Consider the following 45,394-nt stretch of genomic DNA (forward strand, 5'->3'; position numbering starts at 1 on the left):
CCGATTTCCTCATTTTGCTGAATATGTTGCGTGATTTTTTAAAAATGGCAGAACAAGTATCGTAAATTTGCGGAAAAATATCCCGGCAAATGGCAGGCTGTTCGGTCGCGCCGAAAAAAAGGAAAGAAGACGTTCCGGAAATTATATTTATCATTTTTATGTGGTACGGTTGGCGCTAAGGTACGCGCAGAGATCAAAATGTATCTGTAGCGGTCCTCCAATGGAGAAAAAACATGCCCACCAACAAGATATTGGTCGTTGAAGACAACGCCATTGCGCAACTAGACATCAAACTGGCCCTGGAGCGGGCCGGATACGGCGTGATAGGCATGACCGGCAGCGGCGAGGAGGCGCTCGTCCTGGCCGACAGGCTGGCCCCGGACATCGTGCTCATGGACATTCAGCTCGAAGGGGAGATGGACGGACTCGAGGCCGCGGGCGAGCTGCGCAACCGGTTCGACATTCCCGTCATATATCTGACTGCGGTGGTGGACGAGGAGACCCTGCACTGGGCCAAGGTGACCGGTCCCTTCGGGTATCTGGTCAAGCCCGTCGACCACCTCGAACTGCGCTCGGCCATTGAGGTGGGGCTGTACAAGCATCAGATGGAGCGCGAGCTGCGCAAGGCCAAGCTGGCCGCCGAGGCCGCCAGCCGGGCCAAGGCCTCGTTCCTGGCCACGGTCAGTCACGAGCTGCGCACTCCCATGACCGGCGTGCTCGGCATGACCGAGCTGCTGTTCATGTCCGACCTGGGAGAGCCGTACCGCGAGAGCGTCCGGTTGATCAAGGAATCCTCCATGTCGCTGCTGTCGGTGCTCAACCAGATCATCGACTACTCCAAGCTCGAGACCAGCTCCCTGACCGCACGGGTGATGGACTTCCGCCTAGAGGACATGATCACCGGCATCCTCTCGCAGCACCGGCGTCCGGCCGCGGCCAAGGGCGTGAGCCTGGAGTATTCCATCGACCCGAAAATACCCGACTGGGTCCGGGGGGACCCGGCCAAGCTGCGCCAGGTGATCGGCAACCTCATCAGCAACGGCGTCAAGTTCACCCCGTCGGGCCTGGTCATGGTGGACGTCTCCCTGGCCGGGGCGGGCGACTGCGCCATGAAGGGCGAAAACGGGCTGGCCGTGCAGGTCCTTGTTCGGGACAGCGGAGTGGGCATTCCCCGCGAAAAGCTGGCCCAAATATTCGAGAGTTTCCGGCAGGGCGAGGACCACCTCTACCACACCTCGGGCGGCCTCGGCCTGGGCCTGGCCATCGCCGGCAGGCTGGTGGAGTTCCTGGGCGGCTGCCTGCGCTGTTCGAGCGAAGAGGGCAGGGGCAGCGTCTTTTCCGTCTCCGTGCCGTTGGAGTACAGCCCCTACGAGGCGTCGTCCCCGTCCGCCTCGGTCCTCGGGGAAGGGTCGCCCCTCAAGGGCGTCCGGGTCCTGGTGGCCGAGGACGACCTGGTCAACCAGCGCTATCTCGTCCGCCTGCTCGAAAAGATGGGGTGCGCGGTCACCCTGGCCGAAACCGGCACCCAAGCCGTGGCCGCGCTGAAGGAAAATCCCTTCGATCTCGTGCTCATGGATGTGGAGATGCCGGAGATGGACGGCATCGAGGCCACCCGATGCATCCGCGACCCCGCAACCGGCTGCCTGGACCCGGCCGTGCCCATCGTGGCCCTGACCGCGCGGGCCATGTGGGGCGACGAGCAGCGCTGCATCCACGCGGGAATGGACGACTACGTTTCCAAGCCGGTTGACGTTGACACCGTCGCCGCAATCATACAATCAACCCTGAAGAAGGAATAACTCCAGCCCTGCTGTTCCCTTCCACGGAGCTTGAACGAGTATGAGCGATTTCAACGGACCGACGCCCCTCAACGGCGGCGGCATCTACAAGGTGTTTCTGATCCTCCTCCTGCTGTTTTCCCTGTACCTGGGATTCTCGCTGGTCGAGCCCTTCATGCACACCCTGATCTTCTCCACCGTGCTGGCGGTCTTGTTCACCCCGGTCTTCAACTGGGCCCTGAAGCTGTGCAAGGGACGGCGCACCTGGGCCTCGGCCATGACCGTGGGGATCATCGTCTTCGCCCTGGTCCTGCCCCTGGCCTTCCTGTTCATGGCCCTGATCAGCCAGGGCGTGGAGTCCCTGGTCTCCCTGAACGCCTGGATCGCCCAGGGGACCTACAAGTCCTTCCTCAGCCTGGAGGCGCTGGACAAGTACACGGCCATGATCCACGAACAGCTGCCGTTCCTGCGCATCGACGAGGTCCAGGTCCAGGCGGGCGTGCTCCAATATTCCAGGGAGTTCGCCCAGAACATGCTGTCCTTCGGCACCTCCCTGGCAAGGGACGGGGCCAAGCTGGTCATGCACTTCCTGCTCATGGTCTTCGTCCTCTTCTACTTCATGCGCGACGGCACCAAGATGGTCGCCTACATCAAACGGCTTTCACCGCTTCGCCCCAAGCAGGAGGACTACATCATCGACAGCCTGAAGCGGGTCGCCAGGGGCGTGCTCATGGGCTGCCTGCTGGTGGCCGTGCTCCAGGGCTTCGCTGGCGGCGTCGGGCTGGCCGTGGCCGGCATCCCCGCCTTCTTCTGGGGCGGCATGATGGCCCTGTCCTCGCTCATTCCCGTGCTCGGCACCGGCCTGGTCTGGGTGCCCGCCGTGGTCTACCTGTTCCTGTCCGGACAGTGGAAGATGGCCATCTTCCTGGCCCTGTGGTGCGGCATCTTCGTGGTCGGCATCGACACCATTCTGCGGCCCATCTTCATGCGCGAGGCTTCGCGCGTTTCCACCTTCTACATCTTCATCGCCATCCTCGGCGGCATCTATTCCTTCGGCATGCTGGGCATCTTTTACGGCCCGCTGATCCTGAGTTTCGTCATGGTCATGCTGCAGATCTATCTTGAGGAATACGCCGACGACCTGGCCGACGACGAAGAGGCGGTTCAATGACTTTAAGGAATTCCCTGTTCGGCTCCATCATCCTGTTTCTCCTTCTCGCAGCCGGTTGCGCCCCCAAGGCCCCCGCGCCGACCCCGGGGCCCACGCCCCCGCCGGCGCCCCCCGCCCCTATGGTCCCGACCTACGCGCCCGTGGGGGAGAAAACGGCCGAAGAGTTGGCCCGGTCCCTTTCCCTCAAGCCCCAGAACCTGTGCTCCTGGCAGGACCTGCGCCCCGGCATCGAGGCCAGCCTGAACTACATCCGGACCCGGCCGCAGGACGCGGTCTGCGTGAACCGGCCCGGCCTGCGCCTGACCTGGGGGCAGTTGAAGGATTCCGTGGCCGAACTCGCCTCCACCCTTGCTCTGCTGGACCACGACCCGTCCCTGCTGGCCCAGCGGTTCACCTGGCTCAAGCTTGAGCCGGGGACCCTGCTGACCGGTTACTACGAGCCGTGGCTCAAGGCCTCCCTCACCCCGGACGCGACCTTCAAGTACCCGCTCTACGGCGTGCCCGGCGACCTCAAGGTCATGGACCTGGGCGACTTCCATCCGCGCTGGGCAGGTCAGAAGCTCATATACCGCGTGGAAGAGGGCAAGGCGGAGCCGTATTTCGACCGCGCGGCCATCGATGGGCTGGGGGCCCTGGAAGGGGCGGGCGACGAGATCGCCTGGGCCGCCGACCCGGTGGACGTCTTCTTTCTCCAGGTCCAGGGCTCGGGCCGTCTGGACCTGCCCGACGGCAGCTTCAAGCACATCCTCTACGGCGGCAAGAACGGCCGCCAGTACGTATCCATCGGCAAGGTGCTCATCGACGAGGGATATATACCCAAGGAAGAGATGAGCATGCAGCGCATCCGGCAGTTCCTGAATGCGCATCCGGGCGTGGCCGAGGACATCCTCTTCCGCAATCCGAGCTACGTCTTCTTCCGGCTGGCGGACGAGGGGCCCTTCGGCTCGATCAATTCCATCCTGACCCCGCGCGTCAGCGTGGCCGTGGACCGGTCCATGATCCCGCTGGGCAGCGTGGTGGCCCTCAAGACCGCGCTCATGGACTACGACACCGGCAAGGCCGACCCGTTCTTCTCCCTGGTTCTGGCCCAGGACACGGGCGGGGCCATCCAGGGCACGCGCATGGACCTGTTCTGCGGCGCGGGCGAGGAGGCCGAGACCCTGGCCGGGCATCTGCAGGAGGGGGCCGAGGTCTACATGCTCCTGAGCAAGCGGGTCCTCGGGGCCCGGTCGAACACCCCCCAATAGGCCTTTTCACCGAGATCCGGCAGCCAAGGAGGCGGCAAATGCAGTATGTGGCGTTTTTCGAGCAGGAGAAGCACGGCCTGTCCGTGACCTTTCCGGATTTCCCGGAATGCACCAGCTTTGGCGAGGACCTGGACGAGGCCGTGGACAACGCCCACGAAGCCCTGACCATGTACCTGGAGGACCGCATTCAGAGCGGCGAACTCCTCCCTGAGCCCTCGAAGAAGAAGGTTTTGCTCGCCCAACCCGAAAACGAGGGGAAGAAAGCGATCAATATCTCCGTTCAAGGGGATGGAAGCGACTTCGAGGAGTTCGAAATGGTCATGCATGTTCATCTTCTGGCCAGAATCGAGAAGTATTGCCGCCAGTATGGGGTTTCCCCGGCCGATTTTCTGGCAGCCGCGTCACGATTGGCGATCAAAACCGATATTTTCGCTGCCTGACATCCCTGATTCCACCATTTCGTAGCCTTATTTTAACCAAAGTTCCAAGATGGTGAGAATTTAATTCTCCTGTCATTCTTGGGGGCTAGGGGGTCTCTTGTCGTCCCTTATCCTGGTGATTTACAAATTTGACAAAAGTTATTAATATGTTACAGTTGCACGTTCCCCCGTTTTGATTTAGGTTTTCCTTCCGGGATTTGTATAGACTCCTTATGCAATGCAACGGTGAACAGCTCCTTGGAAGTTGCATTATTGTGAAACGCCTGAGCCGAAGAGCCTGCCGCGATCGTTTTGCCGGTCGCATCGCAGGCTTTTTTGCCCCTGCCGGATGCGCTCCCTCGCTGCTGAGATTTTTTGGAATCATTGGATTTTTTGTCCGGTGTCTGCATGCGTGCCGTCGTTTGTTCGCGGCGGGGCGATGGACTTTTAACTGCGGAGTGAATCGAGACCATGTGCCGTTTGTTTGCGCTTACAAGCCGTGACCCGGTGTCACCCATGCGCGCCATCGATGCCCTCAACGTCATGAAGGAAGGGCACGACGGCTCCGGCGTGGGACTGTTCCTAAGCGGTCTGGGAGGACCGTGGGAGGAACTCAAGGAATATCCCATACTGTCCGGCATCTTCACCGATGCGGGGCTGGCACGGATGTCCGAATACATGACGAAGAACGGATTCCAGTCCAAGTATTCGGCGACGTTCAAGCCGGACGTCGAGCCTCCGGTCGGGACGCCCAAGCGGGGTACCTACGCCTCCATCGCCTTCCGGATTCCCGACGAGTGGAAGGGCATGACCCGGGAGCAGACGGACCGCAATCTGGTCCAGATGCGTCTGGACCTCCGGGCCATGGGCGAGGTCGATGGCGACATCATGGTCTTCTCGTTCTGGCCCGACACCATCATGATAAAGGAAGTGGGCGACCCCATGGCCATCGCCGAGTACCTCAAGCTCGACCGCGAGGAACTCTACGCCCGCCACATTCTGGCCCAGGGCAGGCAGAACACCAACTACGCCATCAACCTGTACGCCTGCCATCCGTTCTTCATCGAGGGCATCTCGACCATGACCAACGGCGAGAACACCGCCTTCGTGCCCATCCGCGAATACCTTATGTCGCGCGGAGTCACCGGCTACCAGGGCTACCAGTCCGATTCCGAGGTGTTTACGCACATCGCCCATTACACCACCAAGCGGCTGGGCCTGGACATCAGCTCTTACAAGCACATCATCACGCCCATGAACGACGACGAGATGCGCGACCACCCGGACCGGGAATTCCTGTCCGACCTCAAGCGCGCCTGCCGCAAGCTGATCATCGACGGCCCCAACTGCGTCATCGGCTGTTTGCCCGACGGCTCCATGTTCATGGCCCAGGACCGCAAGAAGTTCCGTCCCGGCGTGGTCGGCGGCAATCCCGAGCTCGGCATCTACGGATTCTCCTCCGAGATTTGCGGGCTCAACGCCGCCATCCCCGAACGTGACCGGACCAAGGATTTTCAACCCATGCATCTCGACACGGCGATCGTCGGACCCGATTGCCGGGAGGTTCTCCAATGCTCGCAGAAAGACCCATTACGCCAGCAACTTTAAGCCGCAAGGACCTGCCCTGGCAGATCAAGTGGGACATCAACACCTGCACCAAGTGCGGCCGGTGTACCTCCGTCTGTCCGGTCAACGCCATTGAACTGGGCGTGTTCCGCAAGCGGGACGTCAAGCCGCCCATGGGGCTGTCGGCCAAGCCGACTACGGAATTCTCCACCTTCTACGGCATTCGCCAGCGGACCGACCCGGCCTACGCCTGCATCGGCTGCGCCATGTGCAACATGGTCTGCCCGAACAACGCCATCGAGCCGAACCGCCAGTACGACTCCACCACGCTCCAGTTCCAGAACAACCGGGGCGGCCAGCCCAGGACGCGCGGCGGCCGCAGGAACAATTCCGAGTCCCTGCTGGACCAGATCAAGTTCATCCGCATCTCCATGCTCACCGACCCGGCGCTCGACGCGGGCCGCCACGAGTTCGACGTGCGCACGCTGCTCGGCCGGGTGCTCTCGCCCGAGGCCGAGATCAAGTGTTTCCATGAGAACGGCTGGAAGCCGCCGGTCCGGGAGATCTATCCCCTGGTCATCGGCGGCATGTCCTTCGGCGCGCTCTCCCCGAACATGTGGGAAGGGTTGCAGATGGGCGTGGCCTACCTGAACGAGGAAATGAACATGCCGGTGCGCATCTGCACGGGCGAGGGCGGCTGTCCGCCGCGCCTGCTGCGCTCCCGCTTCCTCAAGTACGTCATCCTGCAGATCGCCTCGGGCTACTTCGGCTGGGACGAGATCATCCACGCCATCCCGGATATGAAGGAAGACCCTTGCGCCATCGAGATCAAGTACGGCCAGGGCGCCAAGCCCGGCGACGGCGGCCTGCTCATGTGGTACAAGGTCAACAAGCTCATCGCGGCCATTCGCGGCGTGCCGGCCGGCGTCTCCCTGCCCAGCCCCCCGACCCATCAGACCAAGTACTCCATCGAGGAGGCCGTGGCCAAGATGATCCAGTCCATGTCCATGGCCTGGGGCTTCCGCGTGCCGGTCTACCCGAAGATCTCGGCGTCCTCCACCTCGCTTGCCGTGCTCAACAACCTGGTCCGCAACCCCTATGCGGCGGGCCTGGCCATCGACGGCGAGGACGGCGGCACGGGCGCGGCCTACAACGTGTCCATGAACCACATGGGCCATCCCATCGCCTCCAACCTGCGCGACTGCTACAAGGCGCTGTGCGTGGCCGGGGCCCAGAACGAGATCCCGCTCATCGCGGGCGGCGGCATCGGCAAGCACGGCAATCTGGCCGCCAACGCCGCGGCCCTGATCATGCTCGGGGCCTCCATGGTCCAGATCGGCAAGTACGTCATGCAGGCCGGCGCGGGCTGCCTCGGCTCCGAAAAGGACCGCTGCAACGTCTGCAACATCGGCGTCTGCCCCAAGGGCATCACCTCCCAGGACCCGAGAGTCTACCGCCGTCTCGACCCCGAAAAGGTCGCCGAACGGGTGGTCGACTTCTACCTGAGCTTCGACACGGAACTGCGCAAGGTCATCGCACCGCTCGGCCGATCCACATCCCTGCCCATCGGCATGTCCGACGCGCTCGGCATCTCGGACAAGGACGCGGCGGATCGCCTGGACATCAAGTACGTCATCTAATCGAAGCTTCAGGACATATCGGAGTACACAATGGCAAAGAAAATACAGCGCATAGACGGACACGAGAACGGTGTCCGCGTTGAATCCCGCATCCTGGAGGAACGCATCCAGGCTGCGGTCCGGCAGGGCGCGCGCCGATTGGAGATCGACGCCTGGGGCCAGCACGGCATCGGCGGCAGGCTCTGGATATCCAAGGAAGAGCCCATTTCCGTGACCATCACCGGCTCTCCCGGCCAGCGCATCGGTTCCAAGGGCTTTCCGGGCACGACCATCCAGGTCATGGGCGCGGCCTCGGACGACGTGGCCTGGCTCAACGCGGGCGCGGAGGTCATCGTCAACGGCAACGCCTCCAACGGCGCGTGCAACGCCATGGCCCAGGGCAAGGTCTTCATCGCGGGCAACATCGGCTCGCGCGGCATGACCATGACCAAGACCAACCCCCGCTTCGATCCGCCCGAGCTGTGGGTCCTGGGCTCGGTGGGCGACTATTTCGCCGAGTTCATGGCCGGCGGCACCGCCGTGGTCTGCGGCCACGAGGCCCAGAATCCCGGGAACGTGCTCGGCTACCGCCCCTGCGTGGGTATGGTCGGCGGGCGCATCTTCGTGCGCGGCCCCATCGACGGCTTCTCCCAGGCCGACGCGCTCATGGAGCCCATCGACGACGAGACCTGGGCCTGGCTGACCAATAATATCGAAGAGTTCCTCCAGAAAATCAAACGGTCCCGCCTGCTCAAGCGGCTGACCCGTCGCGAAGAGTGGCAGCTCATCCGGGCCAAGACCCCCTTCGAGAAGAAGGGCAAGGTCCGCCGCGCCATGCACGACTTCCGCGTCGGTACCTGGGATGCGGAGCTCGGCAAGGGCGGCATCATCGGCGACCTGACCAACCTGGACCGTTCGCCCATCCCGCTCGTGGTGCACGGCGACCTGCGCCGCAAGGTGCCCGTGTGGGAAAACCGCAAGTACATGGCCCCGTGCCAGGCCAGCTGTCCCACGGGCATGCCCGTGCAGAAGCGCTGGCAGCTCGTCCGCGACGGGCTGGTGGACGAGGCCGTGGACCTGGCCCTGGCCTACACGCCGTTCCCGGCCACGGTCTGCGGCTACCTCTGCCCGAACCTGTGCATGCAGGGCTGTACCCGCTCCACCCAGCAGAACATGGCCGCCGTGGACATCACCAAGCTCGGCAGGGAAGGGCACAAGTCCAAGGTCCCCGACCTGCCGCCCCTGTCCGGCAAGCGCGTGGCCGTCATCGGCGGCGGCCCGGCCGGCATCTCCGTGGCCTGGCAGATCCGCATGAAGGGCCACGAAGCCGTGGTCTTCGACATGGCCAAGACCCTGGGCGGCAAGATCGCCTCGGCCATCCCCTACAGCCGCGTGCCCAAGGAGATCGTCGAGAAGGAAGTCGAACGCGCCGCCAAGGTTATTCCCCACGTCCACCTGCAACAGCAGCTCAAGACCAAGGAATTCGAGGAACTCAAGCAGGAATACGACTTCGTCATCCTGGCCATCGGCGCCCAGAAGCCGCGCATCATCCCGGTGCCCGGCCATGAGCGCATCTACCCGGCCCTGACCTTCCTCAAGGACGCCAAGGCCGGAACCGCCAAGATCGGCAAGAAGCTGGTCATCATCGGCGCGGGCAACGTGGGCTGCGACGTGGCCACCATGGCCGCCTCCGTGGGTGCCGAGGACATCACCCTCATCGACATCCAGGAACCCGCCTCCTTCGGCAAGGAACGCAAGGAGGCCGAGGCCGTGGGCGCGCGCTTCAAGTGGCCCTGCTTCACCAAGGAGATCACCGACAAGGGCGTGCTGCTGCAATCCGGCGAACTGCTCGAGGCGGACACGGTCATCATGTCCATCGGCGACCAGCCGGACGTGGACTTCCTGCCCGACAATATCGCCTTGGACCGCGGCCACGTGGTCGTCAACGACGACTACCAGACCACGGACTCCCGCGTCTTCGCCATCGGCGACGCCGTCCGTCCGGGCCTGCTGACCCACGCCATCGGCCACGGCCGACGCGCCGCCGAGGTCATCGACGACATCTTCAACAACCGTCGTCCGCAAAGCGATACCCGCGACATGATCGACTACACGCGCATGACGCTCGAGTACTTCGACCCGCGCGTCATCGAGTTCAGCGACGCCAACCAGTGCGGCGCGGAATGCTCCAGCTGCGGCTCCTGCCGCGACTGCTACATCTGCGACACCCTCTGCCCGCAGAACGCCATCAAGCGCAACGAGCTGCCCGACGGCGGCTTCGAACGCGTGGTCGACCCGGACAAGTGCATCGCCTGCGGCTTCTGCGCCGACGCCTGCCCCTGCGGCATCTGGGACATGAAAAACCCGGCCCCCATGGAATAGGGCGCACCTGACACTAATAAAAAAGGGGCGACGGTCACGACCGTCGCCCCTTTTTTGTTCGCCTCCGGGCCTCCAGCCGTTGGGGGAGTCTTCGAGCCTTACGGATGAGGACAGCAGCGATCGGCCGGGGGAAGGAGAAGGAAAACCCTTTGAGAAGGGATTCCCCTTCCCCCGGACCCCCATCCCCGTCCTTTCCTAAACTTTTTCTATCCGCTTCGCGGGATGGGACCACATAAAAAAGCCTCCGACTCAACACTGAGTCGAAGGCCCTGCCTTACTCTTTGGAGCGATTCGGGTGCGCCAGCACCCGACAGCGGCTCTTTCCCCCGCTATCGGAAGCCGTTTAAGGATACTTCCCCATATTTCTTTGTTGTTTGAATCCGTGTTGGGTGAGGGCGTCGTAGGATGTCTGGTCCTTTTTCATCTGGTCTATGATCTTGCGGGCCTTGACCTTCACGGTGCTCTTGTAATTGTAGCAGTCGCCGGGCTGGAGTTTTTCCAGGGTGTCGTTCAGCTTGTAGGCGGCCTTGGTGGAGATTTCGCCGTGGATGAGTTCGTGTTTTTCGAGCTGGCGGTAAAACGTCCGCCACCATTTGCGGGTCTCGAAGTCCACGCTGTGCTTGAGCTTGGGGTAGAGGTAGGTCAGGCGGAGATAGATGACCACGTCCACGACCCGGCAGGTGTCGCCCCGCTGCTCGATTTTGTAGGTGGTCCGGATGTCCGTGCGGGTGTTGGCCTGGTATGTCCTGTCCCCTTCGTTCAGCGGTGAATTGCGCTTGAGGCTCGCGACGATGGCGGCCGGTTTGGTCCCGTCCACCATGTAGTATTCGGTGGACACGGAGCGCACCACGTCGGCCATGGCCGGGGCTGCCACGAGGAGCAGGGCGAAGGCCAGTGCGGCCGAAAGGAATCGCCGGAGGCGGTGGGGGTGAACTTGCTGCATGCAGGGATAATAAACATTCCTGTTTGCCACGGCAAGGACGGTCGGGGAAAAGGGCTGACAGTGAGCCGGGAAAGGCGCTGGGCGTTCAGAGAAAAGTCCGCCGCCTTGGGAAAGGGTCCTCGCGCGGCAAGCGAGAACCCTTTCCCCGCAGCCGGGGGGGGATGGAGGAGACCCCCTAGCTGCTCTGCGGACAGTAGCGATTCCAACCCATGAGGCTGGCCGCTCCGGCTATGGTCGTGCCATAGAAGAGCACGGGTTTGCCGGTGAGAAAGAGATCGATGGACGAGTTGGCCAGGGTGGTGCCGGTGACGAGCAGCAGGTCGGCCCAGTCGATGGCGTCGGCCGTGGCCTCGCCGCCCTCGACGAGCACGCCTCGCTTGGTCCGGCCTATGTTGTCCGGGTCCAGGTCCACCAGGCGGACGTCGGTTTCCGCGCTCACGGCCTGGGCCAGGGCGGGCTGGAAGCCGATGATGGTCACCCGGCCCTTGCCGTAATAGTCGTCGATGTAGCGGAACACGCCCTTGGCGCATTCGGCGGGCCCCTGGTCGCGGCAGTGGACCGTGTTGCCGGTCATCCCCAGGGAGCGGCACACGGCGTTCATGGTCGCGACGAACACGGCCCGGTTGTAGTTGCCGTCGCGGGGGAGGGCGGCGATCTGCCGCAGCGTGCCGGAGTAGTTGCCGTAGTGGTCGGTGAAGGCCTGGCCCCGCGCGCCGCGGAAGTCGGCTTCCATGAGTTTTTCCTTTCCCTTCTGGATGGGAAAGTCGTTGCCCTCGGGCGTGCCGATGGCCTCCTTCACGCTCAGGGGCGCGGCGGTCACGGTGATGGTTTCGTCGAGAAGGCCCTCCTTGGTCCAGAGGTCGAGGGCACGGTCGCACACGGTATCGAAAACGGATTTCATTGCGTCTCCTAGACGGCTGACAGTTTCTTCAGTGCGGCGAAGATGATCAGCGAGAACAGGCCGATGACCACCGCCAGGACCATGGCCCGGTCGAATTCGCCGCTGAAGACCGCGTTGTAGATTTCCAGAGACAGGGTGTTGGTCTTGCCGATGATGTTGCCGCCGAGCATGAGCGTCACCCCGACCTCGCCCAGGGAGCGGCCCAGCGCCAGGAACCAGCCTGCGGTCACGTTGCGCCGGATGTTGGGCAGGAGCACCAGCCAGAAGGTCTGCCAGTCGCTCTTTCCCAGGACCTGGGCGATCTCGCCCAGCCGCCGGACGTCGCCCTTGAGCGCCGCCTCCACCGGCTTGACCATGAGCGGCAGCCCGGACACGAAGGAGGCCAGGACCACGCCGGGGAAGTTGAAGACGATGTCCAGGGGCGCAAACCGCCCGAGCCACCCGGTCCTGCCCAGAAGCATGAGCAGGATGAATCCGGTGGCGATGGGCGGAAAGACCAGTGGCAGGGTCACCAGGAAGTCCACGGCCGAGCGCAGCACGCCCTTGCCCGAGGTCAGGTAGTAGGCGATGAGCACGCCGCCGACCAGGTGCAGCACGCCGGAAAAGGCCAGCGCCTTCATGGTGAGCCGGAGAGGGTTGATGGTCTCCGGCTGGGACAGGATGCCGACGAAGTCCATGTGCTAGAGGCCGTTCGCCCTGACGATGGCCTGGGCCTCGTCCGTCTTGACGAAGTCGAGGAACGCCTTCGCCTTGTCCTTGCTCGGGGAAGTTTCGAGTATCGCCGCGATAATGCTTATGGGCGAGTAGTCCTTTTCGTCCAGGACCACGTAGCCGCCCAGCTTGTCCGTGACGTTCAGGGCGTGGGTCAGGTTGATGAAGCCCATGTCCACCTCGTTGGTGGCCAGGTAGGAGAAAACTTGGGGCACGGTGGCCACTTCCACCAGGCGGGTCTTGATGCCCGGCAGCCTGCCGGTCTTGGTCAGGTATTCGCGGGCTGCCTTGCCGTAGATGGCCTTGCTCGTGTCGGGCATGGCGATGCGTCCGGCCTCGGGGTTGTCCAGGTCGGACACCTTGGAGAACTTGGCCCCCTTGGCGAAGGCCAGGACCAGCTTGCCCCGGCCGAGTTCGGTCTTCTCGGTCACGGGCAGGGCCGCGCGCTTGAGCAGGAACTGCTGGTCACCCAGAACGATGTCCACCTTGCCGCTTTCCTTGGCCAGGGTGGTCACGCGGCCCATGTTGCCATAGATGAGGTCCAGGGTATGGCCGGTTTTCTTTTCATAGGCCGAGTTCAGGGCGTTGACCATTTTCTTGTACCCGGCACCGGCTGCCAGGACGACGTTGCCCTCGGCCCAGGCGCTAACCGGAAGGGCGAGGATGAGGCTGAGCATGAGGGTGCAGATTCGCATGAAACGCATGGGGGGCTCCTTGTTTCTCCGTGCCGGGGCGCGGCTGGGTGTACGCTTTTCGAACGGGTTGTGTCCCGTCACATAATCCCCTATGTTCTGTGCTGTTATGTCGCAACCAAGTCACGCGAATGGATAAAAACGTGATAACCCGGCAGGTGGGCCGTTCATGCAAGAGATAAAGCGTTCGGACAAGGTCTGTCCCCGCGATTTTTTCAGCGTCTCGGATCAGGTGAGCTATCTTGAGCCGTCGCAGATGTGCGCGTTCGAAGAGTCCTTCCGCGCGTGGAAGGATTCGGCCAGGCGCATGGACAGCATCCGGGCCCGGACCAGGCTGTGGCTGCTCTTTCTGCTCGTCCGCCATACCGGGGCGCGGCTGGGTGAAATCCTCTCCCTGGACGATACCGAGGCATTCGACGCGAACGGGCCGTTCGTTCGCCTGGGCCGGGAGGACCGACCCCGCGAGGTCCCGCTGCCCGAGGAGTTCTATGCCGAGCTGACCGCCTTCCAGGAGAGCCCCATGGGCTACGGCCTGCGCGGGGAGCTCTTCCGCGTGGACCCCGGCTATTTCCGGCGCATCTGCTACGAGCGCGGCGAGGAGTGCGGCCTGGCCAAGGACCTGGTCTGTCCCAAGTCCCTGCGCAACACCCGGGCCGTGGAGATGCTGAGGAGCGGCGTGCCCATCACCATCGTCAAGGAGGTCCTGGGCCAGTCGTCCCTGGACCTGACCGCCAACTTCCAGCAGTTTTCGCCGGGCGACGTGCAGTCCATCGTGCGCACGGCCCACGAGGCCATGCGCAAGCGCACCTCGGCCCGCAACTCCTTCCTCGGCCACGTCATCCGTGTGGACACGGACCCGGTCATGGCCCAGGTGGTTCTCGAGACCCGCTCGAACATCAAGATCAGTTCGGTCATCACCATGGACTCCCTGCGCAACCTCAAGATCCAGGTCGGCAGCCCGGTGGTGGCCACGGTCAAGGCCCCGCTGGTCAACGTCCTGCGCCGGGTCGAGCACGTCTCCGGCAGCGCCCGCAACCGGCTCGAGGCCGAAATCCTCCGGGTCACCGAAACCCCGGTCCTGGCCGAAGTCCTGGGCCGCCTCCCGGACGGCACCGACGTCTGCGCCCTCATCTCCGCCCAAAGCGCCCAGGACCTGGCCCTCAAACCCGGCGACCCGGTCGAGTTCTGGTTCAAGGCCATGTCCGTGGTGTTGAACACGGTCCAGCTATAGGGAGTTTCCTGACAGGGAAAGCAAAACCGGCTCGCGCCATAAGGCTGCGAGCCGGTTTTTTGGTACCCGGGGCGGGATTTGAACCCGCACGGAGCAAGCTCCAAGGGATTTTAAGTCGCATTCTAACCCTTTTGAATAATAAGTGTTTTAGCGCAATTGCCTGAGTTTGTGTTGTTTCTTATTAGATCAGTGTGTAACCCTTTGTTTGGAGAGAGACTCTGATTGGAACAAAAATGGAACAACAAAAACAGGGGCTATGTCTCTATTAGGTGGCGAAGGATAGGCATAATCTCATCACGAATCTGCATCGCCCTCATAAGCCCGACCGTTTGAAATGGATCGTGCACCACTCCGTTTAGTATCCCTTTGTGACCAGTGGTCAGGTTCAAACTGTTAGTGAGATAGTTTGAATGATCGGGAGCCCATGACTCGCGGTTTTTGGTCATAAAGAGGAGCATCTCATCAAGTTTAGGGACCATTTTTTTCTTAAAATCACTGGATAACGTGGTCCCATTTGCTTCTCGCTCGTCTATCGCAAATTGTTTGAGTTGATCAATTTTTTTGTGTCTAATGAAGTAGTGAACCACGCTTGTTTCAAAGAGTATTCTGATCAACGCCAGACCACTGTATGTACAATCTGAGATGTTTAATGATTTAGCCTCATGAACTAGAGTGCGCTGTTTGTCGGAACAAAGAATTTCATCAACATCCGGTGGAAGTATCTCCCAAAATTGATTTTGGGCGACCCTGGTTGTTGGTGATTTATTTGTTTTTGTCCCTGTATTTTTCTTTTTTCCTTTACTTTTGTTTTTATTATTAACATTTGTTTTATTTTTACTCTTCTCTTCAGTGCTGATTGTAATTGGACTTATAGGAGAGTTTGGGTCTTTTCTTATCTTTTTTACATCGCGAGATATCTTTCTCCATTTACTCGCGAATTCTTGCATTTCTACAAGAGCTTTCTGATATGATTTGTTGTTTAGGTCTACATCGGTTTTTGTCGTAGTCCATGGGAGTTTGGATGCGTCAGGGCACACAAATCGAACGATTCCAACAAAGCCATAAAATTCAGTGTGGAATTTATTATCCCATCCCGTTTTTCTTGTTTGATCAGATAAGACTACGGCTCGGTCGTTGCACAATATTGACCAGCCGTATTCATTGGTTAACCTTTTATTTGTTTCGAGGTTGTAGCCTTCCTCTATGGTGAACCTATGATCTTCATGCTGACCAAATTCAATATGAACAGCTATCCCATCATCCGTTTTGAAGAAGAGATAGTCTCCTTTAAAAAGACCATTCTTTCGAATATGGATAGTGTGACTCTTTACGTGATCATTGTTGAATTTAATTATTAGACCTTTGTCAATAAAGTTACCGTATCTTCTTCCAATCTCTTCAACTAATTTTGTTTGTTCTGAACGGTTGGCGAATTGAAGAGATATGTCTTCAGCTAATTGGCTGACTTCAATAGTTGTACCAATTTTTCCTAGGCTTGAAAAAGAAGCTGCTGGCAGTTTCCACTCATCAGACTTTAAGTAGGCTTCAGTATCAAGTACAAGCTCAGAGCGCTCTTCACCTGTGTCAGTGCTTAACTTTGTGACTTTTCCCAGTTTGAAAAGGGCACGATTCAAGCCAACTCCAAATGTTCCGATGCCTAATTTGTGGGTAGATTGTTTGCCAAATCTAAGAACCATATTTGATAGGTCTTCGCTCTTTATCCCCCCACAATTATCAGAAAGAGCAAAGCGTTCTCCATTTAAGGTCAAATCAATTTGGAAGCCTTCATATGATTCTGGAAGGGTATGATCTGCATTGCTAGCATCTGGAAGTGTATCACCGTCGATGACGTTTGAAGCTTTTTTGAGGAGTGTATTCCTTGCTGCATCAATTGAGTTGTCAATTAAATCGAATAAGCATGCTTCTACTGTAGCGTCTTTGGTGAGTTCTCCGACGATTCGTTTTGTTGGGCTTGTGTCTACCTTGAATTCCTGTCCTTCGCTCTTCATTGGAATGTCTCCTGACGCGGTATGGAATATTTAGTATTTTGAATATGGTAGATTAATATTATTTAAGCGGCAAGTGATTTGAATGTCTTATTCTTTATCGCAGACATTATTCCCAGCGAGACCAAAGGAGAAACACTGTTGCCTATCATTCGAAAGCTGTGCCATTTGGTTCGATGGAAGGTAAACCAATCTGGGAATCCTTGGAGCCGAGCTGCTTCTCGTACCGTGATGACTCGGCCTTCAGCCGGATGAAGGGGGCGGACAGCTTGAAAGGCTCCTCTGTCGGAGCCTGTTCCTGCTCGTAAGGTGGGGCATTGACCATCCCAGGTTAGCCTATATGATTTGCTTATCGAGTCTGCCTGCCCAGGAGGAGTGGCGGCATATCTATTTGCTACTTTTGTAGTATGCCTTGTTGAGTGGGATCCTGAAACGTATCCTGCTTGTTGCATTTCAACCGCTTGCTTCCAGCCTATGCTAGTGGCTGGAGAGGCCCTCATAGCTTTTGCATATTCTGGAAGTTGGTGTCTTTTTGAATCGTAGGGCGCCCATGTAAAGCCTTCGATGCCATTTGATTTGTTTTCTTGAACTGGTGATGGAAGATCTGAAATTGCATCTTTGACAGATGTTAATTTTTGAGGGGTATGTGGGAGTATGGTGTTTTGTGATATCGGATCGGTATACTCTGAAAGATATCCAATAATCACAACTCGTTTTCTGTTTGTTGCCGCGCCGAAATTTAGCGCATTCACAATTGTTGGCTCAAGAACAGTGTATTCCGAGGGAATGACTTCAAGGGCACAGTTCAGTATTTCTCTATATTGTTCATCTAGAAGACCCTGAACGTTTTCCATTACAAATGTTTTAGGCCTGAGAAGGGCTACCTGCTTGGTGAATTGACTTAGAAGAGTGTTTCTTGGATCGCAAATATTTCGTTTCCCCATGCGACTAAAACCTTGGCATGGAGGGCCACCAATAATGCAATCTGGGCGCTGATTCCCAATAAACATACTCCAAGCCGTTGCGTCTAACTCAGCCACGTTACCCTGTACTACTTTTGTTCGTGGGAAGTTGCGCTTATATGCAGATTGAAGAGTTGGGTCGATGTCTATTGCAAAAATAGAGTCCCAACCTGCCATTTCAGCCCCAAGGGAAAAACCTCCACATCCGCTAAAAAGATCTATTAAAATTGGCTTGTTGGCGTCTGGTAACATGTGTCCTCCTTGATGATCTGAGGAGGATCTTGCCAAATTTTATGAAAAATGTCGATCGGAGAATGATGCGATCTTGAATATAGCTTGCTTGCGGCTTGTTTTCAATTTGAGCGTCAACTTCCTCGTTGTGTTCTTGGGAAGGGGCGTATTTTGATCTGACCAAAATATGCGGTTAAAAAAATATTACAGCACACCACTCATTTATTCGAATTTATTGGATATATTTTTTTATAAAATGCTTTTGGTTAGCAAATTTCAAACTATATACAGATATAGTTTGAAGATGTGAAATTTTTTGCGCTTATTGTTGTGCATAATGATGCATTTTTTCAAAATTTAACAGTATAAAATTTGAAAAATATGCCTTTATTAACTTTTTGGACTAATTAGACAAGTGCGAATAACAACGTATAATTTGTCTCAACATATACTCATAAAGACAGGGTCGTTTTATGAAAGTTGAAGATAAACTAATCAACGTTGTTGAGCTTGCTAGAATTCTTAATGTGTCCGTTCATACCATACGGACATATTGTTCGAAGTCTCCACACTTGCTTCCTCCGTCTGTAAAGATAGGTCGCTCTGTTCGTTTTAGGCTTTCTGATGTGAACGGATTCCTGGCCTCTCTTGATGCCGGCCAAATGCCAGTCAGGCGAGGCCCTGGCCGTCCTAGGAAGCGATAGAGATGAATTCTCGTCCTGCTTTTCAATTCTACCCCCGCGATTGGCTAAATGACCTCGATCTGCAGGGCTGCTCTCTTCAAGCTCAGGCCATCATGATAGCGTTCATATGTGTGACTCACGATTCGCCTGAGTATGGCGTTTTGTGGGTGGCAGGAGAAAAACGAGATCCATTTTCTGATCAAAATTTCGCGAAAAAATGTTCTAAAATATTTAGGATTACGCCGAAAAAATTTCAAAAAATACTTCGCGAATTAGTCGATTCAAATGTTTTAAAACAGGATGATGAAGGTTGCATATATTGTGCGAGAATGTTGAGAAATCAGGCTCTTAGTGAGGTGAGGAGTGCCGCTGGGAAGTGTGGTGGCAATCCATATTTGATTAAGCAAAGCACCAAGCAAAATCCACCCCCTTTAACTACAACTACTTTTTCTCCTTCTTCTTCTTCCCTTTCATCCAAAACACCACCCACAACACCTCCCTCTGTGCAAGAACAAGGTGGTTGTGGTCGTGTACTCTCTGCGGATGAAGAAGACTTCATCCGGCTCTATGCCAAGTACAACACCAAAACGAACAAGGCTGGTTTAGTCGAAACGTTAAAAAAGCGAGCCCTGCTGGGAACGCTTGATCTATCGTGTCTGGATGCTCTCCGTTCCAAAGAACGGGAAGATCTCCGCATAGAGCGAGCGAGAGAAGCGTCAATTCAGCGAGTTAAGCAGGCTGAGGCAAACCAAAAGCGAAGAGAAGTAGAGCAACAAGCCGCTGAGGCTGAGCGTCAAAAAGAGGGTCGCCGAGTAGCGGAGAAGTTCCGTGCTCAGCGACTTGCCGCTCTCGCTCAAAATGGTGAGGAGGGACCTGTAACTTCGCTATCATCACCTGTCGGCGATGATGCTCGTACGGTCCCTCCTGCGGAGAGCTGAGATGGCACGACGTGGACCTATTCCAAAGTCTGATTCTGAGCTCAGGAAGCACCAGGTCAACTGTCGATTGACCGACCTTGAGCTTCAAGCTGTTGACGCTCGCCGCGGTGGCCTTTCTCGTGGCGCATGGTTGCGCACGGCCGCTATGCAGCGACCGCCACGAATAATCCCGGAGATCAATCGCGAGGCTTGGTCGCACTTGGCCAAGGTGGCCGGCGGACTGACGTACCTCGTTGAAGTAGCTAAGGCCGGTGGAACGCCGTCAATGGATGGAGGCATGCTTTCTGAATTGCGTCAGGCTGTTTCTGATGTTCGGCGCCAGTTAATCGGGGTGAGCGGCGATGAGAGCTAATGTCGTTCGCGGAGACGGGTTTCGGGGAGCTCTAAATTACGCTCTGGCCTTGCAGAAAAACGCCATGATCGTTGGTGGAAATCTTGAGGGACAGTCTCCAAGAGAGTTGGCCAGCGAGTTTGCTGTCTCTCGTTCCCTGCGGCCTGATTGCGTCAGGCCTGTTTGGCATTGTTCCCTGTCCGCACCAGAAGCAGAGAGGCCTTCACCGGAGCAATGGGGGCAAGCTGCAAAGCTACTTTTGCACACTGCCGGTTTAAATCCTCAAAAGCATCAATACGTGGTTGTTCGGCATGGTGATGCAGTTCACGACCATGTGCACGTCTATGCTAGCCGAATCGGCCTAGATGGCTCGATATGGCATGGGCAGCATGAAGCCAGTCTTGCTCAGGACGCAACGGACAGAATTGAACGAGAATTAGGCCTTACTATCACTAGGGACCGTCAGAGCTTGCGTTTTCAACCAAAGTCGACAGTGAAGTGCTCAAAACGCGAAACAGAGATGTGGGTACGGAAAGGTGTTGAAGTCCCGCCCAAATATTTCATTGCAGCGAGCCTTGATGGTGCCTTGGAGGCAGGAGCTAAGTCCTGGGATGACCTGGCAGCAGTTTTAGAGCTTGTTGGTATCGACCTGAAGAAGAATAAGCGCGGTGCTGGCTACAGGCTCAACTATGTCGAGCCTGTGACAGGTGAAGAATGCAGCTACAAAGCTTCAGACATCGGCAAATCATATTCATTTAAGCATGTTGCATCGCAGATAGAGGAGAATATGAATGGGGAAAGTCAGAGAGATCCAGGAGAAAGCCAAGGAGAAGACTGGGGGAGATCGTCTCACCGAAATATTACAGAGCCTCGCCAGGACGAATCACCGACTGGGGGAGACTCTGACCATTGTCAGGACTCTTCCAAGTCAGTCACAGTTTCAAGTTCCTCAGCTGAAACAGGCGATCTTGTGCAGCCTAATAACAGGGGTGATCTTGATGATGGGTTCATGGGTTTGGTCCGAATTTCGGAACGATCCGTTGGAGGAAAAAGCCGCCAATTGGGACAAGATTGTCCAAAAATATCAAATAATGACGCCGGATACTCAAGCTTGGGTGCGGCAAAATCTCTTTCAGTAAAGGAGGAAGACATGGATAGAGAAGTTCTGAAAAACAAGGTTCAGGAGTCAATTGATGCAGCCCTGTTAAGACAGGAACGAGTTGAATTGATGGAATTTGCAGCAGCCCTGAAAGAGCAGGGCATAGAAGCTCGGCTTCACTACAATGAAAAGCTTAAAAAAATTATGGGATTCAGGCTTGATTTTGAGGGTGAACACTTCCAGGGGCACGAGGTTGGAATCCCCTGGCAAGAAATCCGTCAAAGGATCATTTTGCCCGAGCCTATGAAGAAGCTGGACAAGCCCACGGTTACAATCTGCGCAGCAGAGCCCGACGAGGAAGAAAACACATCAAGGTGCAGCCGCGAGGAAGCCCTAGAGGCCGCTAAAAAGCGCGTCCCTCATTTCTTTGAAGGCATCCAGATGGCAGAGGAGGAAGACGGTTGGGCTTTGTTCTCTGGTGCACATGGAGAGGTGCTGTTTTATGAACAACCTAATGGAAATACAATATACGTGAATCAAAATACATATGAGGCAGTTGCGGCATCTTTGATTTACGCAAATGAAAGGTGGGGGGACGGAAATATTATCGTGACATCTAAAAACCCCAGGACCATTCAGAAGTTTTTGCAGGCGGCTGATGAATTCGGGATTCACATTGATAATCGAGAAGAGTTGGAGACTATGATGGAGGGAGACATTCAATCCAAGCCCTCTCCGAAGGATGAACCGAGAGTTCCGTTTTCTGCCTACGCAGAAAAACTTGAGAAATTGATAGAATATGAGGGCTATGCATCGTTGGGAGACAATGAAAGAATTAAGGCGGATCTTCACGCAGAGCTGAATAAAATGGCGCAGAGGGGTGTTTTGGTAGCCCCCGAAGACATGAAAAAGCTGGCTGATAAATTGTCCGATCAGATTGGCTATCCCGAGCAAGCTGAACTTGCTGCGGATTATCTCCAGAAAATTGGCCATGAGCTAAATTTTGAAGATCAAAATAATTTTCGTCCTAAGATGGCTTGGTGATGGTCATGCCGTTAGACCAAGAAATTATGGAGTTTACGGTGAAGGCTGATTATCTAGGGCCGTTTTGCTCCCTAAGTGATTTGCATGCACTGCTTGAGGGCGTTTCAGTTGACTCTGGGGTCCGAGAAACGTCTCTATATAATTATCTACGAGGAGTGCATGATGCCCGGTGTTTTTGGGACCAAACATACCGGAATGACTTATAATGTTTGATGTCAGAACTTATTTGAGAAGGCGGGCTCTGCGAAAGCAAGAAGTTGACATTTATGCAGCTGCAAAGGCGTGGAGCTCGCCTCATCCTATCCACATTATTAAGTTCGACAAGCCGTACTTGTGGTACTCAGGGCTTTGCCCTGTATATAGTTCGGATAGACGGAATATTTACGTTAATACTGCTTCATATATTCATCGAAAGGCCACTCGGGAAAAAACTCTCGTTAGATATCCCGGTATGGATGCTGTTTATGAGTTTTCTCAATCATATATTAATTTCTCTCTAAAAAGAGAGAAGTATAGTCAGATTGCTGTGTATAATTATGCACACGAATGCGCACATAAATTTTTATCGATAAAATATGAATATTATAGTGACCATGAAGTGCAATTTGGAATAGTCATGGCTGTTCTTATTATGCGCTTGTGGCTAAGTCCAGAACCAGTATTCACAGTGTATAATTTCCAAGAAGAATTGCAAGCATGTCAAAGCTTTAAAAGGTGTGGAATTAAACCTACTCTCATGGCTTTAAGGCTTCTCGTCCTCGAAGCAGCAAATGAGATAAATTCAAATTATACAAATGTTCTCGAATGCTGCGAGCAGGCAATGCGTTACAGTCGTATTGTCCATTCAGAAAAACTTATCATCAAATGGGCTGGTCACTACAAAAGGCAGAAGCTAAAAAAACGTTTAAAACTGTTGGCTGAGTGTTCCCTGTGTGGTGTGCTGATTTTGTTGTTGTATATGCGTATGTAAGAGCTCTAATGAGAACGCTGTGGCAAGTTTATCTGTGAATGAAAATCGTAAATCGCGCCCGACTGCATCCGACATTCTGACTATGGCCGTCTCCAGCCCTCCTTCGTCGGGGGCGCCGAAAGAGCAATCTTGGGGCTGCCGCCCCCTGGTCCCCCGCTTTACCTGGATCACCCTGCTACTTGTTGGCTTGTTATGAATGTGTGATTGGGGTATCGGTTTATCAATTAATTCGTGGAGGGCTTAAATGGAAAGAATTGGGGAAACGAGATCTCGAATTTATGACTTTTTTCACGGCTCTGATGAATGTCAGGAGTATTTCTCTGATGGTGCTCATTCTGATGAATACGCTAGATATTACACATCAATGTATCTCCTTCAAGATTCGACTGAAGGTTTGCAGGCCCACATGGAAATAGGGTTCAATGAAAACCCTTTGTTGGCTTATATTGAAATGTGGGGAGTCATGCAGGCCATCATAATCCAGCAAGATTCTATCTCAACGCTACATAAAATTATTATTGGTTCAAAGATTGCGCCTGACGGAGACACAAAGTGGCAAGAAATTAGGGCATTAAGAAATCAGTGTGCTGGTCATCCGGGGAATCAGGGCCAGCGTTTCAGGTCTTTTTTCGGTAGAGGCAGTATTGCCTACACCAATTTACAGTATGAACGTAGGGATAGTAATACTTCAGAAATTGAGCACCCAGAAATAAACTACATAGAACTTATTCATGAGTATGCTGAGGAAGCAAATGCATATTTATGTGCCGTCGAGGAAGAAATGCTTAAGCGTTGGCCCAAGCTGGAATAATACGCGTTATTGATTATAATTGATCAAGGAGTCTCCGCTAAACTCTTAACCAAATCAACCGCCCTCAAATGGGTATATCTTGCCAACATTTGTAACGTCTTATGGCCGGTGATCATCTGAATCTGCATGATGTCTAAGTTGGTTTTTTCAAAGAGCCTGGACACCGCTTCGTGTCTGAGATCGTGAAACCGCAAGTCCTTGAGCTTTGCGCCAGCTCGGGCTTTCTTCATAGCCTGAGTGATTTCATCTGGCGCCAATCTGAACACCGATCCTTTTATGTCTCTTGGGAGCTCCTTCAGCACGTTTAACGCGGCCGGAGAGAGGGGCACTGTGCGTGCCGCTCCATTCTTCGTCTTGGGCAGGAATACGGTGCTTTCCTTGAGCTTAACATTTTCCCAGCGAAGGGCGGCTATCTCGCCGCGCCTCATGGCCGTTTCAAGGGCAAACTTGATGACAGGCCCGAAGTCTTCCGGCGCATGCTTGAGAAGCTTCTCTTCTTCTCCGTCCTGGAGCCGACGTTCTCGGCCTCTCGACACTTTGGGCTTCCTGGCCTTCTTGACGGGGTTGTCCAGGTATTCCATGCCCCAGTCTTTGCGGGCTGTCTCAAAGAGGCGAGAGAAGGTAGCCAGGTCGAGTCTGATCGTGTTGCCGGCGACTCCTTCGGCTTCGCGCTCCTTGATAAAGGCTGCAATGTCCATCCCTCGAACTTTGGCCAATGACATTTGGGCGATTTTTCGCTTTTGAAGGAACTTGGCCCGGTTGACCTCGCGCTGATGGTCAGCAAGGGAAGGGGCATATTCCTCGATGTAGCGATCAAGGGCCTCGTGGAGGCTCGTCCGTTCGGCTTCCTTTGTACAGAGGAAAGCTCCCTTGTCCATTTTGCTTTCGACATCACGAGCCCAGGTCTCGGCGTCTTCGCGTTTTTCAAAGGTGGCTGTTTGGAGGGGGTAGCCCTTACGCCTGATCCGGACATTCCACTGTTTGGTGCCGCGTTTGTTTATGCTCGCCATTTTTGATGCTCCTCTGGCTTCTAGTGGAACAAAAATGGAACATTAATTCAAGTGGAACAAAAGAAAAGGAGCTATGTTTACACATAACTCCTTGTAATTACTGGTACCCGGGGCGGGATTTGAACCCGCACGGAGCAAGCTCCAAGGGATTTTAAGTCCCTGGTGTCTACCAATTCCACCACCCGGGCTTGGGGTGTGTCTCAGTATCGTGCAATCCGGCGGGGAGTCAATGGTTTTGGCCGGTTGGCGGTGGAGCGGGTGGTGCAAAAATGCGCTCCGCTTTATTCTTCCGGTGGATTGGGCTATCCTGTCGGGAACCCGCCGGATTTTGGCGGGAGGGATGTCCGGACAAAACGGGCCGGGGCTCCGGCCGCAATTCGAATACAAGGCGGATCAAGGCATTGAACGATAATAAAATGGGTCTTTGGGGAGCCGTCTCCATCGGGGTGGGCGGCATGGTCGGGGGCGGCATCTTCGCCGTGCTGGGGTTGAGCGTGGAGCTGGCCAGGGGCGGCACGCCCGTGGCCTTTGCCGTGGCCGGAGTGGTGGCCCTGATCACGGCCGCGTCCTATGCGCGGCTGTCCGTGCGCTACGCCGGGCCGGGCGGCACCGTGGTCTTCCTGGACCGGGTCTTCGGCAACTCCATGCACGTGGGCGCGCTGAACGTGCTGCTGTGGTTCTCCTACGTGGTCATGCTCGCCCTCTACGCCCACGCCTTCGGCTCCTACGGCGCGGTCTTCTTCCCAAAGGGCGGCGGCTGGCTCGTGCTCCACGGGCTCATCACCGTGGCCATCGTCGTGCCCGCCGTGCTGAACCTGGCCAGCGCCAAGGTGGTGGGCAAGGCCGAGACCTATGTGGTGGTCATCAAGATCACTATCCTGCTGTTTTTCCTGGCCGTGGGCGTCAAGGGCGTGGAGCCCGCGCGGCTGGCCACGGACACCTGGGTGCCCATGCTTCCGCTGGTGGCCGGGGGCATGATCATCTTCGTGGCCTACGAGGGGTTCGAGCTCATCGCCAACACCGGGGCGGACATCCGCAAGCCCGACCGCAACCTGCCGCTGGCCTTCTACATTTCCGTGGGATTCGTGGTCCTGCTCTACGTGGCCATCGCCATCGTGGTGGTGGGCAACCTGTCGCTGGCCAGCATCGTCGACGCCCGCGACTACGCCCTGGCCGAGGCGGCCAAGCCGTTCCTGGGACAGACCGGGTTCACGCTCATCGCCGTGGCCGCGCTGCTGTCCACCTTCTCGGCCATCAACGCCACGCTCTACGGCGCGTCGAGGCTGTGCTACACCATCGCCAAGGAAGGGGAGCTGCCCGTCCAGCTGGAGCGGCAGATGTGGGGCGCGCCCGCCGAAGGGCTGGTGGTCACCACCGTGCTGGCCCTGATCCTGGCCAACGTGGCCGATCTCTCTGCAATCTCCACCCTGGGCAGCGCGGGATTCCTGTCCGTGTTCGCCGTGGTCAACGCGGCCAACTTCCGGGACGAGGAGAGCTGGGGCGCGGGCCGGGCCCTGTCCGCCCTGGGCGTGCTGGCCTGCTCGGCCGCCTTCGTCACCATGGTCTGGCAGAGCGTCGGCGACAATCCGTCCACGGCCTGGGTCCTGGCCGCGCTCTTCGGCGGGGCGGGCGTCCTGGAGGTGGTCTATCGGACCGTGGGCACCAAGGGGCCGCGCAAGCGCCGCCGTCAGGCCAAGGTCACGCGCACGCTCTGAGGTAGTTCCGGTACAGCCTCGGGCTGACCCGCGAATACTGGTCGAAGTCGGAGATCAGTTCCAGGCCGGGGACCATGGCCCGGACCACCGGGATGTTCAGGTCCCGCCGGGTCAGGTCCACGTAGGCGGGGCTGTAGCCGTTGGCCAGAAGCGTTTTTTCCAGCACCATCACGTCGCCCTCGGCGCTGCCCGTGGACAGGTCGGGCAGGTCCTCGAGCCTGCGCACGGGCAACCCTTCAGGGGCCGGGCCGCTCTTTGGGCCGGGGTAGGGGTAGGCTGTCTCGGTCATGGCCGAGACCAGGGCGGAGGGGCCGCTCAGGGAACAGCCGCCGCCCTTGTTCACGTCGCCGTGCCTGCCGAGCACCACGGACTTGTAGCACGGCACGCCCAGCTCGGTGGTCATGTCCATGAACCAGACGTCGATGCCGTCCTCGCGGTATCTTTCGAGCAGCCCGCTTATTTCGGGATCACCGCTCTCCACCCGGAAACATTTGTCCGGGGTGAAAAGCTGCGTCGCGTCCGAGTCCCGCTCGATGACCTCGGTCAGGGCGGCCGCCTTGGCCTCGAACAGGGTGTTGCCCGAGGCCAGGCCGGTGGAGCCCAGCGCGCTGAACAGGGACGGTTCGTCCAGGTTGCAGAACAGGAACACGAACTGGGCCGGGACCAGAATCGGCTCGCCGTCCGGGCCGTGGCCCTCCAGCCAGTGGAGCTTCTGGCCCGCGTAGGGCACCTCCAGGCGGATGTCCGCCGGGTTCAGCGCCGGGGCGTCCAGTTCGCCGTAGGCGGCATGGGGCAGCGGATAGTCGCGGGCGTAGCCGAGCACGCCCTTGGGGCCGAAGCTGGCATAGGAGGAAAATCGTTCGGCCAGCTCCATGGCGTAGGAGGCCTCGGCCCGCTCCATGGTCAGCCCGCGCCCGTAGCAGGTCTGCAATCCCCACAGGGAATTCGACAGGTTGCCGTTGACTGTGCGCGTCTTGACCGACCAGTGCCGCAACCGGGCGCAGGGCGAAAGGGAGGCCTTGTGCTCCATGGGCGGTCCCATGAAGGCGTCGGCCTTGCCCAGGGCGGGCAGGGCGGTCTCGATGGTCTCCTTGAGGGGCCTGCGGGGCAGGGGCGGGGGCAGTTCGCCGTCCAGTCCGGCGCGCACCTCGGCGGCGCTGACCGGCTCGGGCGCGGCCAGCTCCTCGTCGCGGAACAGCGGTTCGGGCGCGTCGGCCGGAGCGGGCAGGGGGGCCATGGTGAAGATGTTCCGGCCGAAGATGCGGGTCCATTCGCGGTGCAGGGGCTGGTCTTCGAGCAGGCTGGAGCGGATGTGGATGGCCGGGGTGTAGCCGAGGAAATCCCTGGGGTCCATGCCGTCGAACAGGGGCAGGAGCCGGTTCAGCCGCTGGTGGCAGATGCACGCCTCGTACATTATCACGGTGCCCACCGGGTCGGACTGGCCCTGGTCGCGCATGGCTTCCGTGATCATCTTCTCCAGCTTGCGCGGGCGAAATTCCTTGAACCCCTGGAGCACGAACTCGTGCATGTGGTCGTCGAAGGGGTGCTCGCGGAGATGGTCCATCATCTCGTTGTGGCTCAGGTTCACGTCCGGCAGGGCGGCGAACATGCCCACCCCGAAATCCGTATCCATCATCTGCAATTTGTAGCGCATTGTCGTCCTTTGGTTTCCCTCTTCAATTCCGCCTTCATTTTCCGCCGATAACCCCGTAAAAGGATGGGGGACCGGGACCCGGCGTTACGCTAGGGCATTCCTCGGCCGAGCACAAGACCCGGACCGGCCGTACCCGTCCGGAGGACGCGTCACATGGAACTACACGGGAAAAAATCGCCTCTGTCCTGGCCGATGATCATCAGGCTCGCGGTGGTCCTCGGGCTGCTCGGCCTGCTCTCCCTCGCCATGGAGCACTGGGGGGAGCGGTACATGTCCCGCGTCACCGACTTCGTGGCCGATCAGGGCAACCTCGCCCCGCTGGTCTTCATCGCGGTCAACGCGCTGATGTCCATGTTCCTGGTGCCCCAGGTGCTCTTCACCGTGGCGGCCGGGGCGCTCTTCGGCTGGAAACTCGGGGCGGCCTACGCCTCGGCGGGCATGACCATCGGGGCGACCATGGCCTTTCTCCTGGCCCGCTACGGCGTGCGCGAGCGGCTGCGCGCCCGGTTCGCCCACCATCCCGTGTACCGGCGCATGGTCTCCCTGAGCCGCGTCCATCCCCTGCACCTCATCTCCCTGAGCCGGATCATTCCGGTCCTGCCGTTTCCGGTGACCAGCTACCTGCTCGGCATCACCGAGGTCCGCTCCCTGCCGTACGCGCTGCTCACCTGGGCGTCCATGCTGCCCGAGACCGTTTTCCTGGCCTCGGGCGGGCATCTGCTCTCCTCGGGCGTGCGCGGCCATGTGCCGGTGGGCGCGGTCATCGCCCTGGCCGTGGCCGGTGTGGCCGTGGCCATCGTGGTCCATCGGATAAGGAAGAGGTTCCTCGAAGGCGAGGACGATGAAGGCGGGGGGCGATAAAAGGAACGGAGAAGGAGAGGGAACGCCGCCTATGGCGTGACCCCGCGCGCCAGGTCCGCCACCAGGGGGAGCAGGGCGCGGCCCATGGCCTCCACCCCGGCCGCGTTGGGGTGGAGCCCGTCCAGCAGGGTCAGGGATGGGTCGCCCTGGTACGGGGCGAGGAGGTCCGGGAACAGGGCCAGGCCGTACCTCCCGGCCAGGTCCGGGAATATCTTTTCGAAACGCGCCCGGTAGGTCCCGTCCGGGTTGAGCCCGGCATTGACGCCCGCCAGCAGGACCGGGATGTCCCGGTCGCGGAAGGCCTCGATCAGGGCGGACAGCCGCGCCGCCACCTCGTCCACCGGGTCGTCCAGGAAGCAGTCGTTGGCCCCGAAGGCCAGGATCACGCGGTCCGGCTTGGCGTCGAGAACCATATCCAGACGTTCCAGCCCGTCCTCGGACGTGTCGCCGGACACCCCGAAGTTGAGGCAGCGCGCGTCGATCTCCCGGTCCAGCAGGCCGCGATCGAGCACGGCGGGCAGGGCCTCGTCCGGAGTGAGGCCGTATCCTTCGGTCAGGCTGTCGCCGAAGCAGGCTATGCGCACCGGGCCGGACATCCCGCTAGCCGTTGATCCAGAGCTTCACCCGGGCGGATTCCTCGGCCCAGTCCTTGCTCAGGCGGAGGTTGAGGAACTGGGTGTAGACCACGTCGAACATCTCCAGACAGCGTTCCAGCAGGAACATCTTTTCCAGGAACTTGGCGTCCGGGTCGTCGCCCTCGTCGTCCTTGGTGCTGATCTTGGGAGTCTTCAGGCCGGACAGGCCGAAGTCCGTGGCGCTGACCGTGACCAGCCATTCGTCCTGGTCCATGGCGAACATCAGCTGGGCCTTGTGGACCTTCTTGCCGGTGCGCAGGCCGGTCTTGGCCTCGGACATTTCGCCTGCCGGGCTGGACACCGAGGCCGTGGCCTTGGTTTCGCCCTCGCCGCCCTGGACGGACAGCTTCTGCTCCATGTGCAGGGTGAAGGTCCGGTTGTCCTCGAGCTTGAAGAGCACGGCGTCCTGGTCGGTCTTGAACCACAGCCAGGTCAGGAAATCCTGGCCGAGCAGGGTGTTTTCGCGTTCTACGAGTGAAAGATCCATGGCGTGCTCCTAGACGAAGATGGTCGGGTCGAGGTTTTCCAGCCTGGGCGTGGCATCTTCGCCGAGGATGTCCATGGCCATGAAGAACGGGGTCAGCGGCTCCAGGTGGAGGTCGAAGGTCAAGGTGAAGTGATCTTCGAACAGTGCGCGGACCTTGGCGTTGGTGGTATCCAGGTAAATCCGGTTGGCCGAGGCGTTCCAGATCACGTCGAAGACCGCCGGGATGGGCAGGGTACGGGCGCGCAGCCGGAGGGTGACCTGCTCCTTGATCTCGCGCTTGCGGTCGCGGGACACGAAATTCTTGCCCTGCTCCTTGTTGTGCTCGAGTTCCTTGTTGGTCGCGATGGTGTTGTGCTTCTTGAGCACGGAGGGCGGGATACGCCGGGTGTCCAGGCGCAGGGAGAAGGCGAAGTAGTCGGCCTTTTCCGGCGGGGACACGACCCAGTTCATGTCCAGCATGTCGTCGATGTTGGTCCAGCCGAAAGAGCGCTCGTCGGCCGTGCCGTCGATGTCGACCATGCAGAATTGCTTCAGTTTTTCAGGCACCTGTTGAAGCAGTTCCGTGGGGACCTCTTCGATGATGCGGTATCGTGTCAGCCCGAGGCTGGCGGAGAGTAAGCTCAATTCGAGTCTCCTTGGATGTTCGTGTTCCGGGACCCAATGAGGTAAAACCTCTTGGCCTCCGTGTAAAGCGGATTTACCGGCCGAACCTGGGCTCTCCGGTACGGCACGCCCTTGTTCTCAAGCAGTTTCGCGGCTATGCTCCGATAAAAAAACAGGAGATATCCATGTCCAGCAACGCCTTGTCGGAATTGATAACCTATCTGGAACACATAAGCGCCGACGTGAAGCGCATCGAGGCCGAAGGGGAGATCGCCCTGGCCGAAGGGGGGCAGAAGGCCTTCCAGGCCTGCCTGGAGAAAAAGGCCAAGCTTCTGGCCGGGCTGGCCGAGAACGCTTGGGTCATTGTGGAACGGCTGCCTGAAGATGCGGCGGACGGCGTGGCCGGGCGGCTGGAGCAGTTTTCCATGAGCGCGAGCACGGCCCTGCGCCTGGGCTCGGTCTTTTTCATGACCGCGCTGCTCTATCCCGAGGACCACAAGCCGGGCGATCCCAACGACCTGGACGCATATATAGAGGAATTGCGTAAACGGGACGGAAATTAGGGCTGGGGTTTTCCCTTCCTGGAGGCGTTCCTGCGGGCGGCCAGCTGCTTTTCGCCCTCCAGGACGATGCGGCTGATCGCGTCTTCCTGCTTGCGGTCCAGCTCCGTGAAGGCGCAGCCGACCACGCCCTGCTCGTGGCGCATGACCTTGCACGGCACGCCCTCGATCTCTCGCCCGCCGTTGATGAGCAGGTCCATCCTGATCTTCACGCCGCACTTGAGCCGGGGCTTCAGGAAGCGGAAGCCCAGGCCCGAGGCGCTGATGTCGCTCACCGGGAAGGTCTTGCCCAGCCGGGGGATGAACACGGCCAGTCCGTCCACGGTGACCCGAAACGCCTTGCGTTTGGTGATCCGTCCGTCCTTGATGGTGATGCTGAAGCCGAGCGACCCCTCGTCCACGGGAGCGGCGTGGAATCCCTTGTCCCGGTCCTGCGAGCCGGACGGCTTCGCGGCCGGGGCGGGGTCCTTTCCGGGCCGGGCGGCCGTTGCGGGCGCCTTGCCCACGGCGGGGGAGCCGTCCTTGCCGGACCTGGAGAAGATCTTGCCGAGAGAGTCCAGAATGCCCATTGCTTGCCGTGTGTTGAAGGGTTTGCCGCGCTTGAGGGCAATACTAGGGCAAAGCCGGGCCCGTGACAAGAGAGGCGGGCGGTCCGCCGCAGGGGAATATTCCGGCAAAGGCCGGTCCCGGCAGGCCGCCCGGACCCCTTGGAGGAATCGGGCAAATGGCGAAATGGGGTTGACAACAAGCCGGTTTGAGGGGCAATAAGATACATCTTTTCAAGCTAAAAAAGGGTGATCGAGGAGGAATAACATGATTGGCGAACTGCTTCACGGTATGGCTCAGAGCTCGGGCCCCGGCTTTGTCGGCGTGTCCCTGATTTTCATCTACCTGGCCTGGATTCTCACCATCGGTATCATCCGCGTGCGCGAGGCCATGCACAGCGACCATCACTAGAGCATAAAACGCGGTCCCAAGACTGCGTTTTTCTTCTTTATGGCGAAGCCGCTTCCCGATGTCGGGGGAAGCGGCTTCGTTGTTTCTCGGGTCTGCGAACGCCGGACTAGAAGATGCCGGGTTCCTCCTTGGCCACCTCCAGGAGGTATTGGCCGTAGTCGTTGTTGCTCATCTCCGCAGCCAGGAACATGAGCTGGTCGCGGCCGATGAACCTCCTGCGGTAGGCGATCTCCTCGGGACTGGAAATGACGTATCCCTGCCGGGCCTGGACCGCACGCACGAAACCGGCCGCCCCGTGCAGGGACTCGTGGGTGCCCATGTCGAGCCAGGCGTACCCCCGGCCCAGGGTCTGGACCTCCAGGTCGCCGCGCTCGAGGTAGAGCTTGTTGATGTCCGTGATCTCGAGCTCGCCGCGCGCCGACGGCTTGAGGGACTTGGCCATGTCGATGACGTCGTTGTCGTAGAAGTACAGGCCGGTGACCGCGTACTTGGACTTGGGTTTGGCCGGTTTCTCCTCGATGGACAGCGCCTTGAAATTCCGGTCGAACTCCACCACACCGTAGCGTTCCGGGTCCTTGACGAGATAGGCGAAGACCATGCCGCCCTTTTCCAGGCGGCCCGCCGACTGCAGGATGGAGCCCAGGCCGTGGCCGTGGAAAATGTTGTCCCCGAGCACCAGGCAGACGTTGTCGTTGCCAATGAAGTCCTCGCCGATGATGAAGGCCTGGGCCAGTCCCTCGGGCCGGGGCTGTTCCCGGTAGGTCAGCCTCAGGCCGAGCTGGGAGCCGTCGCCGAGCAACTTTCTGAAGTTCGGCAGGTCGTGCGGGGTGGAGATGATCAGGATGTCCCGGATGTCCGCCAGCATCAATGTGGACAGCGGGTAGTAGATCATCGGCTTGTCGTAGACGGGCAGCAGTTGCTTGCTGACCACCCTGGTCAGGGGATGGAGCCGGGTGCCGGAACCTCCCGCGAGGATGACGCCTTTCATGTATGCCTCTGAGTGCTTTGATTTACTTCGATTTCAAGTTAGGATACACCCCAACTTCATGGACATTGCCTTACTATAGGGCCGGGATAAAAGCAAAAGCAACCGGTCCGGGCGGGTCCTTACCAAAGGTGTGACCAATGAACCCCTATTTTCAATATTCCGGCGGCATGATCCCCGCGCTGCTCCTGCTGGTGGCGCTCTTCTTCCTGTTCATATTCCTGCCGGTGTCCCTGGTGGCCGACGCCTTCTCCAAGCTGGGGCTGACCCCGGCCCAGGGCGTGCTCATGCTCATCGCCATCCTGCTCGGCCGGATGATCAACATTCCGGTGCACACCAGCGAGCGCCTGGTGGTGGTCACCAGGCCCCGGACCGTGAGCTTCGGCATGGACGAGGGCGGCCGCCCGGTGCGCATTGAGGAGGAGGCCGAGAGCGAGCTCAAGAAGCAGGTCTTCGCCATCAACGTGGGCGGCTTCCTCATGCCCCTGCTCCTGAGCATCACCTTCGTCCTCCGCCAGCACATGGTCTTTCAGACGGGCGGGGTCTACCCCTGGATCGGTTTCGTCATGATCATGGTCGCGGGCGGGTGCTACGCCATGTCCAAGCCCGACCCGTTCACCGGCATGCGCATCCCGCTGGTCCTGCCCGCCGTGATCACCTTCCTGTGCGTCTTTTTCTTCGTGCCCCAGGAGTTTCGCCCCGTGGCCGCCTACGTGGCCGGGACCATGGGGGCCGTGCTCGGCGGCAACATCATCCCGCTCCTGGTGCCGCGCTTCCGCAACCGGGTGGGCACGCAGATGGTCTCCATCGGCGGCCCCGGCACCTTCGGCGGCGTGTTCGTGGCGGGCATCCTGTCGGTCTTGCTGGCCTGATAACCAAGGGAGGAACCATGTCCTGCAAAAGCCTGCGTCTCAGCCTGGCGGCCCCGGTGAAGAAGGGCGGCCTCACGTATCTCTGCTCCGGCGGCGACCTGCCCCCGGCGACCGCGACCATGGACACGGTCCGGCCCGGCCTGCGCGCGGGCGACCGGCTGGCCGGGGAGGGCGGCGCATTCCTGGTCCGCTCGGCGGCCTGGCTGCCCGAGGGGACGTCCGCCTCGTCGCGCCCTCTGTACCTGCTCGAAGCCCTGGGTGACATGACCCCCGGCGACGCGCCCTTCGAGGTCGTGCGCACCGGCTACGCCCTGGCCTGGATCACCCTGAGCGACAAGGGGGCGCGGGGCGAGCGCGTGGACGAGTCCGGCCCGCTGGTGGGCAAGCTGGTGGGCGAGGCCCTCGAACTCAACTACGTGCAGGGGTTCGTCATTCCGGACGAGACCGGCCAGCTCAAGGGGCTTCTTGCCGATCTGGCCCTGAACCAGGGGTTCGATCTCATCCTGACCACGGGCGGCACGGGCGTGGCCCCCAGGGACGTCTCCCCGGAAGCGACCCTGGCCGTCATCGAGAAACGGCTGCCCGGCTACGAGCGGGCCATGACCGCGGCCAGCCTGGCCAAGACCCCGCACGGGGCCATCTCGCGGGCCGTGGCCGGGACGCTGGGCAATGCGCTCATCGTCAACATGCCCGGCAGCCCCAAGGCCGTGGCCGAGTGTCTGGAGCCGCTGCTGCCGACCTTTCGGCACACCCTGGAGAAGCTTCAGGGCGATCCGTCGGACTGCGCCGCTTTGCGTGACGGTTGACGTTTTGTCTTGCGACCTCTAGGAAAAGTCGTTAAATAGTTGGATTGATGATTGTTGATAGTTCAACTTAACGTGAAATTTCAGGCAGGAATCCCAATATGAACCGCAAACGGTTTTTGTTTCTGGCATTGATCCTCTCGGCACTTCTGACGTCGGCCGGAGTCGCTTTCGCACAGGATGCCGACCCGGCCATGGACAAGGGTGCGACCGAGGAGGATATCTCCGGCCCGTTCGATCTGGAGCGGTGCGTGCAGCGGGCTCTCGAGTACAACCCGAACATGCAGGCCATCCGTGCGCAGCTGCGTGGCGCCCAGCACGGCCAGCGGTCCGCGCTCGGCAAGTTCGGGCCGACCCTGAGCGGTACCTACGGATACACCCATTACAATCGTGATTACCAATACAGCGGTAAGGAAAGCGACTGGGTCGCCTCCCTGAACCTGACCCAGCCGATCTTCCAGGGCTTCAACCTCCTGGCCAACTGGCAGAAGGCCAAGCTGAACCGGGAATCCACCGAGGCCTCGCTGACCAACGTGGAACTGACCCTGATCGAGTCCGTCCAGTCCAACTTTCTCTCCCTGCTCAAGGCGCGCATGGACGTGAAGAGCGCCGAGGACTCCGTGGCCCGCCTGGAATCCCAGCTCAAGGTGACCAGCGCCTTCTACGAAGTCGGCCTGCGGCCCAAGGCCGAGGTCCTGGACGCCGAGGTTGATCTGGCCACGTCCAAGCAGGAGCTTCTCAAGGCGCGCAACAACGTCTCCACCCAGGAGGCCCAGCTCAACACCCTGTTGAACATCCCCCTGGAAGCCCCGATCAAGTACGTGGGCGAACTGAAATATATCCCTTTCGGCCTGACCCTGAAGGACTGCCTGACCCGGGCCTACGACCATAGGCCCGACCTGATCATCGGCATGAAGAGCGTGGAGATGGCCCAGAAGGACGTGACCATGGCCGAGAGCAGCTTCTATCCCTCGGTCAACGGCCATTGGGACTACGTCACCCGTGGTGACGACGCCGCGGTCAACGGCAGCGGCTATACGTCCGAGCGCTCCGGCGAATACTGGACCGCCGGCGTGGACGCCTCCATGGACATCTTCCAGTGGGGCTCCGACTACTACGAATCCAAGCAGTACGCAGAGACCGTCAAGCAGATGGAAGCCGACCTGGAGAACACCCGGCTCAACGCGGGCTTCGAGGTCAAGAGCTCCATCCTGAACCTGCAGGAAGCGGCCGACCGCATCACCGTGGCCCAGAAGTCCGTGGTCGCGGCCGAAGAGGCCTACCGCATGGCCGTGGCCCGCTACCAGGCCCAGGTGGGCACCAACACCGACGTGCTCAACGCCCAGGAGCGGCTGAGCATGGCCGAGGCCCAGCTGTCGCAGGCTCTGGCCGACTACGGAACCGCCGTGTCCAAGCTCTACGTGGCCATGGGCGAGAAGAATCTCGGCCTCAAGGCGGTCAAGTAGCATCGTGTTTTCCGGTCGCAAACGCACCTGGCAAGCCAGGGGAATGGAGTGCGAGCAGTGCGGTCAGGACCTGACCGCCTACCGGGGATGCCGCGAGGTCACGCTGAAGTGTCCATCCTGCGGCAAGGTCTATGATCTCAGGGAGTTCTCATCCAGAATGGACGACGACTTCGAGGAGGAAATGGGTTTTGTCCCCATGGACCGAATTTGACGCAAAGCCCAAAAGGCGCATGAAACGCGCGGCCATCGAAACAACGTTGGCCGCCGTTTTCATTTGTTGTCTGGGCCTGACCGCCCTGGCCGGGGCGCCCGTGTCCGGGAATCTGTGGGACCCGCTGGTGGACCGACTGGCCGCCGACGGCTTCGAGCGGCGCAAGGTCGCCTACCTCTTCTCCAGCCCGGACCTCGAGTTCCAGCCCGAGATCATGGCCCGCAAGATGAACGTCCTGCTCAACACCCGGCTGACCGCCAGGGAGCCGGGGCCGCCGCCCGAGCCGCAGGTCATGGAGCGCTACCTCAACCCGCTGCTCATCGCCGGGGCCTACGCCTTCTACCGAGAGCACAGGGCGGATCTGACCGTGATCCACGAGAAATTCGGCGTGCCGGGCGACGTCCTGACCGCGCTCATGCTCCTGGAATCGCGCCTGGGCATGACCGTGGGCGATTACAACGCCTTCACCATCCTGGCCTCCATGGCCCTGGCCGGGGATTTCGAACTCATCCGCGACCGCATCGAGCGCCGGGACGTTCCCCGCGAGACGCTGGACTGGCTGGTCAGGCGGACCAGGGAGAAGGGCGACTGGGCCTACGACGAGCTCAAGGCGCTCATCCGCTATGCCCGGGCCAACGGACAGGACCCGCTGACCATCCGCAGCTCCGTGTACGGGGCCATCGGCTTGTGTCAGTTCATGCCCACCAGCGCCGAGCACTTCGGCCGCGACGGGTCGGGCGACGGGCGCGTGGACCTCTTCGAGACACGGGACGCCCTGTACTCCATGGCCAACTTCGTGGCCGAGCACGGCTGGAAGGACTCCATGACCGACGAGCAGAAGCTCAAGGTCATCTACCGCTACAACCACTCCGAGAGCTACGCCCTGACCGTACTGGCCGTGGCCGACAGGATCGCCAAGACGAGGGAGCTGTTCGGCGGCTAAAAGGGATCAGTCGCCGTCCACGAGGCTCTGGTAGAGATTCAGGCTCCGCTTGAGGAATTCGTCCAGGGTAAGCTGCGACATGGTCCGCTTCTGGGCGGCCAGCACCTGTTCGCGCAGGGCGGGATCTTCGGCCACCGCGCCGATGGCCTTGGCCAGCCCGTCCACGTCCTCGGGATCGACCAGCACGGCGGGGTCCACCAGGTCGGGCATGACGCCCACGTTGGTGGATACCAGCGGCCGGTCGGCGGCCATGATCTCCAGGGCCGAGCGGGCGATGGCCTCGGACCACAGGGAGGCGACCACGCCGATGTCCAGCGCGCTGACGCAGGCGGCCACGTCGTCGCGCCTGCCGCTGATGCGGGTGATGTCCTCGATCCCGGCGTCCGTGATGTGGGCCTCGATCTGGGAGCTGGTCATGGCCGTGTCGAAGCCGATGAGGAAGAGACGGATGTTGTCCATGCCGCGCTTTTTCAGGGCGGCCACGGCCTCGATGGTCTCCTTGTGCCCCTTGACCCGATCGAAGCGGCCGAGCAGGCCGACTACCAGGTCGTCCGGGCCGAAGCCGAATTCCTCGCGGACCCGTTCGCGCCCGGCCTGGTCGAAGTGGAACTTCGTGGTGTCCACGCCGCCGTGGATGAGCCACAGCCCGTGGCCGGGCGTGCGCATCCTGTGCAGGAAATAGTCGGCCATGCGCCGGTTGGTGACGACCACCGCGTCGGCCACGCCCGCGTGGAGCCAGCGGTTGACCGCGTCCGAGCGCGGCGGGCGCTGGTCGCCCCGGGTGCGCACCAGCCGGTAGTGGAAGCCGAGGAGCTTGAGCAGCCCCCACAGGAAAAAGCCTTCCCCCCGGTGGCAGTTGACGATATCCGGACGATGCGTCCGCAGCAGTTGTATGATATGCCTTGCGGCGGCGGCGAAGCGAACGGGATTGGTGGTGTTCAGGTCCACCGACACGATGTTCAGCCCGGCCTCCCTGGCCACGGCCTCGGCCTGTGTCCCGGCCTGGGTCAGGACCAGGACCTCGTGGCCCGCGTCGGTCAGGAGTTTGCTCAGGGTGATGGCGTACCACGCCGTCGCGTTGAACCAGCGGACATTGATGACTTGAAATATTCTCATAAATTGCGCCTGGGTGGACTGTTGGATACACAACATGACAGTTCGCGACGGCGAAGGCAAGGGCTCACGTACATGAAAAACAGTCTGGTCTCCATCATCCTGCCCACCTACAACCGGGCGGAGTACCTCGGCAGGGCGCTCGAATCCGTCCTGGCCCAGACCTACGGCAACTGGGAGTGCCGGATCATCGACGACGGCTCCACGGACGCCACCGAGGCGGTCCTGGCCCGGTTCGACGACCCGCGCATCCATTGCCGCCGCCAGGAGAACCAGGGCGTGTCCGGGGCGCGCAACACCGGCATCGCCGAGTGCCGGGGCGAGGTCGTGGCCCTGCTCGATTCCGACGACGAGTGGCTGCCCGGCAAGCTCGAGACGCAGCTCGCCTACATGGCCGAGCACGGCTTCGAGATCTGCCAGACCGAGGAGATCTGGTACCGGGGGGGCAAGCGGGTCAACCAGCCCGCTCGGTACGCCAAGCCGGAAGGGTGGTTCTTCGAGGCCGCGCTGGAGATGTGCTTGATCAGCCCGTCGTGCACCATGTTCACCCGCGCGGCCTGGGAGGTCATGGGCCCCTTCGACACGGCCATGCCGTCCTGCGAGGACTACGACATGTGGCTGCGCGCCTGCCTGAACTTTCCGGTGGGGCTGGTCCGCGAAGCCCTGACCCTGAAGCACGGCGGCAGGCCGGACCAGTTGTCCGTGTGCGTGCCGTGCGCCGATCTGCACCGCATCCGCGCCCTGGTAAAAATTCTGCAAAGCCGAAAACTTGACGAAAAGCAGCAGGAACTGGCCCTGGACTCCCTGCGGCGGAAGGTTGAAATTTACATGCAAGGGTGCGAAAAAAGAGGCAAAAAGGATGAGGCGGACCGTGTTTGGAACCTGTTTTGCATGGTCCGCGAAGGGAAAGAAATTCCCCTGAATACGTTGAGTTAGCGCATGCGGGGCGGCGACAGGCCGTGGAGCGTGCTTTTCCCATTGTGAACGACGCCGCAAAGAGGCGTGAGGTGGACCCGTGCCGACCATAGCCAAGCTCCTGGATACCCTTCCCGTCATCAACCAGTCCCGGCTGGTGGCCTCCGGTTTCGGCATCTGGGTGGCCTGGAAGGGCGACCTGCACGGCGCAGTAGCCAACACCCTTCAGGAATACGGCGCTCTGTGCATGGCCAAGGACAGCGACCAGGCCCTGTGGTACAGCAACACCGTGGAGGTTTTCCGGGCCATCGCCCGGCTCCAGGTCTGGGCCAGGGTCAACCCCATGCCGGTGTTCTGCCAGATCATGCCCCTGACCTTCCTGGTGGGCTACGATCTCGAATACTCCGCGTCCCTGTCCGTGGAGCTGGACCGCCAGAGCGTGACCCCGTCCGGGGATTTCGAGGTGGTCGTTCACCCCAAGCTCAAGGAGCAGGTGCAGTCCGTGGCCGGGCTGACCACCGAGGCGGCCGGCCGCGTGGAGGGGCTGGCCAACGTGGAGTGGCTGCGTCTGGTCGCCGACCAGGGGCTCGATTACGAGTCCACGCTGCGCTGGTTCTTCCTGCTCAAGCCGCTGGGGCGCATGTCCGACAAGGAGAGCATCCTGGGCTGGCGCGATTTTTCCACCGACGTCATCGAGCTGTTGCAGCGGCTCGGGCTCAAGTACATCTCCGACGTCAGGGAGGGGGCGCTCTTCCTGCCCCTGGACAACTTCCGGCTGCTCAAGAGTTTCACCACCGAGATGATGAACCTCATCCGGCACAACAAGGAGGCCCCGGACAAGAAGTACTGGCCGGTGGTCATGGCCGCCGTGCCCCAGGGGACCCTGCACTTCACTGCGGACCTGCCCCGCAAGGTCGGGCTGGACTGGAACCGGCTCACCCCGGATTATCCCCACGTGCGCTTCATGGACGGATTCCTGCTCTCGCCCTGGTTCCGCATGAACGAGACCCGCTACGGCGCGGGAGCGGTCAACCTGGACTCCTGGTGCACCCTGTCCCTCAAGGACGGCGACGAGGGCGCGGGCTACGGGACCTTGCAGGTGGCTCTGCCCAACGCCCTGGTGGCCTCGGACGGGGACCATGAATGCTTCTACTGCGGGCTCAAGAATCACAAGGCGTCCGAGTGCCCGAGCAAGCGGATCGCCACCCCGCAGCCCCAGGTCTGGCGGCTGCTGGCCAAGGCTGACATCAACGAATTTTCCGACGGCTTCTCGGGCCTCGATAAGGACGTCTCCAAGGACGATTTCGTCGCCTCCATCCTTCGGGTCATGGAGTCGAAGAACGACCTGGAGAGCCTGCTGGCCAGGTCGGTCTTCGAGATCAATTCCCCGGTCCAGCTGCGCACCCTGAAGCTCGTCTGGCGCAGCCGGGGCAAGGAGTGGGAGGACGGCTTCAAGCAGCTCGCTCCCCAGGAGGGCGACTTCATATGGGAGGCCATGGAAAACCTCGAAAAGGGGGACATGGAGGAGGCCGAGAGGCAGCTCAAGGAGGCCCAGGCCAAGTACCCGAGGAGCTACCAGCCCCAGTCCCTGTGGGGCTACTGGTACATGGAGCACGGCGACCTGAACCAGGCCATGTTCCACTGGCAGGAGGCCGAGCGCATGAGCTACACCACCATGCAGCAGGGGTGCATGGCATTCCTGCAGGCGCGGCTCATGGAGGTGGAGGGCAACTACAAGGACGCCATCAACACCTACAAGCGGGTCAATTCCCTGTCGCCCACCTGGTTGCAGCCCGTCTACCGACAGGCGGTCTGCATGGTCAAAATGGGCTTCACCGGCCAGGCCATGGACACCCTGTTCGACCTGGTGGCCCGCGACCCGAACGTCTTCAACCGCATCCTCGTGGACCCGGAGCTCGACCGGGGCAGGGTGCAGCTCTTGAGCGCCATGTGGGAGAAGTGGCACGATGCCGAGACCTCGGTGGAGACCACCCGCAAGCAGGTGGAGGACCTGACCGACGACATTTCCAAGCGGTTCGCCGAGACCCACCCCTATTTCGAGACGGCCAACGAAGAACTGGACCGGCTGCGCAACTTCAGCCGGACCAACAACTACGTGGCCTATCACCAGCTGATCAAGGGCGCGGAAAAGTTCCAGGCCGCGCTCGACGACGAGGTCCGGCGGGAAATCAAGCGGATCAACTCCAACATCGAATACCTTGCCGAACGGGTGCGCGACATCCAGCGCGAGGCCGCCTGGTTCCCGTTCCCCAAGCTGCTCCTGGAGTTCAACCGGGAATTCAACTTCTGCGTGGACAAGATCAACTGGATCCGCACCCAGCGCCTGCACGACGCGGACAACTTCCGCAAGTCGCTGCGTTTCGTGGAGGAGATCGAGGAGCACATCGACAGCCTCCAGGGCCGCCTGGTCACCCTGCGCATCATCCGCGATTCCACCTTGTTCATCCTCATGCTCGGGCGCAACTTCATCTGGCTCGAGCTCCTCGGGCTGGGCTCCCTGCTCGTCGCCGTGCCCGCGCTCATCTATTTCACCCAGGGCATCGAGGGCAACATGATCCTCGACACCATCAAGGACCCGAGCCAGCGTTGGGAAATCTCCAAGGGGCTGATCATCATTCTGAGCATACTGTGCGTGGCCATGGCCGCCATCAAGAGCGCGGTCACCTTCGACAAGCGCAAGCGCGAGCTGTTCACCCAGATCGACGAGGAAAAACGCAAGTCCGCGCCCAAACGGTACTGATCTTCACACGCCGTCCCTTCCCAAGAATCCCGTTCTCGGGTTATGCTCCTGTTTCATGAACCGAACACGAAGGGGAGCCATCATGCATAAATTGGTATTGATCCGACACGGACAGAGCGAGTGGAATCTGGAAAACCGGTTTACCGGCTGGACCGACGTGGACCTGACAAGCCAGGGCGTCAGCGAGGCCGTGGACGGCGCGCGGCTGCTCAGGGAGGGGGGATTCACCTTCGACGTGGTCCACACCTCCGTGCTCAAGCGGGCCATCCGCACCCTGTGGCTGGTCCAGGATGAACTGGACCTCATGTGGCTGCCGGTCTTCAAGACCTGGCGGCTCAACGAGCGCCACTACGGCGCGCTCCAGGGGCTGAACAAGGCCGAGACCGCCAAGAAGTACGGCGACGACCAGGTCTTTGTCTGGCGGCGCAGCTTCGACACCCCGCCGCCCGAGCTTGAGGCGGACGACGAGCGTTTTCCGGGCAACGACCCGCGCTACGCGGACCTCGCGCCCGAAGATCTGCCGCGCTGTGAGAGCCTCAAGATGACCATCGACCGGACCATGCCCTATTGGTTCGACGCCATCGCCCCTCAGGTGCGCGCCGGACGGAAGGTCCTCATCGTAGCCCACGGCAACTCCCTGCGCGGGCTGGTCAAGTTCCTGGACAACATGTCCGACGAAGCCATCACCAAACTGAACATCCCCACGGGCCTGCCCCTGGTCTATGAACTGAACGACGACCTGACCCCCATCCGCCACTACTACCTGGGCGATCAGGAGGCTGCGGCCAAGGCCGCCGAGGCGGTTGCCAACCAGGCCAAGGGGGGGTAAACAACAGCGGTCATGGACCAGACCGGATTCACGCGCAAGCTGCTTCAATGGTACGACGCCGAGCACAGGGACCTGCCCTGGCGGCACGAGCCCAGCCCCTACCGGGTCTGGGTCTCCGAGATCATGGCCCAGCAGACGCAGATGGACCGGGTGGTGGAGTACTACAAGCGCTGGATGGATCGTTTCCCGGACGTCCGCTCCCTGGCCGAGGCCCATGAGGAAGAGGTCCTGAACCTCTGGGAAGGGCTCGGCTACTACACCCGCGCGCGCAACCTGCACCGCGCCGCCGTCCTGATCGAAGAGCATTTCAAGGGCGAGTTTCCCCCCGACTTCGCGGATATTCGCTCCCTGCCCGGCGTGGGCGACTACACGGCCGGGGCCGTGGCCTCCATCGCCTTCGGGCGGAACGAGCCCGCCGTGGACGCCAATGTTCTGCGGGTCTTCGCCCGGCTGCTCGACATGGACCTCCCGGTCCGGGACAGGGCGGGGCGCAACATGGTCGAGGACGCGGTCCGACGGCTCATTCCCGACGACCGGCCCGGCGACTTCAACCAGGCGGTCATGGAGTTCGGCGCCCTGATCTGCCGCAAGAATCCGCGCTGCGAGGCGTGCCCGGTGCGCGAGTTCTGCCGGGCCTGCGAAATGGGCACGGTCCCACTCCGGCCGGTCCTGCCCGCGTCCAAGGAAGTCATCCGCATCGACATGGCCACCGGGTTTCTGGTTCACCAGGGAAGGGTGCTCATCCAGAAGCGCAAGCCCGGCGACGTCTGGCCCGGCCTGTGGGAGTTCCCCGGCGGGTGCATCGAGCCGGGCGAGACCCCGGAACAGGCCCTCCGGCGCGAATACCTGGAAGAGGTGGAACTGGCCGTGGAACCGGTGGAGAAGATCACCGTGGTCCGCTACAGCTACACCCGCTACCGGGTGACCATGGACTGCTTCCTGTGCCGGTACGACGGCGAGCCCGCCGAGCCGATCTTCCACGAGGCGGTCAAGGGCGGTTTCGTGAAGCCCGCCGAACTCTCTGATTACGCCCTGCCTTCAGGCCACCGCAAGCTGGTGGACCGGATGCTCGCCGACATGCGTTTCGCCCACCTGTTCAAATCCTGATCCACAATGAATCCGACATGCTGTGTCCATAGGCACAGCCTTTGCTTCTCTCCTTGCGCACCCCCCTCTCGGGGTCAATGTTTTGACGTTTTCAGCGCAGGAGCAGCATATGTCCATTGGCAAGATCGGCGGTTTCGAGGCCCTGAACCCAACGCAAGGCGCGTCGGTTGCCCGCGATGGCAAGCAACTGGCCAGCCGGACCGCCTTCGACAACCAGATGCGCATGACCCAGGCCCTTTTCGGCGACGGGGCCGACAAGTCCGGCGAAGAGGGCGGCGGGTCCTTCGACGTCTCCATCATCAACGACTCTCAGATGCTCGAGGCGTTGTCCGCCCTTTCTCGCATCATGCGCGACGAGGCCGGGCTCAAGACCTCGTCCGTCCAGCCCTCGGCGCCCGCCCGATCCGCAGCCGACGTCAACGCGCACATCCCGGGCCAGTTGGCCGCTCAATTCGAGTCGGGCGAGGCGGGCACGGCCGCCATCGGCTTCGACCGCGTGGGCGGGACCTCCTACGGCACGTACCAGATCGCCTCCAAGCCCGGCACCATGGACGAGTTCCTGGCCTATCTTGACGAAACCCGGCCCGAATGGGCCGACCGGCTGCGCGACGCAGGCCCTGCCAATACCGGCTCCAAACAGGGCGGCATGCCCTCGGTCTGGCGGGCCATCGCCGCCGAGGACCCGGCCGGGTTCGACCAGGTCCAGCACGATTTCATCTCCCGCCAGACCTATGACCCGGCCCGGAGCATGATCCTCGATCGCACCGGCCTGGACTTCAACAATGCGCCGCCCGCGCTCCAGGAGGTCCTCTGGTCCACCTCGGTCCAGCACGGCCCGACCGGCGCGGCCAATATCTTCAACAAGGTCATCGACCGGTTCCTGCACAAGGGGCAAAACGATGACTTCAACGCCCAACTCATCAAGGGCGTGTACGAATCCCGCAAAAACCAGTTCGGCTCGTCCACCGCCCGCGTCCAGAAAAGCGTGGCCCACCGCATGGACTCCGAAAAACAACTCGCCTTGAACATGCTCCAAAAGATGTCCGTCAACCGCATGGTTTAAGATTGCCTCCGGCGGCCAGGGGGCGCAAGTCCACCTGGACCTATGCCTATGACGACGGCGGACGCCTGACCGAGGCGAAGCTGGACGGGCGGCTGATCTGCCAGTGCTG

At 59.9% G+C, this 45,394-nt stretch carries 42 protein-coding genes and 1 tRNA gene; 27 read left to right on the top strand and 16 right to left on the bottom strand.

Annotated features, from left to right (window positions below):
* Nucleotides 1-233 precede the first annotated feature (233 nt).
* From AB6M95_RS04345 to AB6M95_RS04360, 4 genes are read left to right on the top strand one after another with little or no spacing between them, the layout of a single operon-like run.
* Entirely contained in the window at nucleotides 234-1,799 is a 1,566-nt protein-coding gene (locus AB6M95_RS04345) for a hybrid sensor histidine kinase/response regulator (protein WP_371385511.1), read from the top strand.
* Nucleotides 1,800-1,839: 40 nt separating this feature from the next.
* Nucleotides 1,840-2,949 (top strand): AI-2E family transporter, encoded by a 1,110-nt coding sequence (locus AB6M95_RS04350; protein ID WP_371385512.1) that lies wholly within the window; start codon nucleotides 1,840-1,842, stop codon nucleotides 2,947-2,949.
* Nucleotides 2,946-4,196 carry a murein transglycosylase A gene (gene mltA, locus AB6M95_RS04355; RefSeq protein WP_371385513.1) on the top strand — a complete coding sequence of 417 codons (1,251 nt, stop codon included), beginning with the start codon at nucleotides 2,946-2,948 and terminating at the stop codon, nucleotides 4,194-4,196. Before AB6M95_RS04350 ends, mltA begins: the two co-directional genes overlap by 4 nt.
* 38 nt (nucleotides 4,197-4,234) lie before the next feature.
* Nucleotides 4,235-4,636, top strand: coding sequence for a type II toxin-antitoxin system HicB family antitoxin (locus AB6M95_RS04360; protein WP_371385514.1), 402 nt, complete (start codon nucleotides 4,235-4,237; stop codon nucleotides 4,634-4,636).
* A gap of 149 nt (nucleotides 4,637-4,785) precedes the next feature.
* On the opposite strand, the gene AB6M95_RS04365 is transcribed toward AB6M95_RS04360, so the two are convergent.
* Nucleotides 4,786-5,025: a hypothetical protein gene (locus AB6M95_RS04365; RefSeq protein ID WP_371385515.1), complete on the bottom strand. Its 240-nt coding sequence runs from the start codon at nucleotides 5,023-5,025 to the stop codon at nucleotides 4,786-4,788.
* A 61-nt stretch (nucleotides 5,026-5,086) separates the two neighbouring features.
* On the opposite strand from AB6M95_RS04365, the gene AB6M95_RS04370 reads away from it, so the two are divergent.
* The 3 genes from AB6M95_RS04370 to AB6M95_RS04380 are packed head-to-tail and all read left to right on the top strand — an operon-like array spanning nucleotide 5,087 to nucleotide 10,182.
* Nucleotides 5,087-6,223: a class II glutamine amidotransferase domain-containing protein gene (locus tag AB6M95_RS04370; protein WP_371385516.1), complete on the top strand. Its 1,137-nt coding sequence runs from the start codon at nucleotides 5,087-5,089 to the stop codon at nucleotides 6,221-6,223.
* Entirely contained in the window at nucleotides 6,187-7,821 is a 1,635-nt protein-coding gene (locus AB6M95_RS04375; RefSeq protein WP_371385517.1) for a glutamate synthase-related protein, read from the top strand. Before AB6M95_RS04370 ends, AB6M95_RS04375 begins: the two co-directional genes overlap by 37 nt.
* A 30-nt stretch (nucleotides 7,822-7,851) precedes the next feature.
* Nucleotides 7,852-10,182: an FAD-dependent oxidoreductase gene (locus AB6M95_RS04380; RefSeq protein ID WP_371385518.1), complete on the top strand. Its 2,331-nt coding sequence runs from the start codon at nucleotides 7,852-7,854 to the stop codon at nucleotides 10,180-10,182.
* Nucleotides 10,183-10,525: 343 nt separating this feature from the next.
* Here the strand turns inward: AB6M95_RS04380 and AB6M95_RS04385 are convergent, their stop codons facing one another.
* The 4 genes from AB6M95_RS04385 to modA all read right to left on the bottom strand — a co-directional run bounded on the left by AB6M95_RS04385 (nucleotide 10,526) and on the right by modA (nucleotide 13,441).
* A complete protein-coding gene (locus tag AB6M95_RS04385; protein ID WP_371385519.1) occupies nucleotides 10,526-11,125 on the bottom strand; it encodes a DUF922 domain-containing protein in 600 nt (199 codons plus the stop codon).
* Between the two features lie 175 nt (nucleotides 11,126-11,300).
* On the bottom strand, nucleotides 11,301-12,026 hold the full coding sequence (locus AB6M95_RS04390; RefSeq protein WP_371385520.1) for a Rossmann-like domain-containing protein: 726 nt from the start codon (nucleotides 12,024-12,026) through the stop codon (nucleotides 11,301-11,303).
* 8 nt (nucleotides 12,027-12,034) lie between these two features.
* Nucleotides 12,035-12,703 (bottom strand): molybdate ABC transporter permease subunit, encoded by a 669-nt coding sequence (locus AB6M95_RS04395; RefSeq protein WP_371385521.1) that lies wholly within the window; start codon nucleotides 12,701-12,703, stop codon nucleotides 12,035-12,037.
* A 3-nt stretch (nucleotides 12,704-12,706) separates the two neighbouring features.
* A complete protein-coding gene (gene modA / locus AB6M95_RS04400) occupies nucleotides 12,707-13,441 on the bottom strand; it encodes a molybdate ABC transporter substrate-binding protein (RefSeq protein ID WP_371385522.1) in 735 nt (244 codons plus the stop codon).
* Nucleotides 13,442-13,598: 157 nt separating this feature from the next.
* Here modA and AB6M95_RS04405 point away from each other — a divergent pair, with 157 nt between their 5' ends.
* Nucleotides 13,599-14,660 carry a TOBE domain-containing protein gene (locus AB6M95_RS04405; RefSeq protein ID WP_371385523.1) on the top strand — a complete coding sequence of 354 codons (1,062 nt, stop codon included), beginning with the start codon at nucleotides 13,599-13,601 and terminating at the stop codon, nucleotides 14,658-14,660.
* Between the two features lie 254 nt (nucleotides 14,661-14,914).
* Here AB6M95_RS04405 and AB6M95_RS04410 read toward each other — a convergent pair whose 3' ends face one another.
* Both AB6M95_RS04410 and AB6M95_RS04415 read right to left on the bottom strand, forming a co-directional pair.
* On the bottom strand, nucleotides 14,915-16,669 hold the full coding sequence (locus AB6M95_RS04410) for an ATP-binding protein (protein WP_371385524.1): 1,755 nt from the start codon (nucleotides 16,667-16,669) through the stop codon (nucleotides 14,915-14,917).
* A gap of 62 nt (nucleotides 16,670-16,731) precedes the next feature.
* Nucleotides 16,732-17,880 carry a DNA cytosine methyltransferase gene (locus AB6M95_RS04415; protein ID WP_371385525.1) on the bottom strand — a complete coding sequence of 383 codons (1,149 nt, stop codon included), beginning with the start codon at nucleotides 17,878-17,880 and terminating at the stop codon, nucleotides 16,732-16,734.
* Between the two features lie 452 nt (nucleotides 17,881-18,332).
* Here AB6M95_RS04415 and AB6M95_RS04420 point away from each other — a divergent pair, with 452 nt between their 5' ends.
* The 5 genes from AB6M95_RS04420 (at nucleotide 18,333) to AB6M95_RS04440 (ending at nucleotide 23,735) form a co-directional block, all read left to right on the top strand.
* A complete protein-coding gene (locus tag AB6M95_RS04420) occupies nucleotides 18,333-18,563 on the top strand; it encodes a helix-turn-helix transcriptional regulator (protein ID WP_371385526.1) in 231 nt (76 codons plus the stop codon).
* A gap of 2 nt (nucleotides 18,564-18,565) precedes the next feature.
* Nucleotides 18,566-19,480 (top strand): hypothetical protein, encoded by a 915-nt coding sequence (locus AB6M95_RS04425; protein ID WP_371385527.1) that lies wholly within the window; start codon nucleotides 18,566-18,568, stop codon nucleotides 19,478-19,480.
* Between the two features lie 341 nt (nucleotides 19,481-19,821).
* Nucleotides 19,822-21,954 (top strand): relaxase/mobilization nuclease domain-containing protein, encoded by a 2,133-nt coding sequence (locus AB6M95_RS04430; protein WP_371385528.1) that lies wholly within the window; start codon nucleotides 19,822-19,824, stop codon nucleotides 21,952-21,954.
* A 205-nt stretch (nucleotides 21,955-22,159) separates the two neighbouring features.
* A complete protein-coding gene (locus AB6M95_RS04435; RefSeq protein ID WP_371385529.1) occupies nucleotides 22,160-22,924 on the top strand; it encodes a hypothetical protein in 765 nt (254 codons plus the stop codon).
* 244 nt (nucleotides 22,925-23,168) lie between these two features.
* Nucleotides 23,169-23,735, top strand: coding sequence for a hypothetical protein (locus tag AB6M95_RS04440; protein ID WP_371385530.1), 567 nt, complete (start codon nucleotides 23,169-23,171; stop codon nucleotides 23,733-23,735).
* Between the two features lie 23 nt (nucleotides 23,736-23,758).
* Here the strand turns inward: AB6M95_RS04440 and AB6M95_RS04445 are convergent, their stop codons facing one another.
* On the bottom strand, nucleotides 23,759-24,745 hold the full coding sequence (locus AB6M95_RS04445) for a tyrosine-type recombinase/integrase (RefSeq protein WP_371385531.1): 987 nt from the start codon (nucleotides 24,743-24,745) through the stop codon (nucleotides 23,759-23,761).
* A 101-nt stretch (nucleotides 24,746-24,846) separates the two neighbouring features.
* Nucleotides 24,847-24,933, bottom strand: a tRNA-Leu gene (locus AB6M95_RS04450).
* A gap of 228 nt (nucleotides 24,934-25,161) precedes the next feature.
* Between AB6M95_RS04450 and AB6M95_RS04455 the strand changes: the two genes are divergently transcribed.
* Nucleotides 25,162-26,460, top strand: a complete 1,299-nt coding sequence (locus AB6M95_RS04455) for an APC family permease (protein ID WP_371385532.1) — start codon at nucleotides 25,162-25,164, stop codon at nucleotides 26,458-26,460.
* Here the strand turns inward: AB6M95_RS04455 and AB6M95_RS04460 are convergent.
* Nucleotides 26,444-28,114, bottom strand: coding sequence for a YcaO-like family protein (locus AB6M95_RS04460; RefSeq protein WP_371385533.1), 1,671 nt, complete (start codon nucleotides 28,112-28,114; stop codon nucleotides 26,444-26,446). The two genes, AB6M95_RS04455 and AB6M95_RS04460, sit on opposite strands and share 17 nt — an antisense overlap.
* 153 nt (nucleotides 28,115-28,267) lie before the next feature.
* On the opposite strand from AB6M95_RS04460, the gene AB6M95_RS04465 reads away from it, so the two are divergent.
* Entirely contained in the window at nucleotides 28,268-28,975 is a 708-nt protein-coding gene (locus AB6M95_RS04465) for a TVP38/TMEM64 family protein (RefSeq protein ID WP_371385534.1), read from the top strand.
* A 29-nt stretch (nucleotides 28,976-29,004) separates the two neighbouring features.
* Here the strand turns inward: AB6M95_RS04465 and AB6M95_RS04470 are convergent, their stop codons facing one another.
* From AB6M95_RS04470 to rdgC, 3 genes are read right to left on the bottom strand one after another with little or no spacing between them, the layout of a single operon-like run.
* Nucleotides 29,005-29,559 carry a GDSL-type esterase/lipase family protein gene (locus AB6M95_RS04470; RefSeq protein ID WP_371385535.1) on the bottom strand — a complete coding sequence of 185 codons (555 nt, stop codon included), beginning with the start codon at nucleotides 29,557-29,559 and terminating at the stop codon, nucleotides 29,005-29,007.
* Between the two features lie 16 nt (nucleotides 29,560-29,575).
* A complete protein-coding gene (locus tag AB6M95_RS04475; protein WP_371385536.1) occupies nucleotides 29,576-30,097 on the bottom strand; it encodes a hypothetical protein in 522 nt (173 codons plus the stop codon).
* A gap of 9 nt (nucleotides 30,098-30,106) precedes the next feature.
* Nucleotides 30,107-30,721 carry a recombination-associated protein RdgC gene (gene rdgC / locus AB6M95_RS04480; RefSeq protein ID WP_371385537.1) on the bottom strand — a complete coding sequence of 205 codons (615 nt, stop codon included), beginning with the start codon at nucleotides 30,719-30,721 and terminating at the stop codon, nucleotides 30,107-30,109.
* A gap of 164 nt (nucleotides 30,722-30,885) precedes the next feature.
* Here rdgC and AB6M95_RS04485 point away from each other — a divergent pair, with 164 nt between their 5' ends.
* The gene (locus AB6M95_RS04485; RefSeq protein ID WP_371385538.1) at nucleotides 30,886-31,263 is read left to right on the top strand and encodes a hypothetical protein; all 378 of its coding nucleotides are present in this window, start codon (nucleotides 30,886-30,888) and stop codon (nucleotides 31,261-31,263) included.
* Here the strand turns inward: AB6M95_RS04485 and AB6M95_RS04490 are convergent.
* Nucleotides 31,260-31,829: a PilZ domain-containing protein gene (locus tag AB6M95_RS04490; RefSeq protein ID WP_371385539.1), complete on the bottom strand. Its 570-nt coding sequence runs from the start codon at nucleotides 31,827-31,829 to the stop codon at nucleotides 31,260-31,262. The genes AB6M95_RS04485 and AB6M95_RS04490 overlap by 4 nt on opposite strands.
* A gap of 244 nt (nucleotides 31,830-32,073) precedes the next feature.
* On the opposite strand from AB6M95_RS04490, the gene AB6M95_RS04495 reads away from it, so the two are divergent.
* A complete protein-coding gene (locus AB6M95_RS04495) occupies nucleotides 32,074-32,217 on the top strand; it encodes a hypothetical protein (RefSeq protein ID WP_207259676.1) in 144 nt (47 codons plus the stop codon).
* A 106-nt stretch (nucleotides 32,218-32,323) separates the two neighbouring features.
* On the opposite strand, the gene rfbA is transcribed toward AB6M95_RS04495, so the two are convergent.
* Nucleotides 32,324-33,205 (bottom strand): glucose-1-phosphate thymidylyltransferase RfbA, encoded by an 882-nt coding sequence (rfbA, locus tag AB6M95_RS04500; protein WP_371385540.1) that lies wholly within the window; start codon nucleotides 33,203-33,205, stop codon nucleotides 32,324-32,326.
* Nucleotides 33,206-33,342: 137 nt separating this feature from the next.
* Between rfbA and AB6M95_RS04505 the strand changes: the two genes are divergently transcribed.
* From AB6M95_RS04505 to AB6M95_RS04525, 5 genes are all read left to right on the top strand, one after another.
* Nucleotides 33,343-34,074 (top strand): DUF1614 domain-containing protein, encoded by a 732-nt coding sequence (locus AB6M95_RS04505; protein WP_371385541.1) that lies wholly within the window; start codon nucleotides 33,343-33,345, stop codon nucleotides 34,072-34,074.
* Between the two features lie 17 nt (nucleotides 34,075-34,091).
* Entirely contained in the window at nucleotides 34,092-34,880 is a 789-nt protein-coding gene (locus AB6M95_RS04510; RefSeq protein WP_371385542.1) for a MogA/MoaB family molybdenum cofactor biosynthesis protein, read from the top strand.
* Between the two features lie 191 nt (nucleotides 34,881-35,071).
* Nucleotides 35,072-36,343, top strand: a complete 1,272-nt coding sequence (locus AB6M95_RS04515) for a TolC family protein (protein ID WP_371385543.1) — start codon at nucleotides 35,072-35,074, stop codon at nucleotides 36,341-36,343.
* A gap of 4 nt (nucleotides 36,344-36,347) precedes the next feature.
* Complete coding sequence (locus tag AB6M95_RS04520; protein WP_371385544.1) at nucleotides 36,348-36,554, top strand: dual CXXC motif small (seleno)protein; 207 nt, start codon at nucleotides 36,348-36,350, stop codon at nucleotides 36,552-36,554.
* Between the two features lie 19 nt (nucleotides 36,555-36,573).
* A complete protein-coding gene (locus tag AB6M95_RS04525; RefSeq protein WP_371385545.1) occupies nucleotides 36,574-37,497 on the top strand; it encodes a lytic murein transglycosylase in 924 nt (307 codons plus the stop codon).
* A 6-nt stretch (nucleotides 37,498-37,503) separates the two neighbouring features.
* On the opposite strand, the gene AB6M95_RS04530 is transcribed toward AB6M95_RS04525, so the two are convergent.
* Nucleotides 37,504-38,613 (bottom strand): glycosyltransferase family 4 protein, encoded by a 1,110-nt coding sequence (locus AB6M95_RS04530; protein ID WP_371385546.1) that lies wholly within the window; start codon nucleotides 38,611-38,613, stop codon nucleotides 37,504-37,506.
* Between the two features lie 72 nt (nucleotides 38,614-38,685).
* Here AB6M95_RS04530 and AB6M95_RS04535 point away from each other — a divergent pair, with 72 nt between their 5' ends.
* The 5 genes from AB6M95_RS04535 (at nucleotide 38,686) to AB6M95_RS04555 (ending at nucleotide 45,285) form a co-directional block, all read left to right on the top strand.
* Nucleotides 38,686-39,546, top strand: coding sequence for a glycosyltransferase family 2 protein (locus AB6M95_RS04535; RefSeq protein WP_371385547.1), 861 nt, complete (start codon nucleotides 38,686-38,688; stop codon nucleotides 39,544-39,546).
* 79 nt (nucleotides 39,547-39,625) lie between these two features.
* The gene (locus AB6M95_RS04540; protein ID WP_371385548.1) at nucleotides 39,626-42,286 is read left to right on the top strand and encodes a tetratricopeptide repeat protein; all 2,661 of its coding nucleotides are present in this window, start codon (nucleotides 39,626-39,628) and stop codon (nucleotides 42,284-42,286) included.
* 82 nt (nucleotides 42,287-42,368) lie between these two features.
* On the top strand, nucleotides 42,369-43,115 hold the full coding sequence (gene gpmA / locus AB6M95_RS04545) for a 2,3-diphosphoglycerate-dependent phosphoglycerate mutase (protein WP_371385549.1): 747 nt from the start codon (nucleotides 42,369-42,371) through the stop codon (nucleotides 43,113-43,115).
* Nucleotides 43,116-43,127: 12 nt separating this feature from the next.
* A complete protein-coding gene (mutY, locus tag AB6M95_RS04550) occupies nucleotides 43,128-44,222 on the top strand; it encodes an A/G-specific adenine glycosylase (RefSeq protein WP_371385550.1) in 1,095 nt (364 codons plus the stop codon).
* A 109-nt stretch (nucleotides 44,223-44,331) separates the two neighbouring features.
* Entirely contained in the window at nucleotides 44,332-45,285 is a 954-nt protein-coding gene (locus AB6M95_RS04555; RefSeq protein ID WP_371385551.1) for a VgrG-related protein, read from the top strand.
* Nucleotides 45,286-45,394 lie beyond the last annotated feature (109 nt).

The organism is Pseudodesulfovibrio karagichevae, assembly GCF_041414475.1.
Lineage (GTDB): Bacteria > Desulfobacterota > Desulfovibrionia > Desulfovibrionales > Desulfovibrionaceae > Pseudodesulfovibrio > Pseudodesulfovibrio karagichevae.

Excerpts from the sequence above, each read along its gene's own strand:
- AB6M95_RS04345 (WP_371385511.1), top strand. The coding sequence starts at position 234 with ATGCCCACCAACAAGATATTGGTCGTTGAAGACAACGCCATTGCGCAA.
- AB6M95_RS04350 (WP_371385512.1), top strand. The coding sequence starts at position 1,840 with ATGAGCGATTTCAACGGACCGACGCCCCTCAACGGCGGCGGCATCTAC.
- mltA (WP_371385513.1), top strand. The coding sequence starts at position 2,946 with ATGACTTTAAGGAATTCCCTGTTCGGCTCCATCATCCTGTTTCTCCTT.
- AB6M95_RS04360 (WP_371385514.1), top strand. The coding sequence starts at position 4,235 with ATGCAGTATGTGGCGTTTTTCGAGCAGGAGAAGCACGGCCTGTCCGTG.
- AB6M95_RS04365 (WP_371385515.1), bottom strand. The coding sequence starts at position 5,025 with ATGCAGACACCGGACAAAAAATCCAATGATTCCAAAAAATCTCAGCAG.
- AB6M95_RS04370 (WP_371385516.1), top strand. The coding sequence starts at position 5,087 with ATGTGCCGTTTGTTTGCGCTTACAAGCCGTGACCCGGTGTCACCCATG.
- AB6M95_RS04375 (WP_371385517.1), top strand. The coding sequence starts at position 6,187 with ATGCTCGCAGAAAGACCCATTACGCCAGCAACTTTAAGCCGCAAGGAC.
- AB6M95_RS04380 (WP_371385518.1), top strand. The coding sequence starts at position 7,852 with ATGGCAAAGAAAATACAGCGCATAGACGGACACGAGAACGGTGTCCGC.
- AB6M95_RS04385 (WP_371385519.1), bottom strand. The coding sequence starts at position 11,125 with ATGCAGCAAGTTCACCCCCACCGCCTCCGGCGATTCCTTTCGGCCGCA.
- AB6M95_RS04390 (WP_371385520.1), bottom strand. The coding sequence starts at position 12,026 with ATGAAATCCGTTTTCGATACCGTGTGCGACCGTGCCCTCGACCTCTGG.
- AB6M95_RS04395 (WP_371385521.1), bottom strand. The coding sequence starts at position 12,703 with ATGGACTTCGTCGGCATCCTGTCCCAGCCGGAGACCATCAACCCTCTC.
- modA (WP_371385522.1), bottom strand. The coding sequence starts at position 13,441 with ATGCGTTTCATGCGAATCTGCACCCTCATGCTCAGCCTCATCCTCGCC.
- AB6M95_RS04405 (WP_371385523.1), top strand. The coding sequence starts at position 13,599 with ATGCAAGAGATAAAGCGTTCGGACAAGGTCTGTCCCCGCGATTTTTTC.
- AB6M95_RS04410 (WP_371385524.1), bottom strand. The coding sequence starts at position 16,669 with ATGAAGAGCGAAGGACAGGAATTCAAGGTAGACACAAGCCCAACAAAA.
- AB6M95_RS04415 (WP_371385525.1), bottom strand. The coding sequence starts at position 17,880 with ATGTTACCAGACGCCAACAAGCCAATTTTAATAGATCTTTTTAGCGGA.
- AB6M95_RS04420 (WP_371385526.1), top strand. The coding sequence starts at position 18,333 with ATGAAAGTTGAAGATAAACTAATCAACGTTGTTGAGCTTGCTAGAATT.
- AB6M95_RS04425 (WP_371385527.1), top strand. The coding sequence starts at position 18,566 with ATGAATTCTCGTCCTGCTTTTCAATTCTACCCCCGCGATTGGCTAAAT.
- AB6M95_RS04430 (WP_371385528.1), top strand. The coding sequence starts at position 19,822 with ATGAGAGCTAATGTCGTTCGCGGAGACGGGTTTCGGGGAGCTCTAAAT.
- AB6M95_RS04435 (WP_371385529.1), top strand. The coding sequence starts at position 22,160 with ATGTTTGATGTCAGAACTTATTTGAGAAGGCGGGCTCTGCGAAAGCAA.
- AB6M95_RS04440 (WP_371385530.1), top strand. The coding sequence starts at position 23,169 with ATGGAAAGAATTGGGGAAACGAGATCTCGAATTTATGACTTTTTTCAC.
- AB6M95_RS04445 (WP_371385531.1), bottom strand. The coding sequence starts at position 24,745 with ATGGCGAGCATAAACAAACGCGGCACCAAACAGTGGAATGTCCGGATC.
- AB6M95_RS04455 (WP_371385532.1), top strand. The coding sequence starts at position 25,162 with ATGGGTCTTTGGGGAGCCGTCTCCATCGGGGTGGGCGGCATGGTCGGG.
- AB6M95_RS04460 (WP_371385533.1), bottom strand. The coding sequence starts at position 28,114 with ATGCGCTACAAATTGCAGATGATGGATACGGATTTCGGGGTGGGCATG.
- AB6M95_RS04465 (WP_371385534.1), top strand. The coding sequence starts at position 28,268 with ATGGAACTACACGGGAAAAAATCGCCTCTGTCCTGGCCGATGATCATC.
- AB6M95_RS04475 (WP_371385536.1), bottom strand. The coding sequence starts at position 30,097 with ATGGATCTTTCACTCGTAGAACGCGAAAACACCCTGCTCGGCCAGGAT.
- AB6M95_RS04485 (WP_371385538.1), top strand. The coding sequence starts at position 30,886 with ATGTCCAGCAACGCCTTGTCGGAATTGATAACCTATCTGGAACACATA.
- AB6M95_RS04490 (WP_371385539.1), bottom strand. The coding sequence starts at position 31,829 with ATGGGCATTCTGGACTCTCTCGGCAAGATCTTCTCCAGGTCCGGCAAG.
- AB6M95_RS04495 (WP_207259676.1), top strand. The coding sequence starts at position 32,074 with ATGATTGGCGAACTGCTTCACGGTATGGCTCAGAGCTCGGGCCCCGGC.
- rfbA (WP_371385540.1), bottom strand. The coding sequence starts at position 33,205 with ATGAAAGGCGTCATCCTCGCGGGAGGTTCCGGCACCCGGCTCCATCCC.
- AB6M95_RS04505 (WP_371385541.1), top strand. The coding sequence starts at position 33,343 with ATGAACCCCTATTTTCAATATTCCGGCGGCATGATCCCCGCGCTGCTC.
- AB6M95_RS04510 (WP_371385542.1), top strand. The coding sequence starts at position 34,092 with ATGTCCTGCAAAAGCCTGCGTCTCAGCCTGGCGGCCCCGGTGAAGAAG.
- AB6M95_RS04515 (WP_371385543.1), top strand. The coding sequence starts at position 35,072 with ATGGACAAGGGTGCGACCGAGGAGGATATCTCCGGCCCGTTCGATCTG.
- AB6M95_RS04525 (WP_371385545.1), top strand. The coding sequence starts at position 36,574 with ATGAAACGCGCGGCCATCGAAACAACGTTGGCCGCCGTTTTCATTTGT.
- AB6M95_RS04530 (WP_371385546.1), bottom strand. The coding sequence starts at position 38,613 with ATGAGAATATTTCAAGTCATCAATGTCCGCTGGTTCAACGCGACGGCG.
- AB6M95_RS04535 (WP_371385547.1), top strand. The coding sequence starts at position 38,686 with ATGAAAAACAGTCTGGTCTCCATCATCCTGCCCACCTACAACCGGGCG.
- gpmA (WP_371385549.1), top strand. The coding sequence starts at position 42,369 with ATGCATAAATTGGTATTGATCCGACACGGACAGAGCGAGTGGAATCTG.
- mutY (WP_371385550.1), top strand. The coding sequence starts at position 43,128 with ATGGACCAGACCGGATTCACGCGCAAGCTGCTTCAATGGTACGACGCC.
- AB6M95_RS04555 (WP_371385551.1), top strand. The coding sequence starts at position 44,332 with ATGTCCATTGGCAAGATCGGCGGTTTCGAGGCCCTGAACCCAACGCAA.